General features: G+C 58.9%; 42 protein-coding genes and 4 pseudogenes (1 of these 46 cut by a window edge). 31 read left to right on the top strand and 15 right to left on the bottom strand.

Going from position 1 to position 53607, the window contains the following annotated elements:
• The 8 genes and pseudogenes from AC0L3O_RS26885 to AC0L3O_RS26850 all read right to left on the bottom strand — a co-directional run.
• Positions 1 to 183, bottom strand: a pseudogene (locus tag AC0L3O_RS26885) (antitoxin); the annotation flags it as partial.
• Between the two features lie 88 nt (positions 184 to 271).
• Positions 272 to 1477, bottom strand: coding sequence for a plasmid replication protein RepC (gene repC / locus AC0L3O_RS26880; RefSeq protein ID WP_473617097.1), 1206 nt, complete (start codon positions 1475 to 1477; stop codon positions 272 to 274).
• 155 nt (positions 1478 to 1632) lie between these two features.
• Positions 1633 to 2649: a plasmid partitioning protein RepB gene (gene repB / locus AC0L3O_RS26875; RefSeq protein ID WP_473617095.1), complete on the bottom strand. Its 1017-nt coding sequence runs from the start codon at positions 2647 to 2649 to the stop codon at positions 1633 to 1635.
• Positions 2649 to 3842 (bottom strand): plasmid partitioning protein RepA, encoded by a 1194-nt coding sequence (gene repA, locus AC0L3O_RS26870; RefSeq protein ID WP_287304689.1) that lies wholly within the window; start codon positions 3840 to 3842, stop codon positions 2649 to 2651. The genes repB and repA overlap by 1 nt, the downstream gene beginning before the upstream one ends.
• A gap of 275 nt (positions 3843 to 4117) precedes the next feature.
• A pseudogene (locus AC0L3O_RS26865) lies at positions 4118 to 4343 on the bottom strand (zincin-like metallopeptidase domain-containing protein); the annotation flags it as partial.
• A 309-nt stretch (positions 4344 to 4652) separates the two neighbouring features.
• Entirely contained in the window at positions 4653 to 5084 is a 432-nt protein-coding gene (locus AC0L3O_RS26860; protein ID WP_473617094.1) for a hypothetical protein, read from the bottom strand.
• A gap of 182 nt (positions 5085 to 5266) precedes the next feature.
• Positions 5267 to 5596: a single-stranded DNA-binding protein gene (locus tag AC0L3O_RS26855; protein ID WP_473617092.1), complete on the bottom strand. Its 330-nt coding sequence runs from the start codon at positions 5594 to 5596 to the stop codon at positions 5267 to 5269.
• A gap of 140 nt (positions 5597 to 5736) precedes the next feature.
• Complete coding sequence (locus AC0L3O_RS26850) at positions 5737 to 6183, bottom strand: hypothetical protein (protein WP_473617091.1); 447 nt, start codon at positions 6181 to 6183, stop codon at positions 5737 to 5739.
• Positions 6184 to 6297: 114 nt separating this feature from the next.
• On the opposite strand from AC0L3O_RS26850, the gene AC0L3O_RS26845 reads away from it, so the two are divergent.
• Positions 6298 to 6801, top strand: coding sequence for a helix-turn-helix domain-containing protein (locus AC0L3O_RS26845; protein WP_473617090.1), 504 nt, complete (start codon positions 6298 to 6300; stop codon positions 6799 to 6801).
• Positions 6802 to 6904: 103 nt separating this feature from the next.
• On the opposite strand, the gene AC0L3O_RS26840 is transcribed toward AC0L3O_RS26845, so the two are convergent.
• Positions 6905 to 7639: a hypothetical protein gene (locus tag AC0L3O_RS26840; protein ID WP_473617088.1), complete on the bottom strand. Its 735-nt coding sequence runs from the start codon at positions 7637 to 7639 to the stop codon at positions 6905 to 6907.
• Between the two features lie 816 nt (positions 7640 to 8455).
• Here AC0L3O_RS26840 and AC0L3O_RS26835 point away from each other — a divergent pair.
• The 15 genes and pseudogenes from AC0L3O_RS26835 to AC0L3O_RS26765 all read left to right on the top strand — a co-directional run bounded on the left by AC0L3O_RS26835 (position 8456) and on the right by AC0L3O_RS26765 (position 32471).
• Positions 8456 to 8659: a hypothetical protein gene (locus AC0L3O_RS26835; RefSeq protein WP_473617087.1), complete on the top strand. Its 204-nt coding sequence runs from the start codon at positions 8456 to 8458 to the stop codon at positions 8657 to 8659.
• Positions 8656 to 9138 (top strand): hypothetical protein, encoded by a 483-nt coding sequence (locus tag AC0L3O_RS26830; protein ID WP_473617086.1) that lies wholly within the window; start codon positions 8656 to 8658, stop codon positions 9136 to 9138. The genes AC0L3O_RS26835 and AC0L3O_RS26830 overlap by 4 nt, the downstream gene beginning before the upstream one ends.
• 598 nt (positions 9139 to 9736) lie before the next feature.
• The gene (locus AC0L3O_RS26825) at positions 9737 to 10384 is read left to right on the top strand and encodes a response regulator (protein WP_473617084.1); all 648 of its coding nucleotides are present in this window, start codon (positions 9737 to 9739) and stop codon (positions 10382 to 10384) included.
• A gap of 5 nt (positions 10385 to 10389) precedes the next feature.
• Positions 10390 to 10971, top strand: coding sequence for a hypothetical protein (locus AC0L3O_RS26820; protein WP_473617083.1), 582 nt, complete (start codon positions 10390 to 10392; stop codon positions 10969 to 10971).
• Complete coding sequence (locus AC0L3O_RS26815; protein WP_473617081.1) at positions 10968 to 12239, top strand: sensor histidine kinase; 1272 nt, start codon at positions 10968 to 10970, stop codon at positions 12237 to 12239. The genes AC0L3O_RS26820 and AC0L3O_RS26815 overlap by 4 nt, the downstream gene beginning before the upstream one ends.
• Positions 12240 to 12304: 65 nt before the next feature.
• Positions 12305 to 12886, top strand: coding sequence for an NAD(P)H-dependent oxidoreductase (locus AC0L3O_RS26810; RefSeq protein WP_473617080.1), 582 nt, complete (start codon positions 12305 to 12307; stop codon positions 12884 to 12886).
• Positions 12887 to 13106: 220 nt separating this feature from the next.
• Positions 13107 to 13490: a hypothetical protein gene (locus AC0L3O_RS26805; protein WP_473617079.1), complete on the top strand. Its 384-nt coding sequence runs from the start codon at positions 13107 to 13109 to the stop codon at positions 13488 to 13490.
• A gap of 242 nt (positions 13491 to 13732) precedes the next feature.
• A pseudogene (locus AC0L3O_RS26800) lies at positions 13733 to 13906 on the top strand (IS21 family transposase); the annotation flags it as partial.
• A pseudogene (istB, locus tag AC0L3O_RS26795) lies at positions 13906 to 14610 on the top strand (IS21-like element helper ATPase IstB). The pseudogenes AC0L3O_RS26800 and istB, both read left to right, overlap by 1 nt.
• 456 nt (positions 14611 to 15066) lie before the next feature.
• Complete coding sequence (locus AC0L3O_RS26790; RefSeq protein ID WP_473617077.1) at positions 15067 to 17277, top strand: type I secretion system permease/ATPase; 2211 nt, start codon at positions 15067 to 15069, stop codon at positions 17275 to 17277.
• A 3-nt stretch (positions 17278 to 17280) separates the two neighbouring features.
• Positions 17281 to 18723: an HlyD family type I secretion periplasmic adaptor subunit gene (locus AC0L3O_RS26785; protein ID WP_473617076.1), complete on the top strand. Its 1443-nt coding sequence runs from the start codon at positions 17281 to 17283 to the stop codon at positions 18721 to 18723.
• Between the two features lie 60 nt (positions 18724 to 18783).
• Positions 18784 to 19095 (top strand): hypothetical protein, encoded by a 312-nt coding sequence (locus AC0L3O_RS26780; protein ID WP_473617075.1) that lies wholly within the window; start codon positions 18784 to 18786, stop codon positions 19093 to 19095.
• Positions 19096 to 19525: 430 nt separating this feature from the next.
• The gene (locus AC0L3O_RS26775) at positions 19526 to 19897 is read left to right on the top strand and encodes a hypothetical protein (protein WP_473617073.1); all 372 of its coding nucleotides are present in this window, start codon (positions 19526 to 19528) and stop codon (positions 19895 to 19897) included.
• A 448-nt stretch (positions 19898 to 20345) separates the two neighbouring features.
• Positions 20346 to 30377, top strand: coding sequence for a calcium-binding protein (locus AC0L3O_RS26770; protein ID WP_473617072.1), 10032 nt, complete (start codon positions 20346 to 20348; stop codon positions 30375 to 30377).
• A 1758-nt stretch (positions 30378 to 32135) separates the two neighbouring features.
• Positions 32136 to 32471 carry a hypothetical protein gene (locus AC0L3O_RS26765; RefSeq protein WP_473617071.1) on the top strand — a complete coding sequence of 112 codons (336 nt, stop codon included), beginning with the start codon at positions 32136 to 32138 and terminating at the stop codon, positions 32469 to 32471.
• A 321-nt stretch (positions 32472 to 32792) separates the two neighbouring features.
• On the opposite strand, the gene AC0L3O_RS26760 is transcribed toward AC0L3O_RS26765, so the two are convergent.
• The 3 genes from AC0L3O_RS26760 to AC0L3O_RS26750 are packed head-to-tail and all read right to left on the bottom strand — an operon-like array spanning position 32793 to position 34160.
• Positions 32793 to 33005, bottom strand: a complete 213-nt coding sequence (locus AC0L3O_RS26760; protein ID WP_473617069.1) for a hypothetical protein — start codon at positions 33003 to 33005, stop codon at positions 32793 to 32795.
• Entirely contained in the window at positions 33002 to 33562 is a 561-nt protein-coding gene (locus tag AC0L3O_RS26755) for a thermonuclease family protein (RefSeq protein ID WP_473617068.1), read from the bottom strand. The genes AC0L3O_RS26760 and AC0L3O_RS26755 overlap by 4 nt, the downstream gene beginning before the upstream one ends.
• Complete coding sequence (locus AC0L3O_RS26750; protein WP_473617067.1) at positions 33543 to 34160, bottom strand: hypothetical protein; 618 nt, start codon at positions 34158 to 34160, stop codon at positions 33543 to 33545. The genes AC0L3O_RS26755 and AC0L3O_RS26750 overlap by 20 nt, the downstream gene beginning before the upstream one ends.
• 360 nt (positions 34161 to 34520) lie before the next feature.
• Here AC0L3O_RS26750 and AC0L3O_RS26745 point away from each other — a divergent pair, with 360 nt between their 5' ends.
• From AC0L3O_RS26745 to AC0L3O_RS26685, 13 genes are all read left to right on the top strand, one after another.
• A complete protein-coding gene (locus AC0L3O_RS26745; RefSeq protein WP_473617065.1) occupies positions 34521 to 35105 on the top strand; it encodes a lytic transglycosylase domain-containing protein in 585 nt (194 codons plus the stop codon).
• Positions 35086 to 35394: a TrbC/VirB2 family type IV secretion system protein gene (locus AC0L3O_RS26740; protein ID WP_473617064.1), complete on the top strand. Its 309-nt coding sequence runs from the start codon at positions 35086 to 35088 to the stop codon at positions 35392 to 35394. The genes AC0L3O_RS26745 and AC0L3O_RS26740 overlap by 20 nt, the downstream gene beginning before the upstream one ends.
• Before the next feature lie 3 nt (positions 35395 to 35397).
• On the top strand, positions 35398 to 35700 hold the full coding sequence (locus tag AC0L3O_RS26735; protein ID WP_029350972.1) for a VirB3 family type IV secretion system protein: 303 nt from the start codon (positions 35398 to 35400) through the stop codon (positions 35698 to 35700).
• Complete coding sequence (locus AC0L3O_RS26730; RefSeq protein WP_473617063.1) at positions 35673 to 38108, top strand: VirB4 family type IV secretion/conjugal transfer ATPase; 2436 nt, start codon at positions 35673 to 35675, stop codon at positions 38106 to 38108. Before AC0L3O_RS26735 ends, AC0L3O_RS26730 begins: the two co-directional genes overlap by 28 nt.
• Positions 38092 to 39267, top strand: a complete 1176-nt coding sequence (locus tag AC0L3O_RS26725; RefSeq protein WP_473617061.1) for a transglycosylase SLT domain-containing protein — start codon at positions 38092 to 38094, stop codon at positions 39265 to 39267. The genes AC0L3O_RS26730 and AC0L3O_RS26725 overlap by 17 nt, the downstream gene beginning before the upstream one ends.
• 87 nt (positions 39268 to 39354) lie before the next feature.
• On the top strand, positions 39355 to 40023 hold the full coding sequence (locus AC0L3O_RS26720) for a type IV secretion system protein (protein WP_473617060.1): 669 nt from the start codon (positions 39355 to 39357) through the stop codon (positions 40021 to 40023).
• Positions 40024 to 40107: 84 nt separating this feature from the next.
• Entirely contained in the window at positions 40108 to 40281 is a 174-nt protein-coding gene (locus tag AC0L3O_RS26715; RefSeq protein ID WP_473617059.1) for a hypothetical protein, read from the top strand.
• A gap of 3 nt (positions 40282 to 40284) precedes the next feature.
• Positions 40285 to 41322: a TrbL/VirB6 family protein gene (locus AC0L3O_RS26710; RefSeq protein WP_473617057.1), complete on the top strand. Its 1038-nt coding sequence runs from the start codon at positions 40285 to 40287 to the stop codon at positions 41320 to 41322.
• Positions 41323 to 41445: 123 nt separating this feature from the next.
• Positions 41446 to 42135: a VirB8 family type IV secretion system protein gene (locus AC0L3O_RS26705; protein ID WP_473617056.1), complete on the top strand. Its 690-nt coding sequence runs from the start codon at positions 41446 to 41448 to the stop codon at positions 42133 to 42135.
• On the top strand, positions 42132 to 42941 hold the full coding sequence (locus AC0L3O_RS26700; RefSeq protein ID WP_473617054.1) for a TrbG/VirB9 family P-type conjugative transfer protein: 810 nt from the start codon (positions 42132 to 42134) through the stop codon (positions 42939 to 42941). Before AC0L3O_RS26705 ends, AC0L3O_RS26700 begins: the two co-directional genes overlap by 4 nt.
• On the top strand, positions 42941 to 44386 hold the full coding sequence (gene virB10 / locus AC0L3O_RS26695) for a type IV secretion system protein VirB10 (RefSeq protein WP_473617053.1): 1446 nt from the start codon (positions 42941 to 42943) through the stop codon (positions 44384 to 44386). The genes AC0L3O_RS26700 and virB10 overlap by 1 nt, the downstream gene beginning before the upstream one ends.
• Positions 44383 to 45432 (top strand): P-type DNA transfer ATPase VirB11, encoded by a 1050-nt coding sequence (gene virB11 / locus AC0L3O_RS26690; protein WP_473617052.1) that lies wholly within the window; start codon positions 44383 to 44385, stop codon positions 45430 to 45432. The genes virB10 and virB11 overlap by 4 nt, the downstream gene beginning before the upstream one ends.
• A 35-nt stretch (positions 45433 to 45467) precedes the next feature.
• Positions 45468 to 47642, top strand: coding sequence for a type IV secretory system conjugative DNA transfer family protein (locus tag AC0L3O_RS26685; protein WP_473617051.1), 2175 nt, complete (start codon positions 45468 to 45470; stop codon positions 47640 to 47642).
• An 18-nt stretch (positions 47643 to 47660) separates the two neighbouring features.
• Here the strand turns inward: AC0L3O_RS26685 and AC0L3O_RS26680 are convergent, their stop codons facing one another.
• Positions 47661 to 47942, bottom strand: a complete 282-nt coding sequence (locus tag AC0L3O_RS26680) for a DNA -binding domain-containing protein (RefSeq protein WP_473617049.1) — start codon at positions 47940 to 47942, stop codon at positions 47661 to 47663.
• Positions 47943 to 48424: 482 nt separating this feature from the next.
• On the opposite strand from AC0L3O_RS26680, the gene AC0L3O_RS26675 reads away from it, so the two are divergent.
• Positions 48425 to 50884, top strand: a complete 2460-nt coding sequence (locus AC0L3O_RS26675; RefSeq protein ID WP_473617048.1) for a type I restriction endonuclease — start codon at positions 48425 to 48427, stop codon at positions 50882 to 50884.
• A gap of 174 nt (positions 50885 to 51058) precedes the next feature.
• On the opposite strand, the gene AC0L3O_RS26670 is transcribed toward AC0L3O_RS26675, so the two are convergent.
• Complete coding sequence (locus tag AC0L3O_RS26670) at positions 51059 to 51901, bottom strand: hypothetical protein (RefSeq protein WP_473617046.1); 843 nt, start codon at positions 51899 to 51901, stop codon at positions 51059 to 51061.
• Between the two features lie 436 nt (positions 51902 to 52337).
• On the opposite strand from AC0L3O_RS26670, the gene AC0L3O_RS26665 reads away from it, so the two are divergent.
• Positions 52338 to 52814 carry a DUF6998 domain-containing protein gene (locus AC0L3O_RS26665; protein WP_473617045.1) on the top strand — a complete coding sequence of 159 codons (477 nt, stop codon included), beginning with the start codon at positions 52338 to 52340 and terminating at the stop codon, positions 52812 to 52814.
• 78 nt (positions 52815 to 52892) lie between these two features.
• Here AC0L3O_RS26665 and AC0L3O_RS26660 read toward each other — a convergent pair whose 3' ends face one another.
• A protein-coding gene (locus tag AC0L3O_RS26660) for a RecQ family ATP-dependent DNA helicase (RefSeq protein ID WP_473617044.1) crosses the window boundary here: on the bottom strand, positions 52893 to 53607 show its 3' end. Its footprint extends 962 nt past the window's final position; the window shows 715 of its 1677 coding nt (coding positions 963-1677); its start codon lies off the right edge, out of view; it ends in the stop codon at positions 52893 to 52895.

Below are 53607 nucleotides of genomic sequence, written 5' to 3'. Positions count from 1 at the left end.
CGCCTTGGGGATCAGCCGGTATTTGAACTGAGCATCGCCAGGCGCCAGAAGATGCGCAACGCGCTCAAGTGCGCCAATGGGAAGTCCATCCTCGATCCGGGAGATCAGCCCGAAAGGCGACCGCGCCGCCACCTCCTTAACGGGCAGCCCCAACACGTCGGCGACGTTTCCGAACGCTAGCATTTCACTCTCCATTCCATTTGAGGCAAAATATAGCCTCACTTGATGCGTCATGCAAGCCCCGCAGCAGCGCGAACCGATCCGCCGACAGTCACCCTGTCATCTTTGCAGTCGCGCCGTTTGCTCGCAATGCCGCCATCAGCATCGGCCCGACCGAAAACTCCCCTGCCCTCGCCTTCTCGGTCAGCACGCGCAGATAGCCACCAGCTGACTCGATGTGCTGTGCCCGCTGCAGAATGCACGCAATCACCACTGCGGCGATTTCCTGACCCATGACATGGCAGGCATCCTCATACGCAGACGGCGAAACGCCCAGGTATCCTCGTACCTGGGCGGCGGTTATCATGAAATCGCGCCAGTTGCCGATGCCCTCAACAGCGTAGTCTGCAATTTCGGGGCAGGCCTTCAGCACTAGCCCCAGCGGATAAATTCTCGGCGGCTCTGCGGTCCTCGTTAGTGGCTCGGCCGCTGCCCCGCTTTTCTCCAAAGCAGGTTCAAATTCAAAAATAGAGTCGGTGTTTGAATCAGATTGCTGCCGCTCGCTTTGGGATTCATTGCCGCTCGGATTCGTGGATTCCATATGGGTTTCCAGCAGCTTATCCACGTCATCACGCAACGCAGCCAGATCGGCCACGATAGTTTCAAGCTCGGCAATGCATGCACGGCGCGGAATTGTCTCCACAACGGCGCGGAAACGCCTCCACAGGCCTCCCCAGTCGCCCGGCACGTCTTCCTCAACGGCCGCCTCGACCAGCTTGTGGATATCCCGGCGGTGCAGCGTAATGCGTTCCCTAATAAGCCTTAGCGCCCTGTTGTCGGCGCGAACACGCTCGGCCGCCGCCTCGAACTCTTGAGCACGGGCCAGCAGCGGCGCCAGCGAAAAGCCAAATGCTTCCTCGATCTCCCCTCCCCTGCCCTTGCGTGCATAACGCTTGCCGTTCGGGCTGTCCCGACGGATGACCAGACCGCAATTCACCAGTTCCGCCAGGTTCCTCCGCAAGGTGGAATCGGGCATGCCGTGCGCCCTGAGCGACAGCTGTGCGTTCGAGGGAAACACGATGAGGCCGTTTTCCTCGCTCAGCTCATTGTCAGGATAGAATGACAGCAACGCATTCAGGACGGCCAGGGCGCGATCGCCGATGCCGACGATGCTTTTACCCTCGCAGAGGTTGCGGTAGATTTGCCACTTGTCGACGACCCTGCCCTTGGGGATCTCACGTGACCCGTTTTGCGCTGCCAGCATGGCAAGCGACATCGGCCGCCGCCCAAAGGGCGTCGTTGCAATACTCGTCTCCATTTCTTCCTTCGCCTTCAGTTAGGCAAAAGAAATCCGTCCGCCGAATCGACGCTTAAAACTCTTGACACTGATTCGTGGAAATGAGATTCTCGGCTTGCTACAGATCGAGAAGGGCTTCCACGGTTCGCCGTCGGGGGCCTTTTTCTTTTGCGGTTTCAGTTCTCCTGCTTCGACTGCCAATCGGCATAGAGGCCATCTAGCCGTTCGGTAATGTATGCGGCAAAGAGCGGCCCGTTGACCGCGCCAATAGCGATTGTGGCGGTTTTTCCGCTGGTTTTCAGCGAGACGCGAATCGATTTGTCAGCGGGGGCCCAGGATTTGAGAGCACCGTTGCTTTTGGGCGTCTTCTCAGGTTTGATTGTCAGGGCATCGACCACTGCTTGAAAACGTTGATCACTCGAGAGCGCCCTGGTTTCTGGTTCCGACAGCAATGCCAGCACGTTATTGACGTTTACCTTCGGCAGCAGCTCGGCGAGTTCCATCCACCGCCTACGGCCGATCTCAGGCGCAGCGCCTATGGCTTCGATCAATTCGATTGGCACCTGCCGCACAACAGAGACCATTTTCGACAGAGCAGCCTTATCGATCCCGAGGGCCGCCATGATGGTCTCTCGGGAGAACGAGCGATCTTCCAGGCGAACTGCAAACAATGCTCTCTCTATGTATGAAAGATTAGTCCGGGCGTTGTTCTCCTGCCCCTGACTGACGACGAGCTGGTCGTCGGAAAGTTCCCGGACGACCGCGCGGACGTTGATACCTAATACCTTGACGGCCGCCAGTCTCCGATGGCCATAGGCGACCTGATACCGTCCCCGGGCGTCTGGATGAGGGCGCACAAGGATCGGCACCTGTTGTCCGTGGTCTTTGATTTGCTCGCTAAGCTGGGCAAGCTTGACGACATCGATGCCAATTCGATCGCTGACGAAAGAGGAGTCAACGAGGGCTGGATCGATCTCAATGATCGTTTGCCCTTCGGCCAGCTGCTTCTCGATATCCTGGGCGCGTTCGAACTTCTGCGTAATGTTGCCGAGGGTCTTGGTGATCCCCCCAATGGGAGTGTTGCGCACAGCAGGAGGGACGAAGCCCGCGATTGGTCTCGCAGCCGTCATCGGCGATGAAGTTTCCGTGGCTGGATTATCAACCGAAACCTCAATGAGATTCTTGCGGGCCATTATTTCCTCCCCCAAGTCGCCTTCAGCAGGCCTTCGATTTCCGAATTGACCTGATTCAAGGACTCCATAGCACGGTCGTACGTTCCCCTCGTGAATTGCGACCGCTCGACTTCATAGAGGGTCTGCTTTGTCACGCCTGCGTCGGATATCGCCGTCGATTTGAGCATGGGGTTGTGAAGCATCCGATTCCCAAAGATGGCGCGCATGAACCCAGTCATCTGGCTTTGCGGGCCGTCATTCGGCTCGAAACGTGTCACGAGATAGCGCATCCAGTCGTAGCTGGTGCGTCCCCCTGCCCTTTCCACGACAGCCATTAACTCGCTGGTCATCGCCAGAAATTGACTCATCGACATCACATCTAGCATTTGTGGATGAACGGTAATGAGAACCGACGTTGCGGCACAAAGCGCCGACATCGTCAAAAAGCCCAGTTGCGGGGGGCAGTCGATAATGACTACATCGTACAGGCTTTCAATGTCGGTCAGGACTTCGCCGATCCGGGCAAAGAACATCGATTCTGCCGATCCAGTCATAATCGCTTTTGGCGTCTCATGCTCGAATTCCATCAATTCGAGGTTGCCCGGCACAATGTGCAAATTCGGCGTGTATGTCGCTCGGACGATCTCCGACAGCGGTCGCGGTTCGTCGTATCGTATGGCGCCAAAGAGCGTCTCGCCTTCGCCAACATCGAGTTCGGGCTGATGGCCGAACAAAGCCGATAGCGACGCTTGTGGATCGAGATCAATCGCAAGCACCTTATAACCGCGAAGTGCCAGATACTGTGCAAGGTGCGCGGACGTGGTTGTTTTTGCGGAACCACCTTTGAAATTCATCACCGCAATCACCTGAAGTTTCTCTCCAGGACGGCGGTTCGGGACATATTTTGGGGACCCGTTCTTTTCGTCGAGAGTCTGCCGAATCCGCCCCATGTCGTCCGGCGTGTACATGCGCCGACCGTTAGCCAGCGGCTCTGGCCCGTAGCCTTCGGATGCGACTTGCCTGAGATATCCTTCTCCGATGCCGATGTAATAGGAGGCCTCGGCCGGGCTGAAATTGCGAATCGCCTTCTGAGAATTCGGAGGAAATATCTTCTGCTGGTGCAACTGCAACTGACGTGACAGTTCGAGCGAATCTGCCGACAACATGGACGGCAGGTGCTCCTGTTCACCGCTTTGGATTGAAGTCTGTAACATCCTTGGCCCTCGAACTGCGCAATTAACACTAAGATGCGATAAACTGCGCAGTTATAATAAGACCCGATTCGTTACGAATTTACAAACGCTTAACCCTGATGCCGTTTCGAGCTTAGTTGTCCGCGGACAACTCATGGGGAAATGCAGAAGAACACCTTAGACCGAGCAGTGGTTGTCCGCGGACAACCAAATGGCAAGTCACCTGAAACGATGAAGGATCGATTGCTGTGACAGTGCCGAACTTCCCCCGCCGCCGTCCCGATAGTCGCTTCTCCTTACGCGGCTTCCTGTCCGGCGGCCGGCTGCAGCGCGGAGTGATACTCAGCAGCGGCCTGCGTTTTCCAGCGGCCGTGATGATGGCCCTCTTGTCATTCTTCAGGACAGCGTGCCAGCTCACCAGATAGGCGGCTGTGTTGTCGCGGCACCCAGAAACGACGCCGCGAGCTCCTCGACGGCATAGCCTTCACTGCCGAATCTGCCCCGCAGGTCGCGGTCCAGGCGTTGGTTGACGGCAAAGACCGCAGATACCGAAACGAGCTCATGCACCCCGAAGAGGCCGCAACGAAGAGGAGGATCACGACAGCGATTGCGTGGGGGAGGGGCTATCGTAACTTGTCCGCCAAATCACCCGACGGACGGAGGCGGCGGCCGCATCGATCACGCCTGGCCGGTCAACCACGGTTGCTGAGAAGCTTGCCGCCTGCGGACGCTGTCATCGTTCGCGGTCATCGCTATCGCGCTCACGCGCTCGCTGGGCCGCGGTATCCGTCTCGATGGCATTCAGTTCGGCAGGCGGCGTGTCCTGCCTGCTCACTTTAGCCCGTTCGGCTTACGCTTCGATGAGACCTCCGGCTCACGGCCACGGCGGGAAAAATTGGATCGCGCGATAAAGGTAACCTCCGCCTCGTCATAGGGCAGCCGTTCGGGGAGGTCAGCGCGATCCACAGCGACGATCCGCTCGGTGGTGACGACAATGGCGACACGGTCTTCGTCCCCGAGCATCGGGCCGGGCTTCCTCGCCCGGGCGGGCCGTGCGGTCGTTGTGTTCAAAGGAATTGTCCGCTGCCCGGAGACCCTCACTCGCGAGCATTGCCCAAAGCACAGATGAACTGCTTGTGCAGCGCTGCCTGCGCCCCCGCACAGAAGGGCAGGGATGGTGTGCAAGCCAAAAATCAAGGCGATGAAGTAGCACACGATGCCAGTGGTCGCGACCGTGATAACATCCAGTAAGTCGTCTTCCACGACCAGTCTTCCTTGTTGTCGGACGGTCTGCCAACGCGCCACTCGGCCGAAGGGGAGGGGGCACGAACCCAGCCGCGATAGCGGCGCCTTCGCCGGATTGCGCCGCCGCGACGACTATTCTAGGCCGCTGCAGACGTTGCCGGAGGGCGACGCGAAAACGTGCAGAACCGTCGAACGTTCTGTCAATCATTCGTATTGGCGTTGGCAACTTGGAAGGCGTTGAACGTCGTTGCGACCAGATCGGTCGTGTAGACCGTCTCGCCGTCCTTTTCGTAGGATGAGTTGTTTATGCGGCCTTCGGCAATGACCGGCTGGCCTTTGGAAACATTGTCTTTGATCCACGCGGCCTGATCATCGAACACGGTGACGGTGACCCAGTCCGTCCTGGTTTCCTTTTTCCCGGCGTCGTTGGTCCAATAGCGGTCGGCGGCGATGCTGACCTGGACCGCCTTGTTGAAGCCGGTGACGCTGCCTACGTTACCGGCAACGGTGAAACGGTTGATGCTGCGCATATTGGGATCCCTTCTTTAATTAGGTGGCTCGATTTCCGTTCGCACGTCAATTAGAGTGTCATCATAGAATCGGCGGAAACAGCAGTCAGATGTTGAGATTGAACCAGGCCCGCTGTCTAAAGCCCGTGGCGTCAGTGTACTCAACGTACCAAGGCTCGCACCGGCCGCGGCATGCTGATGGTCTTCTGGCAACTGTCGCCGTCACGCCGGTTGGTGACTGGCTTGAAGATTGGCCTGCCGTTGCGATGGTTGAAGCACAGATTCTCGCGCTTCTCGCACATGTTTGGTTTTGAGCGGTTGCCGTCGTGCCCGACGTCGCTGTAGCCGACGGTCCAACCTTCCGGGCAGTCGTCATAGACGTCTTTCCGCGCCGCGGAGGAACTCGCGGCGGGACACGTCGGCCAGGAGAAACCCGGAAGCTTCATGGCCCCGAGGAGCCGGTACATGGGCGGGTGGCAGCTTGGGGTGGCTTGCCAGTTCCCGGAGACGCACAGCAGTACCTGACAGCCCCATTCGGAAGCCGGTGCGCTGCTGGCGTAGAGGGAGCCGACTGCAATGGCGGCGGCATAGAGCAGAGATTTGGTCAATGGGAGCTCCTTTCACGGACGTCGCAGTTTATACTTTAATTGATTTCTTGCGATCGCGAAAGGAGGTTTGTATGGGGTTGGACGGCGGTGGAAAAATACGATCCGAGAAACGTTTTGGACAATCCAGAGCGCGATGTCATGCAGGTGCAAATAGCGGCAAAACTCGAAGAAGTACGACAGCGGCGCAATCTCTCGAATCGAGATTTTGTGGCGCTGATCAAGAGCTTTGCCAGCGAAAAGGAATTCTCCTACCGCACCTACTATTTGACGATGCGGCAGGAGCAGAATCTAACTCTCGCGACAGTCGCGCTATTCGCGCGGGCCCTTGAAATCAGCGTCGCTGAATTGCTGCTGCCGCCGGCAGTCCTGGAGCCATCCATGAAGCGACTCGACGTCCAGCAGATCAAGGACAACATCGCGCGCGCGATAAATGGCTTCCGCAGCCGCAAGGACATGATGAAGAAGGATGTTGCCGACCTGATCGGCATCTCGACCGTCACGTATTACAAGATCGAGCGGGGGCAACAGAACCTGACGCTGGCGATCATCGGCATGATCGCCAAAGGGCTTGGCGTGCCGACGGCCGCTCTGCTCCTCGGCCGCGTCCCCAAGCGCTGATTTTTGCCTTGCCGGGCGCAAGCGGCTCCGGCAGGCTTGTTCAAAAGCCCCCTTTGCGACGGTTCGACTGGGTGCGGACTGATTGGGTTAGGCGTCCGAGCCGTCAGCCGGACGGTGGTTTGCGTCCAGCAAACCGCTGAAAGCGGCCCGAAGGGCCATCCGCCCGGCTGTAAGAAGGCTGTCCGCCTTTCTGTTTATTGCCGAAGGTTCCTGAGGACGCCGCTTTTTTGAACCCAGTCGGACAAAATTTAAGGCCGAAGTTCGGCCGAAATTTTTTGAGCCATGCGAGCCAGCGCCGGCACTGGATTTTTACCAGGTTCGGCAGATGTCTGGCGCGCCATTGCGGGCGGTCTGTGATGTCGAGCAGGCCAAGATGGCGGGCCCGGCGCAGCGCGTTGCGGACGGTGGTGGCACCGACGCCGGCGCGGTCGCCGATCTCTTTGACGCTCGATCCGCAAGAGCCGTGCTGACGGCAATCCGAGGCGACAATGTAAAGCACAGCCCGTTCACCCTCCGTGAAGCGATCCCGCACATTTGGAGGTAGGGCGGCCATATCGCCCAAGCGCCGTTTCCTCGCCCATCGGACGGGGCAGCGCGACCCGCTCGCCGCTTGGTGGCGCGACTGCTTGGATTTCGGACGCTGCGGAAAGTAGGTGCGCGCCGGCGGCAACCGGGCTTCGCGTGCCAATTGCAGCAGGGAGCGCCGCGAACAGGCGGCCTCGCTTAGTTCTTGCGCCTCCTGGTCCCTCAAGGCGCCCTCGGCCAGCCCTCGCCAGACCAGCGCAAGATAGTGGTCGATCTGCTTGACCGTCGTGATGTCGGCAAGCCACTGGGCCATTTCGGTGTGTATGGTCACCACGTCTTCCCTTGCTTACGGCAAAGAAAATCCGTGGCGCGAAAGCGCATTTTCCTGTTGCGACTGTCAGGGGAAGCAGCTAGATTTTGCCATCTTGTTTTGGTGGCAATTCGACGGAATTGGCGTTCCGTTCCAGCTACGACCTCTTGGAAATCCGGCCTTCGCGCCGGGTTTTCTTTTTGCCTATCAGTTCTCCTACGATTCGATGATTTGCCACGGTAAGCGGCACGACGCATAAATTAAAGTAAAAACATGATTGCCGACAACCTTCGGAATACGCGGTGCCGCCGAGGCGGTTCGGCTTTGCGCCGTCGGCGCATCCGTTCCCGGCCGATCGCCTTCGCTGCACAGGGGAGGGCGGCTTTCGCCGCCCATGTCGTTAAGTATTCGTCGCTGTCGTCAGTGTTCTCATTCGCTTCGGAGCGAGGATGGACGCGGGTGAATATCGCCGCGATAACATCGGTCGTGTAGACCGTCTTGCCGTCCTTTTCGTTGGACGAGTTTGCCAACCCGGCCTTCCACGTAAAAGCTGTCGCCAACGTTTACGTTGTTCTTGATCCAGTCGGCGCGCGTGGCCGATCAGGATCGTGACTGTAAGGCGAAAACCGGTAGGGGGACCACTCACCCGAAGGGCCGGCGCAAGATTCTCGCATGCGGATCCGCAGCCGGTCCTGCACGGAGTCGGCGAAGCCGCGGAGGAAGAATGGGGGGATGCCGGTTTTCGCCTTTTTGGGGAGAGGGGGCAGAGCCCGCCTTTCCCCTCTAGCGACAAAGGAGTTGATACTTTAACATCGCTGCATGAGCGACGCCCAACAGATCGCGGACATGTATTTTGAGGAACTGCGCGAACGCGCAGAGCGCGAGGGGATTGATGCTGCGTTGCATGTGGCAGCGATGACGCTGGCGTTCTATCAGAACAGCGCCAGCACTGGATTTCATCGGCGACAAGGGCCGTTGCTGGTCACGCCGAAGACTGAGGTAAACGGGTCAGAAGAACCATGAACATTGACAGCGTGTCACTCTTTCGAATGTGTGCGATCGTCCCCGCAGCGATCATCACTCTGCTGGTGCCCGGATTCACGTTTGCGCAGGCAGGCAATCCGATGTGGCAGTCAGGATACAATTGGACGTGCGAAGCGACGGCCCGCACGATCTGTGAGCGAGACGGGACTTGCAAAGTCGGCGATGCAGGCGGTGTCAAGTTCGAGATCGAATATGAAAATAGCCGCGCGGTGTTTCCCGACGGGACGGTGAAGATCAAGCGTCACTACCGGCAGACGGTCAATGACAGTCCCCTGCAGGCGGAGGTGAAAGTCGAGCTGGCGGACAACCGCGTCCTGTGGTTGACGGCGGTCGATGCGAGCCGCACTTACTCGCAAGCCTGGACGGGGGCCATCGTCGAACCGAAAGGAGGGGTCGTGCTTTCGATCACGCAAGGCGTTTTTTGCCTTCCAGAATCGGCGAGAATGCCAAAGGGATGACACCGGACAGTTTGACCCGAAGGCAGCGTCGGGAACTCCAATGGTGGGCCGCTGAACTTGGCAAGGATCAGCAAGGCAGCGTGCCTTGCGCATCGTGTCACGGCGTCGGGCTGCAGGCGCTCGACAACGATCGCGACGCCGCCGTGATCAAGAACGGTGTGGGATACGCCGCTGAGCCTTGCCGCCGTTGCGCCGGCATGAAATTTTTTGGCCGCTAGGGGAACTGTTCCCGTCTATTCGATACCAGCCAATCGCCGCGTCCGGACCGGAAAAAACCGCCGAATTGTTCACGTTTGCGACGTTGTCGCTCCCCACAGCATCCCGGATTACGTGAGGGGAGGCGAGCAAGACTACGCCGGTCCTCGTTGGCAAGGCATTGCGGAGCTAGGCGGGGAATTTGCAAAACGTGGCGCGTGATGTGATGCCGGGAAAACACAGTTCCCCGCGGCTGGCCCAGCCATCGTTGAAAAAGCAGGAGCGAAACGCTTGACACAAACCTCAATTAAAGTACGACAATCAACGGTAGCAGGGGGCGACATCATGTCCGAATCCGCGGCCGCAAATGGCGGCTTCGTCGGGTTCGGCAGCGAGGTGTCGAATGCAGATTTTTCAAGTGCTGGTGATCGAGGACCAGCCCCTTTATGGCGACATGCTTCAACGCCGCCTCAAGAGATTTTTCAGCAAGCAGACCCTGGTACTGGTCGCCGGGACGCTCGAGCGTGCAAAGCATTTGCTGCGAGACAATGAGTTCCATCTCATCGTCACGGATGTCGGGTTACCCGGTTTTGACCCCACGTCAGAGGCCGATCGACTGACCGTGATCCGGGAAGTTGCAGCTGCGGCCAGCGAATCGACCCACATTGTCATGACCGGGTCACCAACTGTCGATGAATCTGAAGAATGCCGCCGTCTCGGATGCGCCGCCTATATCGGCAAAAGCGGACTTGGTTCGGATCTGCTGCAAAACATCCTTGGGCGCGCCGCCGAGGGCGAATTCGTTGCTCAGTTGTCGGAGGCTGAAGAGTCGGAGGCGGATTTCCGTCTGCACTATTCCGATCTGACGCAACGCGAAGAGGAGATCTTCAATCGTGTGCTGCAGCGCTCGCCAGGAACAACGCGCGTTGAAGTGTTCGAGCAGGCGCGAGAGTCATGGGGATTGGAATCGGATGAAACGGTCAGGAAGTATTACAAAACCGCCCGCGCCAAACTGGCCCGAAACGGGCTCCTGCCGAAAAGTATGATCTGACGACCATGTTGAAAAACAAGCTCCTGGGCCTTCATCTTGCTGCGCCGACTGTCGCGATTGCGTTCGCCGGTGCGGTCGCCACTGTCAGTTTCGCCCAGGTTACATCTGCGGTGACCGATCCCGAGAAACTGGTCATCGAGACGGACGCGGGAACCCAATTGGCCTCCTACGGCATCGACATGATGAAAAAACAGTTCCCGGTGCGCGAGCGCGCGACTCGCACGCCATGGACGAAGACGGGAGAGATCGTGCGGTTTCGAGGCGTTTTTCTCAAGGATTTGTTGGCCAAGCATGACCTCGATGAACACGCGGCAGTAGAGGTCCGCGCGGACGATGGCTTTATGGCACGAGTGCCGAAGGCGGACATCGACAGCTATGCTCCCATGATCGCGTATGAAAAGGAATGCACGGACGCAGATCGGCAGACCGGGAAGTGCGACGCCGACGACACCTACCGCCCGCTCGACATCGACGAGTCCGGGCCGTTTTTCGTCGTCTGGCCGTACGACAACCTTCCGGCGTCGTACATTCCCGCCCGCAATAATTTGTGGGTGTGGTGGGTTATCGCTGTGCGACCGGTCAAATGATGAGACGGATCAGTTTCGTCGACGTCCTCTACCTTGTGTTGATGGGCGCTGTAGCAGTCAGCGTGTGGGCGTTTTTTCAAGCGGACCGGCAGCACCAGCAGACCAGTCAGGTGCTGCAAGAGACATATGAAATCCAATGGCGAGCGGCCCAGATTCGGGAACGCCTGACGGGTGTCATGACAGAGCTTCAGATTGCGCTCGCCACTGGAAAAAAGTTGCCCCGGATAAACCGGGACGTTCGTCACTTGGCGCACAATGTCCGGCAAACATTGTCACTGGAATACATCGGCCGTTATCTCGGCGAACGGGATATCGGACGGCTGACGAACGCGCTGGAAGTGATTGAAACCGCGGTCGTGCCTGCGACTCAGGAGGCAAGCGAAAACTATAGCAAAGCGCTGGCGCAGCTGACCGAGTTGAGGTCGGACATGTTCCGTGTTTCCAACGCTGCTCTTGAGCACATGACCGCATATAGCGATGCCGCGCGCACGGAAGAGCGGAATAGACGCCTCGGCTTTGTGCTGGTCATGGGCTTAGCCACGATCGTGCTGATCGCGGTCGGTTCCGCCTGGCAGTCGCGTTTCGTCCGGTGGAAGGAGCAGCATCTGCGCTCATTCTCCAGCCTGTTTGCGCACACGACGACGTCCCATATCAGCGCGCTCAGGCTTTTTCTCGACGAGGTGAAAGAGGGTGAGGCTCCCGACAAGGGCATGATCGATCAAGCGCAAGCGGCCGCCAGGGATCTCGAACGAATGAATACCCGCTTGCGGGATATCATTATGGCCTACGAGCAACCGAAGGGGACCCTAGGTAGTCAACTGAAATCCCTTTCAGCGCTGCTCTCGGGCATTGCTGGAAATGTCGAACGACATGAAATCCTGAAACTGGACGTCAGCGACGAAGCGCTTGGCGCCCGTGTACCGGCATCCCAGTTTCACGTGATCCTGAGTGAGTTGGTGCGAAACGCGGAGGCCGCGATGGAGGGTCGGGAATTCCCGCAAATAACAATACGTGGTCGACTCCACAAACCTCTGATCGGCGCGAGGCGTCTGATCATGAGCGTCGAAGACAACGGCAACGGGATGACTGAAAACGTCAGGAAAAATGCCACGATGCCGTTCTTCTCCACGCGCGGTGGCAATCACACGGGCATGGGCCTGGCCAGTATAGTGGATCTGGTGCGCTGCATGAAAGGGAAGCTGCGGCTCGACTCCGCCGCTGGCCGCGGCACCTCTGTCCAGTTCGATTTTCCGCTGAGCCGAGCGTAGGCGCGCGGCACGGCTTGCATGCAGATTTGGTTGGGGTGGCTTAGCAAAATTGAGGTGTGACGGGGATGAGGGTACTCGTTCTGCATGCTCATCCGGACGATTCAAGTTACGGGGCAGCGCTGCACCAGGAGACGGTCGCCGGGCTGGAAACTGCTGGGCACACCGTCGACAACTGCAACTTGTATGCGGAAGGCTTCGATCCTGTGATGAGCTATCAGGATCGCATCGGCTACTATGAAGTTCCCGACAATCGACGGGCTGTCGAGAACTATGTGCGGCGATTGGAAGAGGCGAACGCGCTTGTCATCGTTTCGCCGGTTTGGACACTTGGGTTTCCCGCGATCCTCAAAGGCTATTTTGATCGCGTTTGGCTTCCTGGTGTGGCGTTCGCCCTGGTTAACGGTCGAGTTAGGCCAAAGCTCACTAATATCACGAAGCTCGCAGCGGTTATGACATATGGGGCGCCGAGGGCTCACACACTCCTCGCCGGTGATCCTCCGCGCAAAGTCGTGAAACGGTTGCTACGATCCCAGATCAGGCCGATGGCTCCAGTGCAATATCTCGCCCACTACGACATGGATCGTTCAACCGACAGGACTCGGGCCCGCTTCCTGAAGAAGGTCAAAGACAGATTTGCGCAATTTTAGGATGCGGCGTCTGAACTGGTTGCGATGATTGTTCCTGCGAGGGGCTATAAGCTGAGGCCCTTCATTCGCCTCATTTATTTAAATCAACGTGCTTGCCATTTCAGCACCAGAAAAAATGGGGCGCCGACGCCCCCTTTTTTCTGGCGGGTAACAGGCTATCACTCGAATCGCGGGGGGCGTTCCTGTCGAGGCATGCAGGTGACGATTGAGGATGCGCGACATGGCTCTGGCTATCGTAACGCTTAATGGTGAACGCCTTGAGGATCCTATCGCTGAAAGGCCGCTCATAGCGATACTTCGACGGCATCGTCAGTTGAGAGAGCAGGTGGAGCGTCTGTGTCGGCGGCTCGTCGAGTGCGAAACGGAAAGTCGGTTTTCAGCGCGGCTCGAAATGCGACTGAACGAGCTCCTTGCCCAAGAAGAGCATGCACGGGACGAGATGCTTCGATTTGCGGTCGAAAGCATCGAGGATTGCGCTGCCAAAGCCGCGCACCTCCGCTGGTTGCTCAACGAGGGCGACAGCGGATTGGAAGACGCCGATTGGCATTTGTTGTTGCAGTCGTTTGTGAACCGTACCCCGGTGGTCGTAGGCGCTTTCTCCTAAGCTGGCGTGGGGATGCCAAGGTGCCTTCCGGAAAACGAAGGCTTTTCAGAAGGCACTCTTCCTGTGACATCATTGGACGCAATGGTTCGTTCGCCGTTCGACAGGTTTCGCATCGGTTATTCATCTCGTTCCGATCCCCAGCCGTGCTTGGGCGATTGGGGCCACCCTTCAGGCGAGTCCTCCCACTCCTCCTGCCGGCCAAAAGGGGTGAGATCGAGGAGGTGGCGGAAGCCGGCCGGGACTGTCAGGAAGCGCTCGATCAGAATGTCTGCTCCGCCGCCGTCATCATCAACATCCTGGCGCGGCGGCGCGACCCGGCGCCGGCCGTCACCATTCTCACCCCGGACGCTCTTCGCCTGCAACACGAGCCGCTCGCCGACTGCGCCCGCTATGACAGCCTCAGGAGGGCAAGCTGATGGAACGCACCCAGGTTCTGGATCTGATGGGGACGCTGAAGCTCTACGGGATGCGCGGCGCCTATGACGAGGTCATGGCGACAGGCATCAAGCGCCAGCACGAACCGCCGAGGATCGTCGGCGAACTGCTGTCGGCCGAGATCGCCGAGAAGCAGGCCCGCTCCATCAAATACCAGTTCACTGTCGCCAAGCTGCCGATCGCCAAGGACATCGATGAGTTCGACTTCGACGGCACGCCGGTCAACGAGGTGCTGGTCCGGGACCGTCGCCGACCAGCGCAACGCCGTGCTCTTCGGCGGCACCGGAACCGGCAAGTCGCATCTGGCAATCGCCATTGCCCGCGCCCTGATCCGCAACGGCTCACGAGGCCGCTTCTTCAACGTCGTCGATCTCGTCAACCGGCTCGAGACCGAGCACCGCGGCGGCAAGCAGGGCCGTATCGCCGACTACCTCACCCGGCTCGTGCTCGATGAACTCGGCTATCTGCCCTTTGCCCAGGCCGGCGGGCAATTGCTCTTCCACCTGATCAGCAGGGCTCTATGAACGGACCTCGATCATCGTCACAACCAACCTGGCGTTCGGCGAATGGCCCGCCGTCTTCGGCGACGCCAAGATGACGACAGCGCTCCTCGACCGTCTCACTCATCATTGCGAGATCATCGAGACCGGAAACCGAATCCTGGCGCTTCAAGAACCGCGCCTGATCACCCTATCAAGCTGCCAAGCGCCATCCGCGCTCGCCCGGGCTGCGCAACCCTGACCAACTCCGCCCGGGCGAACTGCTGACCGCCGCGCATTACCTAAGGGGGTCAAATTGGACGCCGATCGGGGGTCAGTTTTGGACGCCGTTTGACAGGGAAGAAGAGCATCCCAACGTCGGATACCCCAGATTTGTTGGATATGCTTGAGCAGCCCATGTCAGGATATCACGGCAGGGCACACGAAGATCGCCCACATCGAACTCAAGGCGAGCATCGGGCGGCAGCTTAATTTCATGTTCCGAGCTCCACCGTATACTCCACGCTCTCGGCCTGCGCCACCCCAGTACGCAATATTAGCTCTGTATAATTTAGTAATTTCACTGTTCCTTAGGCATATTTGCAACACTTATTCTTTTCTCTTCTTTGTGCCTTGCTTTTGCGCTGTGTGGCAGCGGATACATGATCAGGGCAATTGGGTTTTTGCGGGGAAGGCATGTGGGAGCGGCCACGCCGATTATAATCGGGCTGGACAGCGGCGTCGTTTGCTTGACGCTGATGACGCAGTATTTGCGCCAGCCGGCCGATCCCGACGCCATTCGCCATGACCTGGGTCTGGGCGAACGGACCGCCGATCGCGTCTACCTCGTGCGGGCGGCAAAACGTCTTAAGCTCAAAGCCAAGATAGCAAGACCTTCGCCCAAGAGGCTGGACCGCCTGCCGCTGCCGGTGATCATCGAGAAGGCGGACGGCAGCTTTGCGCTGCTGGCGGCTTTGTCTGCGGGCAAGGTGCTTTTGCAGGATCCGCAATCGGGCGCGCCGCAGGAGCTTGCACGGGCGGACTTCGACCTCCTGTGGAGCGGTTACGTCGTCCTCGTCACCAGCCGTGCCTTCTCGCAGGGCTTTTCGCGGCGCTTCGATTTCTCCTGGTTCATTCCAGAAATCATCCGCTACCGCTGGATCTTCGCCGAAGTGCTGCTTGCCTCGTTCTTCGTGCAGCTGCTTGGGCTGATCTCGCCGATCTTCTTCCAGCTGGTGATCGACAAGGTTCTGGTCCACAACGGCCTGACCACGCTCGAAGTGCTGGTGATCGGCCTATCCGCTGTCTCGATGTTCGAGGTGCTGCTCACCGGCCTGCGCACCTATACCACCATCCATACCACCAGCCGCATCGACGTGGCGCTCGGCGCCAAGCTGTTTCATCATCTGCTTGGCTTGCCGATCGCCTATTTCGAAGCAAGGCAGACCGGCCAGACCGTGGCGCGCGTCCACGAGCTCGAGAACATCCGTGCCTTCCTCACCGGCTCGGCGCTCACCGTGCTGCTCGACGTGCTGTTTCTCTTCGTCTTCCTCGCCGTCATGTATCTCTACAGCCCATGGCTGACGCTGATCGTCATCCTGTCGATCCCGGCATACGTCGTGCTGTCGATGGCGGTGACCCCAGAATTCCGCCGCCGCATCGAGGAAAAATTCAACCGCGGCGCCGAAAACCAGACTTTTCTCGTCGAATCCATCGTCGGCGTCGAAACGCTGAAGGCGATGGCGGTCGAGCCGCAGATGCAGCGGCGCTGGGAAGACCAGCTTGCCGGCTATGTCGCCGCCGGCTTCCGCACCGCCAGGCTCGCAAACTTCGCCAGCAACACCGCCCAGTTTATCTCCAAGGCGGTGATCGTCGCCACCATGTGGTTCGGCGCCAAGGCAGTGGTCGCCGGCGACATGACCGTCGGCCAGCTGGTCGCCTTCAACATCATGGCCGGGCGCGTCTCCGGGCCGGTGCTGCGGCTGGCGCAGCTCTGGCAGGATCTGCAGCAGGTGCGCATTTCCGTCGACCGGCTCGGCGACATCCTCAATTCGCCAATCGAGCTATCGGGCGGGGCCGGGCAGGGATCGCTGCGCAAGATAGCAGGCCATGCCGCCTTCGATCACGTCACCTTTCGCTACCGCCCCGGCGAGCGCGAGATCCTGAGCGACGTCTCATTCCAGACCCAGCCCGGCGAGATCATTGGTATTGTCGGGCCGTCCGGCTCGGGCAAGAGCACCGTGGCCAAGCTGTTGCAGCGGCTGCATGTGCCGGAACGCGGCCGCGTGCTGGTCGACGGCGTCGACCTGGCGCTGATCGATCCGCGCAGCCTGCGCCGGCAGATCGGCGTCGTGTTGCAGGAGAACATCCTGTTTCGCCGCACGGTGCGCGAGAACATCGCACTGGCCGACCCGGCGCTGCCGCTTGAGCGGGTGATCGAGGCGGCAAAACTGTCGGGCGCGCATGACTTCATCCTGCAGCTCAAATCCGGCTACGACACGGTGCTGGAGGAGCGCGGCTCCAATCTGTCCGGCGGGCAGCGCCAGCGCATCGCCATTGCCCGGGCGCTGGTCACCAACCCACGCATCCTGATCTTCGACGAGGCGACCAGCGCGCTCGACTACGAGTCGGAATATGTCATCCAGCAGAACATGCGGTTGATGGCCAGGGGCCGCACCGTATTCATCATCGCGCATCGGCTGGCCGCGCTTCGCGACGCTACCCGTATCATGACCATCGAGGCCGGCCGCATCACCGAACAGGGCTCGCATGACGAACTGCTGAAGCTCAACGGCCGCTATGCCCAGCTCTACCGGTTGCAGGCAGAACAGCGCCCGACCGCCCAATCAATGCCAGCAGAGGCGGCGGAGTAGGCGATGGGGCGCTACTGGCAAGCAATCAGGGAAGGGGTGGCGCGTGAGGCCGAGAACAAGCGTCCGACCCTCAATCGCGACGAACGCGCTTTCCAGGCGGCGGCGATCGAGATCCTCGAGACGCCAGCCTCGCCGGCCGCGCGTATTTTCTCAGGCCTGATCATGCTGTTTGCCGCCGGCGCGCTGGCCTGGTCGTGGTTCGGCCGCGTCGACACCCATGCCACCATCCAGGGCAAGCTGATCCCGATCGGCAAGGTGCAGGTCATCGAGCCGCTGATCACCGGCACGGTCAAGGCGCTGCACGTCAGGGCTGGTGATCGCGTCGCGGCCGGGGATATGCTGGTCGAGCTGGAGCCGGCCGAATACGCAGCCGAGCGACAGAAGAATGCCGGCAACCTTGCTGCCGCCGAAGTGTCGAAAGCCCGGCTCAAGGCGCTGGTCGATGCCGTTGCCGACGGCACGCCGGCCACCGATGCGGAATTGGTGGCGCCGCCGAATGCACCGGCGCCGCTCGTCGACCTGCAGCGCCTGCAGATGCGCCAGTCGCTCGCCGCCTATCAGGCCGAACAGGAGAGCCTCGAGGCCGAGATTGCGCAAAAGCGGATCGAGATCGAGCGCGGCAACAAGTCGCTGGTCGAGCGCCGCAAGCTGGTCAGCCTGGCCGGTGACCGGCTGGATGTCTTTGAGGAACTGGAAAAGCGACAGGTCGGCATCAAGACCAACACCATCGACGCGCGCCAGGGCGAGCAGAGCCAGGTGATGGCGGTGGTGGCCGACGAAGGCCACATCGCCGAGCTTGAAGCCACCATTCGGACGCTCGGCGCGCAAAAACGCGCGCGCCGCGAAGCCTATCTCGACAAGATCGCCACCGAACTGATCGAGATCGACCGCTCGATCGGCGTGCTGCAGCAGGATCTGGCCAAGGCGGAGCTGTTCGAGCGCGCCAGCCTGCTCAAATCGCCGGTAGCAGGCCGCGTGCAGCAAATGGAGGTCAACACGCTGGGCGAAGTGGTGCAGACTGGCCAACGGCTGATGGTGATCGTGCCGGATGGCACGGCACTCGAGATCGAGGCGATGCTGCTAAACCGCGACAAGGGTTTTGTGCACGAAGGGCAGGATGTGCGGGTCAAGCTCGAAGCTTTCCCCTTCACAAAATACGGGACTTTGAATGGCAAAGTTCTGACCGTGTCCAATGATGCCATCTCGGCCGGCGCGCCGCAGGCGCCGGCGGGCAGGGAAGAAACTGCTGGCGATGCTGCCGGGCCGCTGGTGTTTCCGGTCCGCATCGCGCTCAACGAAACCTCGATCCGCGTCGAAGGCAAAGATGTCGTTCTGACCCCCGGCATGTCGGTGACGGCGGAGATCAGGACTGGCAACCGCCGGGTGATCGAGTTCCTGCTCGATCCGCTGATGGAGATGACGGATGAGGCCTTCCACGAGCGCTGAGACGGAGGCGGCTCGTCACAGCAACCTAGATCTAAGTAATTCTCAAGAAGGAATAAAACAATGAACTGCGTTCAAAGTGCTCGCATGGCGGTTGCTGCTTTTGGCGTCGCCTCGCTTGTGTCGTTTAATGCCCACGCCGATACGGTTGCGTTTGACACTGGCTACCAGAAGGCAGCGTTTTTGCTGTGCCCTGATGTGGTCATTCATAACGATGCCGGCTTTGGCAAGTTCATGCACCAGGACAGGAAGTACATTAATACTCGCGAGTACGAGCGTGGCTTCGCCTCTTTAAAAGCCGGGCTAAAGTCTGACGCTAGAAAAGTGTGCTTCGCGGCTGCCCGTGCCGGCGGTTGGTGGACCAGATCTCGCTGACGGGTCTCCTGGATCCGCAGCCTGTGATCTGAATTTAAATCTGAGACACTCCTGAAGATACTTGAATGGTGACTAAAAATGCTTTACAAGTATAAGCCAAACCATTGACGTAATTTAATGTCGCGATGTAATGTTGCGTCGATACGTAACTTGTGTGCAATAAATGTTGTGTGGCTTATTCCTGTGGCAACGATGGGAGAGCCGGTTTTATGGGGCGAATTAGATTTCTCCATTACATCTGACGCTCAGCGAGTTTTCCGCGAAAATTCATGGGCAGGGTTGGCGTGTGTTCAATAGCTCCGCATCAGGCCAGCGACGATCAGGCCCGGCTTTCCGGAGGCGGAGCGCTGACGTCTTGAACGACGTCACACATGAGGGTGAGAGGAGGTTCTTCATGCGCTCGCGGGATCAGGCTAAAGGACAGGTATAAATGAACTCAGAGATGAAGTTGATAGTATCATATTTAGCCGTTAACTTTGCAATTTTCTTAGGTTTGCTAATCATTTCATTGGCAGGGTACTTTGGGTTTTTAAATACGTTATGTAAATGCATCAATGGTAGTAATGATAGATTTCAAATATTGATTTTGATATCTGGAATGTTCACTTTGGTATCGGGAGCAGAACTTGTCGGAGTCGTTCGTAATCCTCAAGTGCGTGGGGCGCCCTATCGAAGGGTTCAGGATCCAATCGGGGTGCATAAGAAAGCGTTACTGATTGCGTCAATAATATCGATTTTAGTCACTGCAGCAACCATATGCCCAGAAATATCTGCTAAATTAGGAGTAGGCAATGTCTGTTAGCTTCGAAGCGAGAAGTGGTCTCGGCGGCATTTGGGGGAGTGGGCCAATTGGGTTTGGCTATTCTGCAGGAGCGAAAAGGACAGTTACTATTGGAGGGGCTAACCTTTTCGATTACTCGACCGAGACGTTTAAGAGCGTCTCTGGAACTTTTTGGGGAGCAACGGTAGGTTTTACCATGTCAAATGCCGGATTGGCTGTTGACACAGGACTTGGTCTCGAGTTCGGACAAGGCTACGGCCTCGGAGGATTTGTCGGCGTAAGTAAAGATTTTTCAACAAGTTCATGGTCTTTTGGCGCCTCCCTAGACGGGGTTGCCGGTCTGCCGGGTATTGGGTTTGGTTGGTACGGTAGTCTCGGGGTATCATTGGGAGTTACTTACGGACAGGAAACCTATACTCCCGGTGCTGCGTTTGCGGCGGCGATGTCACAGGTGGGAAATAGTGCGTACTTGGCAGGTATTGCCGGAAGTACATACGACCTTAATTCTCCTGTCAGCAGGCCACACTATCCAAACCTGCAATTTGCCTACGACGCTGTTGCTCTACAACAGCTCTATGAGGGAACACTTAAGGACTGGACCGGTTGGAATTCACCCAAAGAGAACATGACACCCGCTGATTGGGCGGGACAAAATCGCGGAGTGGTTGGTGCGATCGCTTCCCATGCCGATGGCATTTCACCCAACGCGATGCGTTCTGAATCGACCGAGGCGGCGCGTGCCGCAGAGGCTGCCCGCCAGGCCGGTATTGAAAAAAGCACTAACGTCTTCGGCGACTACGGGTACAAGACTGATGTCGCGATGACCGAGGCGGCGCGGCGCTCCGGTATTGAAAAAAGCACTAACGTCTACGGCGACCGCGGGTACAAGACTGATGTCCCGATGGCCGAAGCGGCGCGACGCGCCACCGAAGCCGACGCGCGTGCCGTGGATAGATCTGCGACTCCACCGAATCCAAGCACTAATCAGCCAAGCATTACATCACCTGCTGCAACTCCTTCATTTCGAGAGACTGAAGAGGACAGCATGAGGTCGTATGCAGCGTATCAGGCGGAAGAGGCTGTCTCGCGGAACCTATTGAACAGCATCGCATTAGGGGTCAGTCCAACTTCGTTAGGTCTTCCGGCGCAGTATAATTTTTCGACGCCAATCGTTGACGCAAACTATATGCCTATGCCTGTTACTGTTACGAGGCGCGTCCCTGTTACCAAACGTGTCCCTGTTGTCCGTGTAACTCCGCCGCGTGTGGTTGCGCCACCTGTGTATGTGCCAGAGATGGTTTACGTCCCTGGCGTTGGCTACACCAACGGTGCCGCCCCTATCGATCGTCTTGGTGCGCTTGCTCAGATTTCATTGGATAAAGGTTTATCGACCGCTGCTACCAGGGCGGCGGTTACACAAGGCGCCATTCAGCTTGGTGTGAATCCGTACGATCCTAACTTGCAGAAGATGATGGATCGGATTGGGAAGTCCAGCAAGTCCGATCATACGACCGAAGCGGGCGCCACCAGGTCCGGCCCTGTGAATGACGTTGGTGGCTATTCTACTACTCCCCATGACCATCATGGCAATTATACCAGTAGCGATGCCTCCCGTCGGAGCTCTTTCGGGGGCGGTTACAGCGGTTCAACGGGGGGTTACAGTGGTGGGTCGACATCGAGCAGTGGCTCGACATCGAGCGGTGGTAGCGCCAGCGGATCCGGCAGCACTAGTGGCCGTTCCGACTCGGCCGGCAACAGACCCGTCCTCCTCGACCTGGACGGCAACGGGCTCTCTGTGGACACGCTGGCCTCATCCAACCAATTTGTCGATCTCGATGGGGATGGCTACCAGCACCGCACCGCCTGGGCCGGTGCCGGCGATGGTGTGCTGGTGCTCGACGCCGATGGCGACGGCAAGATCAGCCGCTCCAGCGAGTTCGTCTTCACCGAATGGGACCAGACGGCGACCGGCGATCTCGAAGCGCTGAAAAGCGTGTTCGACACCAATCACAACGGCCTGCTCGACGCGGGCGACGAGCGCTGGTCCGAATTCAAGATCATGGTCGACGGCCAGCTTGTCTCGCTGGCGTCGCTCGGCATCGCCTCGATCGGGCTGACGGCGACAGGTAGCGGCCAGAACTTTGCCGATGGTTCGGCCATCACCGGTACGGCGACCTATACAAAGACCGATGGGACCACGGGTGCTGTCGGCGATGCCGTGCTGGCCTCGGACGCCAACAGTTACATCATCAAGACCATCACCGTCACCAATGGCGACGGCTCAAAGACCACCACGCTTGGCGGCTACGACAAGGATGGCACGCTGGCCTTCCAGAACCGCATCACCGTGAGTGCCGACGGACTGTCGACGACGACTCAGTTCGACGATGATGGCAACGGCACCTACGAACGTTCGCAGACCGATGTCACGACAGTGACGGCGGGTGTGCGCAAACGTGTCATTACAGACTTCAACACCGACGGCTCGGTCGCTGAGCGGACCACGACGACGACCAGCGCCGACCACGCTACGGTCACCACAGCGCTCGACCAGGATGGCGACGGCGTCAACGATCAGACACAGGTGTTCGTCAGGAATGCCGACGGCTCGACATCAACCATAGTTTCCGAAAACAGCGTCAACGGGACTTTGCTTCGCAAGGTCGCGACGACCGCGTCGGCCGACGGTCTGACCAAAACGGTGCAGAGCGACTCTACCGGCACCGGCGTCTACGATCTCGTCAGCACCGAAACCACCGTCGTCGCCGGCGATGGCACACGCACCAAGACGGTTGCCGATACCAGCAGCGGCGGCACCTTGATCGACAGGGAGCAGACCGTCACCAGCGCCGATGGCCGGACACGCACGGTTTCGCACGACCTTGACGGCAACGGCACCTATGAAACCCGCGATGTAACTGCCATCACCAATGGAACCAATGGTGCTGCGGTTACCACGGTTTCTACCTACAGCTCGACCAATGTGCTGATCGGCAGAACGGTTGCCACGACAAGCAATGACGGCCTGGCCAAGACGGTCTCGACCGATCTCAATGGCGATGGACGGTATGATATCGTCTCGTCGGATGTCACGGTGGTTGGCACCGGCGGCAGCCTGTCAGAAACGCAGCAGGTCAAAAGCCGCGACGGCACCTTGCTGTCCGCCTCCACCACCGACACCAGCGCTGACCGCAAGACGATTTCGATAACGACCGATGCCAATGGCGACGGCCATGTCGATATCGTCAAGTCGATCGTTATCGATGGTGCCGGCGTAACGACCTCGACGGTCGGTCAGTACAATTCGGATGGCTCGCTCGTCGGCAAGACAATCCGCCAGACCTCCGCGGACGGCCTGTCTTTGACCAGCAAGGCGGACATCGACGGCAATGGCATCTACGACGCTGTCGTCACTGACGTGACGACCACGGATGGTTCCAGCAACCGCACGCGCACAGTCACGACCAGAAGCGCCAACGGCACGCTGGTCGACAGTTCGGCCGTCACCACCAGTGCCGACAGCCTGACCCAGACGATCAAGGACGACATCAACGCCGACGGCACCGTCGATCGCACCACGGTCCAGGCAACCGTGCTCGGTGGCGACGGAAGCCGCACGGTCACCACGACGACGACCAGCACCAGCGGCGCAGTGCTGGCCAGGACCGAAGTCAAGACCAGCGCCGACCGCAAGACGACAACCACGAAGATCGACGCCAATGGCGACACCAAGGTCGATCGTACTCAGGTCGCGGTAGTCAACAGCGATGGCAGCAGCGTCGTCACCGTGTCGGACACCGATAGCAATGGCGCCCTGTATGCCAAGTCGGAAACCACGATATCCGGCAATGGCCTGACCGCCACCGACAAGCGGGATGTGAATGGTGACGGCGTTTACGATGCCGTGACCCAGGCGGTGACCGTTATCGGTTCGAACGGCACCCGTACGACGACGACCTCCCAAACATCGAGCAATGGCACATTGCTGGCCAGGACGATTGCAGCGGTATCGGCGAATGGCCTGAGCATCGATACCCAGACCGATGCCGACGGCAACGGGGTTGTCGAAAGCAAATCCAGTGACGTCACTATCCTGAATGCGGATGGTTCGAAGACCCGGACGGTCTCCGAACTCGCCGGCACCGGCGCGCTGATCGGCAAAACGACCACCACTACCAGCGCCAACGGGCGGGTCGTGACGACATCAAGCGATCTCGATGGCGACGGGCTCTACGACATCGTTTCGTCCGATGTGAAGCTTCTCGGGTCCGGCGGCAGCCGGAGCGAGACGCTGCAGACGAAAAGCCGTGACGGTTCGCTGCTGTCGAGCTCGAGCACCAACACCAGCGCTGACCGCAAGACGATTTCGATAGCGTCCGATTCCGACGGCGATGGCCATCTGGATTCGGTCAAGACGATCGCTGTCGATGGCACGGGCGTCACCACATCGACCGTCAATCAGTATAATCCCGATGGCTCGCTTGTTGGCAAGACCCTGGACCAGACCTCGGCCAATGGCCTCTCGCTGACCAGCAAGGCCGACCTCAATAGTGATGGCGTCCATGATATCATTGTCGCCGATGTGACCACCATCGATGGCTCCAGCAACCGCACGCGCACGGTGACCACCACCAGCGCCAACGGGGCGCTGATCGGCAGTACCTCCACGATAACGGGCGCCGACGGCCTGACCCAGACGGTGAAGGACGACATCAATGCTGATGGCACCGTCGACCGCACGACGGTCCAGGCCACAGTACTCGGCGGCGACGGCAGCCGCACGGTGACCACGACCACGACCAGCACCAGCGGTGCGATGCTCGCCTGGACCGAACTCAAGACCAGCGCCGACCGCAAGACGACCACCACCAAGATCGATAGCAACGGCGATACCAAGACCGATCGGATGCAGGTCGATGTCGTGAACGCCGACGGGAGCCATGTTACGACTGTATCGGACACGGATATTAATGGCGTTCAGCACGCCAAATCGGAAACCACGCTGTCTGCGAATGGACTTACCAGGACCGACAAGCAGGACGTGAATGGCGACGGCGTCTATGATATGACAACGCAGGCGGTGACGGTCATTGCCACCACCGGCGTCCGCACCACCACGACCTCGCAGACATCGAACAACGGCGCGCTGCTGTCGAAGACGATCACCGCAGTGGCGGCAAACGGACTTAGTGTTAATACTCAATTCGATGCGGACGGCGACGGCGTCGTCGAGGCGAAGTCCAGCGACGTCGCCGTCCTCAATGCAGATGGGTCGACAACCAGAACGGTCTCGACGCTCGCCGGGAGCGGTGCTTTGGTGGGCAAGACTATCACCACGACCAGCGCCAACGGCCTGACTTCCGAGACCCAGGCTGATCTCGACGGCAACGGCACGATCGACCGGACCACGACTGCAACTACGGCTCTGGCTGCCGATGGTTCCAAGACCGATACCATCACGGTGAAGAACGGCAGCAATGCCCAGATTTTCCGCACGCAGACGATCGCTAGCAGCGACGGGCATAACGTCACGACGACAAACGATCTGGACGGCAATGGAACCACTGACGAGAACGTGACCACCGTTCTGAATGCCGATGGCTCGACCACCGGAACGGCCCGAACCTACGGTGCCGGAGGTGTCCTGACGTCGAAGGCGACGCATACTATCAGTGCGAACGGCCTGTCGGAGTCGCTTGCGACCGATTTGGACGGCAATGGCACGATCGATCAGTCGACCACCAAGGTAGTCGTGCTCAACGCCGATGGCAGCAAGACCGAAACCATCACCGATCTCGACGGCGCCGGCGCGGTCAAGGACAAGACGACGATCGTCACCAGCGCCAACGGTTTGACCAACACGGTGACGTGGGCGGCGGTCGGCACGACCACCAGCCGTTCGATGACCGACACGACAGTGCTCAACGCCAACGGCAGCACGACGGAGACTCTCGCCTACAGGAAATCGAACGGCGCACTGGAGAGTCAGACCGTTACCACGGTGAGTGCTGACAAACTTACCAGCACGGTCGCCAGAGATGTCGACGGAAACGGTTCGGTTGATATCACCAGCACCTCTGTGAGAAATGCCGATGGCAGCGTGACCTCGACCATGTCTGGCCCCAACAGCGAAAATTGGTCATCGGCTTCGACCACCACAAACACGACAACACTCAGTGCCGACGGTTTGCACAGCGTAACGCTGTACGGGCCAACGTCGATTAACAAAATGCCGACGATGACGGCCAAGACCACCAGCGACACAACGCTTGGCGTCGATGGTTCGATCGTGACGGTCGTCAAATACTATCAATTGACGACGACGGCGACCCCGACACTTTTTCTGGCTGACCAGACCAGGATCACCAAAGCCGGCGACGGTATTTCCACCACCAAAGAATGGGACATGAATGGTGATGGGAGCTACGACAGCAGCCAGACTGACGTGACGGTGCTGAACGCCAATGGCTCGACGGTGCGCACCGTCAGCAAATTCGAAGGCGCTGTCCTGAAAAGCACTTTCGTCACGACGACCAGCGCCAACGGCCTGTCGATCACGACGAACCGGGATATGTTCGGAACGGATCCCTTCAGCCAGGACACGACCGACGTAACGACGATCAACGCCGATGGTTCGTCGACGCGAACCGTCAGCAATTTGAAGGCCGACGGCTCGCAGCTGTCAAAGTTCGTTACGACGACAAGTGCCGATGGCAGGACGACGACCACTCAGGAAGACATAGACGGTGCGGCCGGTTTCGATCGCACCATGAGCGACAGCGTACTTACTCTGGCCGATGGCGCGACCGTCGAGATTATCAAGAGATCGACCACGGGCGGTATTCTGCTCGACAGCACGATCATCACGACGAGCGGCGACAAGCGGACAATTTCGATCGACCGCGATGCCGATGGTGACGGCACCGTCGACCAGACCGAAGTGACGACGAATGCAGTCGACGGCTCGGTCAAGACGGTGATCACGGACTTCAGCGCGGCCAACTATAAATCGGCTCAGGTCACCATAACCACCAGCGCAGACGGCCTGAGCACGATTTCGGCATGGGATTTCGATGGCAACGGAACCGTCGACCAAACACGCACGGCCACCAAAGCATATCTTGGGAATGGTTCGATAGAGACTGATGCAAGGGACAAGAACGCTTCCGGGGCCTTTCTCGGCGCATGGGAGACGGTCACTAGCGATGACGGCCGTACCATCTACACAGGAACGGATATTGACAATGGCGGCTTTGACAACATCCGGGCAGCAATCGTTGCCGCGGATGGCTCGGTCACGGAAAGCTTCCACAATGGATATCGCAATGTCAGTCTGCTTATTCCGGGCTTAGTATATTGGAAAAACGATGTTGCGGAAAACGCCATCGTAAAAACGAGCGCGGACGGCCTGACGACGACGACATATTTCGACTTCGACGGGAACGCTACCAATCCGACCAGCAATCCAACCTCGAACCCGAGCACGACCAACTTCGAGGTTGCCGCGGTATCTCAAGCCCAAATCGATGACTCCGTCGTCACCACGTTCACAGAAAAGAACAGCAGTGGCGTTGTTGTCGCCAAAGGCACTATGACGATTAGTGCCGACGGACTGACCACAACTTTGCTTAAGGATGCCGACAACAACGGCACTTATGAACGTACCGAGACATCTATAACCCGCATCGACGGGTCGATTCGGAAGGTGGTAACAGATTACAATTCCAGCGGAGTGGTGACGCAAACCGTCACCACCGATGTCAGTGCCGATGGCAAATCAACCTCAGTCGTAACCGCCAATGCCACGACCGGGACGGGAACCACCACCGGCGTCGGCGTCGAGTTCATCGCCACGGGAACCACCAACGACACGATCACCGGCAGCACCGGCGCCGATCACATCCAGGGCGGTGCTGGCGTCGATACGATCAATGGCGGCGGCGGCTACGATGTCATCGATGGCGGCACCAGTGCGGACACGCTGAGGGGGAATACTGGAAACGACACCTACATTGTCGACGAAGTCGGAGATCAGGTCATTGAAGCCGCGGGCGAGGGCACCGACATCGTACTCAGTTCCGTGACCTACACGATTTCCGACGCAGATGTCGAAAATCTGACCCTTACGGGCTCAGCTGCGATCAATGCGACCGGCAACAACTCCGCAAACGTGTTGGCCGGCAATTCTGCCGATAACGTGCTTGCCGGTGGTATCGGAAACGATAGTCTATTTGGCGGCGCTGGCAATGACTCGCTTCAAGGCGGCGGCGGCAACGACATGCTCGCTGGTGATCTTGGAAACGACTACGCGAACGGCCTCGATGGCGATGACAGTTATGTTTTCCAGCGGGGCGACGGCAGCGATACCATCGAAGATATCTGTATGGATTTTGTGTATCCTTGGCAAACGGCCGACTTGGACGCTGCGGAGGCATTGGGTGTCTCTGCCAGCGGAATTGTCGACACCTGGGTCGGGGGATATCTCTGGCACACCGGCTTGAATTCCCTTTTGAAGATCGTTCCTGTTAGTAACAACGCTGACACACTTGTACTTACCGGCGGCATTGCGGCGGACGATCTTTCTTTCGGGTGGACAGGTATAGGCCACGACAATCTTGTGATCAACATAGCTGGAGGGCCTGCCGGAGACAGCATAACGATCAATCAGCAGGCAATCGCCGCAGCAAGAATCGAGAAATTGACGCTCGACGGGCTGGGCGCGATGACCTTCGGGGTCGCGAGCGCTGGCGGCGCTACACTTAACGGCACCTCGGCTAACGAAATCCTGTTCGGACTCGGTGGCAACGAGACAATCAACGGCAATGGCGGCAACGACATCTTTTATGGCCGCGCCGGCAACGATGTCATCAATGGCGGGTCGGGCACCGACACGGTCTATGGTGGCGCTGGGAACGATAGCCTGAATGGTGCGGGCGGCGATGACCGTTACGTCTTCCGTCGCGGCGACGGCACCGACAGTATCAAGGACTTCAACGTCCTCACAACCACCGCAAGCGCCGACATTACCGCGGCACAGGCGAAAGGCGTTTCCGCAACAGGTATCGTCAACACTTGGGTCGGCGGCTATTATTGGAACACCAGCATCAACGGCCTGCAGAAAGCGACAGAGGGCAATGTCGATACGCTGGCATTGGAAAGCGGCATCAAGGCCGAAGATCTTTCATTCTCCTGGACTGGCGCCGGTAGCGACAATCTTGCGATCACGATCGCCGGGGGTCCTGCAGGCGACAGTGTCGTGCTCTATCAGCAGACAACGGCAGCAGCGCGCATCGAAAGGCTGACGCTCGACGGACTGGGCACGAGGAACTTCTACGTGGCCACGGCTGAGGGAGCCACTGTCAACGGAAGTGCCGATGCCGACATCATCTTCGGGTTGGACAGTTCCAGAAACTACGAAACGCTGAACGGCAACGCCGGCAACGATGCCCTTTACGGCGGCGCCGGCGATGACGTGTTGAACGGCGGCGGCGGAAATGACACCCTGCTTGGTGGCGCCGGCAACGATTATACGAATGGTCAGGATGGTGACGATACTTACGTATTCAGGCGCGGCGATGGCAACGACTTGATCGAGGACTATGTAGCAGTCGTGGCTTCTTCCGCGCCCGATATCGCTGCAGCGCAGGCATTGGGGGTTTCCGCCAGCGGAACGGTCGATACATGGGTGGGAGGATACCGCTGGATAACCAACTTAAACTCCCTCTACAAGATCGTTGCTTCCGGCACCGATACGCTAGCGCTGACAGGTGGTATCAAAGCGGATGATCTATCTTTCTCATGGTCAGGCGTCGGTCAGGACAACCTCGTTGTCTACATCAACAACGGATCGTACTGGGACACCGTTTCAATAAACCAGCAGTCGTTCGACAACGCAAAAATCGACAAACTTGCCCTCGACGGCCAAGCCACGAGGAACTTCTACGTGGCCAAAGCCGCCGGTGCTACCGTAAACGGCAGCACGGACGCCGATATCATGTTCGGTCTCTCTAGTAGTGAAACGCTTAACGGAAATGCAGGCAGCGATGCGCTTTACGGCGGGGCCGGTAGTGACACGCTGGTCGGCGGGACAGGTAACGACAGTTATCATTTCGCCGCAGGCGGCGGGGCCGACACGATCGTCGAGTCCGGTGCCTACAACGACAATGACGAGCTGGATTTCGGGGCGGGTATCGACGCCAACGAGCTCTGGTTCAGCCAGCAGGGCAACAACCTGGTCGTCTCGGTGCTGGGAACCACCGACAAGGTGACGATCAGCAACTGGTTCGCCGGGCCAGGAAATGTCGTCGAGACGATAAAGTCCGGCGATGGAAAGGTGCTCAATCACTCCGACGTGGCAACGCTGGTCGCTGCCATGGCCGGGTTTGATCCGGCAACGTCGCCAACGGGGTCAGGCATTCAGCCTGGTGACCCTCTGCTTGGCAATCCGGCTCAGACAGGCACTATCGCCGCAGCGATGCAATCGTCCTGGGCGGCAGCATGAGTTGAGCGATTGACGGATCCGAGCGTGCGTCGGCTCGGATCTACCACTCACCTGCGGATCGGCCTCGAAGGGTCGTGCTCCGACACGCCAGGATTTTCAAAGGACTGCTTGACGGCCTGTCTCGCTCGGTACGATCGTTATTCTCGCAGTTAGCCAGACATCTCGTCACGAAAACCAAAGTCAGATAGGAGACGCGTATCACGAGATCCTTAATCGCATTTCAGTATGGGGCACAATTGGTCCGGTCTGGCGACCTTTTGAACCTCAGGCTAAGCTATGTAATGGTTGATTAGTAGGGGCGAGTTGCCTGCTAGAAGAGGGGAAACGATTTGAGCCGCATTTTGGTAATTGTCATCGCAGGAATCTGCTTCACAATATCGACTGCTTCGGCCGGGCAGGGAGAGCAAAACATCAATTACTTGGCACGTATGGCAGATGGCAAATTGCATCGGCTGCAGCAATTTCAGGTAACATCTATGGCCTATTGAAAAGGTGCCCGGCGCTGAGACCAAGCGAAAGCGGAAAAGCCATGATGGCTGTCCCCCTCCTTTTGTACGAGGGGCTAGATAAACACTTGGCGCCTCCCTCTAAATTCAAGCGGGCTGTCCGCGTGTTTGATGGCGCTTACCGAAAGGCTGTTCTGAGTAAGGTTAGTTGCCAGGCCGGGAAGGCCAAGGACCCAGATAGTTACCAGTAGATGCCCGCCTTGGCACCCGCCGGTCATCTACGCGCGGCACCCCTCGCGGCTTGTTGGGCAACAGCGGCTCGATCGCGCGCCATTCTCGGTATGAAAACGACCCCATTGGGAATTCATGCTCAGTCAGTCAGACAGGAAGGTCTCCATGGCGGCTCCACGGCAGTTGTGTGAAACATTCCGATGAACACTGCGCCGCGAGCCGGGAAGGCCGCCCAGCCCCAAAGCGCTTTCTTGACTTTCTGTCCGCTGCAGTTGTGTGGAGAGCAGAGGGAAGTGCTGTTCATGCGGCCGAGGAATCCAACCGAGGCGTGGCTGACGGAACCTTTAGTTTAGATGTCACCTATGTAGATATGTCGCTCCATTGGTTCTCATCCCCGGTTCCCGGGTTGCCGTCAAGACCGGCCGCCCCGGCGTCACATACGATGCAACAACGTCCAGGAGCCGCCTAGCAGCTCCTGAAGCGGACCAAGCGCTGCCCTCAGTGGCACAGCGCGGTGCAACTCTGCATGGATGCGATGATCGATCAGGCGAAGCCCGAAGTGGTTCGCAGGGCGTTCTTGAGGCCGCCAAAGAGGAGGAAAAAGCCACGGCCGCCGTAGCTCTTAGATGGGGACGGAAGCTCATTCCATATCAGGCACGTCGCCGCTGACGAACAATATTGTCGGCCCGCCGTATTCGCCTAACGCGGGGTTGGCATCGCGCGACCACGCAATGGCACCAGCATGCTTCCCCACCAGACCCTTGGCGGTTCTTATCGCCCGGTCTTCAGTCTGCTGCTCGACTGGCCCAAAGACAAGGGTCGCCGCTACGATGGTTCCAGCCAGCTTTCCCCAACAAGGCAAAAATCGGTCTTCCCCATGCTTCCGGCCTGCGGCCGTTGGGCAGCACCATCCCTCCGGGCTGCCCCGCAGCCCTCCAGGACGTCCCTGCGGGTGGGTGATCCCCCTTCCGATTTTGGCCTTTCCCCCTTTCTGCCGGGTCTGACTTGCGACGCTGCGAGGGCAGGGCGGACAGCCCTGCCTTGCGGCAGACCAGGACCGCTACGCGGAAAAGGGAAGATCATGGATACCAAGCTGGTTGTTTCGGACGGCAAGCGCATTGAGCGTGTCGGCCGGATATTGTTGGTGCTGATCGCGAGGCATCGAAGAGCCTGCCGGGCGTTGGAGGAAGTGGTGAAGGAGAGAAGTGGTGACCGTTCGCGTTCTTCCGACACAACAGTGGTTGGAGTGGAGCGGAAAGCGCGACACGCTTTGTTGGCTTTCAGAGCTACGTCAATGATCGATGTAGCCGCCAAGGCGGCCTATGTGCGGACGCGGCTGCGCGACGGTGCGAGCGGTCTGGACGAGAAGGACTGGGAGACGCTTTTGCAGTCGTTTTCAGATCATGACGGCTATTGATAGAGCAGGCCATCCAGCCGCTCGGGGTTTTAGAAAAGCCGACGATGGATTGTCTCTTCCTTTGGCCGCCGAGACCGTCATAAGTGACGTCAACGGCGCATCGCACACCGGGTCCCAGGGTGTCTTTGTCGCATTGCCCCAACGACAGTTGCAGATTCGGCCAATCATTGGGCTTGGCAGCTTGAAGCGACGCGCGAGCTTCTTCCTCAGTGGGAATCTCCCATTGGGAGTTTCGAGACGCCGGCGATGTTAGTGCATAGATTCCGCCAACTCCTATGGCGATACCGATTACGAGAGCGATGGCGCAGGATGTGATGCTGTTCATGAGTACCAAAGACTAAGGAGTAAATCGCCTAGAACAGGGAATTGCTTACAAAGCCACGTGAGCGCCAGAAGGAAAATGATGGCGGCTACAGCCCAACCGTTACCGCTGTGCAGATCGGCGAGATCGCGTTCAGCTTGCTTCTGCGCTTCCAGCCCTTCCGCCTGCACGATTGTCATTGGGCGATTGTAGTGAGAATCTGGCATGGTCACTGGCCAGCTCCTTTCGTAGCCGCGGTCTGCGAGGTCCGCAAAAGCGCCTGCACGGGGTGTGGGAATCTATAGGCCCACAAGCCCTCGCCGGCGCCTTTCGCCGTCAGTTCTGCAACAACATAACTAATATTGACGGCGTTTCCATCCGGGTAGGTTGCCGCAAAGGCGAAGCCCGAAGAAATCATCGCTGTGCCAACGTCGATCGTCGAGCCGTCGATCTCAGCGGCGCAAACCGCGAAAATCGCGTTGTCCCGCGCTCGCCCGATCGGTTGGCAAGTCACGGTCGCCGTCTGAAACAGGCCTCCGAGCTGGGCCAGCGAAAGGCTTCCGCAGTCGTGCGTATTGCCTGCGGCGTCGGTAGCGATGCTGCCGCGTATACAGGACTGGAGGCCATACAGGCGGTAGACCTGGCCGTTGAACTCCCAGGTGTCGCCGGTCTGCAACGTGATGTTCTTGGGCACGGCGAAGCTCGGCACCACCTCCTGCCCCTGGGCCGGAAGCAGGGCTGCCGCGATTGTCATCGCCGTCAAAAGAATGTCACTGGCTCGACTCGCCAAGTCCCATTTCCTTTCCCATGATGGCCGACTCGAGGAGGTCCGGCCGAAGCGGCTTGCCCTCCTTGTCTACGGCGATCTGAGCAAAACCCTGGAAGACCATGGAGTCGTCGTCGTTGGCGACGACGACCGGATCGCTGTTCGATCCTTCGCCAACGCGGGCGAAGCAGGACACAGGATCGGGCGTTCCTGGCGTCGATTGCAGGACCAGCGTCTTGCAAAGGATTACGCTGGCGCGCTTGTTGTAGATCGTGCCAGCGTCATCTTTCGCGGCGTCCTTGCAATCCCACGTCTGCACCCGATTGTAGATGACCTTCTTGGACGGGCACGACGTGAGGCCGCGCAAGACATATTCGACGCCGTTGATCTTGCGATGCGTCGCGTCAATGATTTCGACGGGAGACGAGATTTCGTCGACCTCGCGAGCTACGAGCTTGCCGGATGCATCGTAGCGTTCAAGAACGAAGACTTTCTTGTGAGGTTCGGCGAACTGGCTGAGATATTGAACGCTCGGTTCAGCGAATGGTGACGGCTCATCCTGGGCGGATGCCGCGCTCATCAAGGTAGCGGCGGCAACCAAGGCGGGAACGATCAATTTCATGACGGTATTCTCCGTTTTATGGCTGCATCTGTGCGCGGCTGACCGAAAGCGTCAAGCGGCTGGCGCGGGCAGCGCCGAAGGCGCAACACGGGCGGCTTGGACGCGCTGAGGTCGCCCGCGCTACGGTTGGCAGCAAAAGGGGCGAATTACCGAGGAGAAAGAACGCCATGGTTGTAGTCGCTTGTTGACGAGCGGGATTGCCGCGGTTATGACGTAAGTTAAAGTAATAACCGGAGCGACGCAATGGCTAGAGTTTCGTTCGTCGGAATTCTTGCGGCGGGGGTTGCGCTAGCAACACAGGGCCATGCGCAGGATGCCGTCCCTCGGCACGCTCTGCAACCGGTAAATGTAGCAGCTCGCATGGCAGCGGCGTTTCGAAACGAGAAACCTGCCGCCTACACCGTGACGTTGAATCAGTCGCCTGAGATGCAGTCGCCAGCGGCGACCGAGTGTCCGGCAGTCGACAGCAACGCCGTAAGCGACCTCGTGCGCTCGGTGGCGGCGGAGGAAGGTGTCGATGCTGACCTGGCCGATGCGGTGGCTTGGGTCGAAAGCCGGCATGGTGCGGCGCGCAAGCAATCGTCGGCAGGCGCCGTGGGGATCATGCAGCTGATGCCGGGAACGGCGGGCGATCTTGGCGTTCGTGACAGGTGTGATGTCGAGGCGAACGTTCGCGGCGGCATCAAATATCTGAAGCAGCTCTACGGTGAGTTCGGCGACCCACTGTTGATGCTCGCCGCATACAACGCTGGACCCGCAAACGTTCGTCAGAGCCGGGGCATTCCGGAGCTTCCGGAGACAGCCGGCTACATCATCAAGGTTCTCAACCGCTGGAAGCTGTCAGCCATGGTCGGCTCGTCGCAGCCGGCGAACGTGTCTGAGGTCAAGGGAGAAGGGAAACTCGAAAATGCGTGGAAGGACGGACATGTTATTGAAGTGGAGTAAATTCATTCTGCAGTTCACGGCTGCCGTTGCAATCGGCACGATTTTGCAGCCGGTCGCCGCCTTCGCTCAGGACGCGGCGCCAATCGAAGGAGTCTTCGATTGGCTGGTCGGCGTCCTGCAGGGCAACATAGCGCGCTCTATTGCGATCATCGCGGTCTGTTTCCTCGGGTTTATGGCAATGACCGGCCGCCTGGCCTGGCCGCTGGCGTTCTCGATCGTCGTCGGCATCGCTTTCGTGTTTGGCGCCTCGACACTGGTCGACGCAATCCGTGAGACCGCCTCGAGCTAAGACATGAACGACAACGAAGACGACCTGCCGACGGCCGAGCCTGTGAGCCTCGCCTTAACGCGCCCCTTGATGGTGTTGGGGGTGCGTTACGAGATTTTTTGGCTGAACGGTTTGATCGGCGTCGTGTTTTTCATCGCCACCAGCAACATTCTGCTTCCGCCCCTCGTGGCCGTGATCGGCCACGGTGTGTCGGCCTATCTGTGTCAACGCGACATTCACATGTTTCATATTTTCGAGCGCCTTTTTCTGACCAAGCGGGCGATGGGAAACACCTCGTTTTGGGGAGCCAGGAGTTATTCTCCGTGAGAATCAACGCTGATCTGAAATACGGCAAGCAGCGCAAAAAAGAGCAGGGCGTGAGTGAACACGTCCCTTTTCTGCGTCATGTGGATGATAATGCGTTGGTGACCAAAGCGGGGTTTCTGGCCTGCATCATCCGCATGGGCGGTCTGCCGTTCCAGACGATGGACCAGTCAGAGCTCAACGCTCGTGTCCTGAACCGCAACACCACATTCCGCAATCTCTCGTCGTCGCGCTTTGCCGTCTATGCGACAATCATTCGTCGCCACATTCGGCCGGAGATCGAAGGTAGCTTCGACAACCCGATCGTCGCGGAACTGGACGCGCGCTACATGGAGGCGCTGTCCTCCAAGAACCTGTTCGTCAACGAAGTTTACTTGACGGTCATACGCCGGCCGATGGCCGGCAAGATCGGCTGGGTGGACAAGGTTTTTGATCAGTTTCGTTTGCAATCGGCCGGCGAAGAAACCCGCGCCGAAGCACTCAAGGAACTGCACGATGTGACCGACAGCATCGTGCAGGATTTCGGCGCCTATGGGGCGCGCAAACTCGGCGTGGTCGAGCGCAACGGCAGCGTATTTTCGGAGCCTGGGGAATTTCTAGCGAAGATCTTGGCGGGCGCCGATGAGGTGGAAGTCCCGCTCCCCCGAATGAGTTTGGCTGAGGCAATTCCGACGCGGCAACTGCTGTTCGGGCGCGAGGCGATCGAGATCAAGGGGGCAGAGCCCTCTAGTTCGAAATTGGCCGCGATGATCTCCATGAAGGAGTATCCCCCCTACACAACGCCGGGCGGCCTCGACGGGCTTCTTCGCCTGCCTCATGAGATCATCATTACACAGTCCTTCGCCCTGGAGGACCGCGTTACCGCAATGGGCCAAATCCGCAAGATCGGTCGACAGGTTGTCGGCTCTGATGAAGGGGGCACCTCAGTCGAGCAATCCGTTCACGACGGCATGGACAAGCTGGCACAAGGCGAAGTCGTGTTCGGCGACCATCATCTGACCGTTTGCGTGGTCGCTCGGTCAGTTCCGGAGCTCAACAAGGCAATTTCCGACGTGCAGTCGGAAATGTCGCGTCTGGCGATCATTCCGGTACGAGAGCGTCTGAACATGGAGCCGGCGTTTTGGGCGCAACTGCCGGGGAATTTTAGCTACATCGCACGCAAGGCATTGATCTCGTCGATGAATTTCGCGGGACTGTTTTCGGGGCATAATTTCCCGTCCGGCCAGAAAGACCGGCTGCATTGGAAACGTCCCATCGCCCTGCTCGAGACGACAAGCCAAACAGCCTACTATTTCAATTTCCATGTCGACGACGTGGGAAATTTCACGGTTTTTGGCCCGACCGGCTGGGGCAAGACCGTGGCGATGTCCTTCCTGCTGGCTCAAAGCATGAGGGTCGAGCCTCGGCCGCGCTGCGTCTATTTTGACAAGGATCGCGGTGCGGAAATCTTCGTGCGAGCGCTCGGCGGCCGCTATGAAGTTCTGCAGCCCGGTGTTCAAACCGGGTTCGCGCCCCTGCAGCTGGATGACACGCCGGAAAACCGGTCATTCGTCGATACGTTGCTCCAATATCTGCTGAAGCCTGACAACGGCACGTTGGAGCCCGCCGAGATCCGCGTGATCGGCGATGCGGTCGACCAGATTTTCAGGATTCCGAAAGAGCGGCGCGTCTTTTCGATGCTGCCGGAGGTCCTGCGCGGTCGTTTGCAACCGGGGATGAACGACCTGACACAACGGCTCGAGCCGTGGCTCGACACGAAGAGCAGAGGTTGGCTCTTCAACAATGCGACCGACCAACTCGACTTCTCGTCGGCGGTGATCGGCTTCGACATGACCAAAATCCTGAACGAGCCGAAAATCCGCACGGCGGCACTGCTCTATATGTTCTTCCGCATCGACCAGGAGATAAACGGCGATCCGTTCCTGGTATTCCTCGATGAAGGCTGGAAGCTCCTGGATGACGACGTTTTCGTTGAGTTCATCAAGGACCTGTTGAAGACGATCCGCAAGCGCAACGGCGTGGTCGGCTTCGGCACCCAATCCGCGGACGATGTAGCAAGGTCGGCAATCTCGAACACGCTGATTGAGCAAACCTCCACCAATATTTTCTTTCCAAACCCGAAGGCCGATCAGGAATCCTACCGCAGACGGTTCACCTTAACGTCCAAGGAGTTTCGGTTTGTCAGGGAGACGGCAAAGGAAAGCCGCGCGTTTCTTGTGAAGCATGCGTCGGATTCGATCGTCGCCAAACTCGACCTTTCGACGATGCCGGACCTGGTGAGGGTCCTGTCGGGCAACGAAAAAACCGTTCGTGAGTGTGAGGAGCTGCGCAAGCGCTATGGCGAAGAGCCGACCGCGTGGCTCCCCTATTTTTGTGGATGGGAGACGGAAGCGGATGAGCAGGCAGCTTAGAGCCGGCCCGACGGCCGTATTGTTCGCAACGGCCGTGACGGCGCCGATGCTCATCGCCCCGAGCATTGGTCTGGCACAAATCGCTGTTGAAGACGATCCCAACCTCGTCGAGCGGAAAAAAGATGAGTTCCAGAACGACAGTTCCAATGAGGACAAGAAGTCTGAAACTGGACAGCGCAAGGCCGTCGTCTGCACCTATTCGAACAAATACCGGAACGAAATGTTTCGGCGCTCGCCACAACAGGCGCTCGCGCGCGATGCGGCCAATGTGTCGCTCATCCGGCACTTCGCAAAGAAGTATGGCATTTCGGAAGGATTGGCGCTGTCCGTGTCCTACCAGGAAGCGCGCTTCGACACGTGCGCCGGCAGCCATACTGGCGTGAAAGGCGCGATGCAGCTCACCAAGAGTACGGGCCGCGGCCTCGGCTTCGATCGCGATATCAACGAACAGAATGTCGAGGGCGGAGTGAAGCTGCTGAGTCAAGCGGTCAAGAAATGCGGCGGCACGAACTACGCATGCCTCGCCTCCTATTACAACGGTTCGACGGCGGCCGAACAGGCCAATTGGTCGGCTGGCGTCGGGCGCTGGCATGGTTACTTCAATGAGTATGCGGGGTCGGGTAAAGCGCCGGCTGCCGCCCCGCCGCCCTTCAGCATCGAGGTTAGCGGCACCGGCGCTGCCGGTGCCGCACAGACGGGCGGTGTCAATGCCGTCAACAAGACGGCTGCGGGGCTCGAAACCAGCGGCGCGCAGCGATCGCAGTATTCCAGCCTCATCGACACGTTGGCGGCGGGTGTTGGGACCAAGGAAGAATACATGGATGCCTGGGACGAAAACTCCACCGCGCGCAGTTTGAATGCCGACCTGCTCAACCAGCTAATCCAAGGCTCTGCAGCGGTGAACGAGCTGCTGAATGGCCGTATTCTGCAGCGCAACACCAAGCTCTCCCAGGTCTCTAAATTCGGCACCAGTGAGGGCACGGAAAACCCGTTCTCCTGCGATCCCGTCATCCTCGGCAAGCTGGAGGTGCCGCAGCATTTGTGGCCCGGCTGTGCCAAGCGGGCCACAGGATCAGGTGGCGCTGAGGAAAACACGCTCGTTCCCAACGCCGACGCGGCGGCGGGTGCTTTGGAAGTCATGCAACGCAACGCGCAATAGAGTGAAAGGAGCCCCGTTATGAAACGGACTATTGCAGCATCGCTATTCCTGGTCGCGTCGACTGCGCTCGGGAATGCGCAAATCGCGGTGATCGACGGCGCCAATCTGGATGTTGCGCGAGAAAACGCCGAAAACACCAATTCGATCATGAAGAGTAACGACGACATCCTTGAGAAGTCGAAGGAGATCCTGCAGGCGCTTTCCGGGACGCGAAACGGATCGCTCGGCATCGGTCAACAGGGTCTTGGCGGTGGAATGTCGATCGCCGCCGCGCCATCATTCGGATCGGTTCTCAACGGCGGGTCGCTTTCCTTTGGCGGGCTTGGTGGACAAGCACAGCAGATCGCCGGCGCCGTGATCAACGGCCTGCAGTTGGTCAAGCAGCTGAAGGCCGTCATCGAGGGTGAAGACCCGGGCGCCGTGAACAGCCTTTACAGCGGCAGCGTCAACACCTCCGCGCTGCTGGCCGCTTTGACGCAGCAGGCTTCGCAGGGCGTGACAACCCGCGAGCAATCATTGCAGTCGGCGACCGGCCAAATCGGTCAGGCGGAGAACGTAAAGGGTTCGGTCGACGAGAACACGCGCATGCAACTGGAGACCGCCCGCTCGGTCAACGAGCTGATCGGCGTCCAGAACGGCGCGGTGTCGGCCCTTAACGAAGACCTGAAGTTCCGGCTGACGCAACAATCTCAGGTTCAAAAGATGCTGCAATTCAAAGACGTGAACCCTTTCAAGAATGCCGATGATTCGCAGTAGGCGAATGCCTTGCGGGGGTGTGGTCGCCGGCATCGATCCGGGGAACGGTGCCGGCGATCGTGACTCTGACGGCGGAGAAAGTGCATGAATTCTCGTGTGTTCCTGGTGCTGATGATGGCCGCGCTGGCGACCGGCTGCGCAAGGCCAGGCCGCGAGCTTAAGGCGCCCTGCGGGCCGATTTCCTCGTATGCGGCCAACGATGAGTGCGGCGAGCTGAAGCCGGTAAACTCGGCTTTCGACGAAGTGATGTCGGAATAAGAGATGAACCCTGTTTCGACCATTATCAGCGATCTTCTGAACGGCGTGGATCAGGCCGGGGCTCGCTTTGTAGAGGTCCTGTACAAGCGCATCGGCCTTTATAGCGAAAACCTGTTCTTCGCGATGCTGGTCCTCTATGTGGTCATTTGGGGTTACATGCAGATTTTCGGCCGCTCGACGGCCTCGCCGCTGGAGGCCGCGTGGCGTCTCGGCCGCGCGATGTTCATCTACTGGATGGTCACGAACTGGGCTCCGTTCTCCGAGACGATCTATACGCTCGTCCAGTCGATCCCGGAAGTTCTGGCCAACCGCATCGTCCAAACGATTTCGTCGACGAGCGGCACTCAGGTCTCGTCGGTCGATGCTGTCCCGGCAATGTTCGACGCCCTCTACGAAGCGACGTTGCGGGTGGTGCCCGAACTCTACACGTCAGTGTTGACCGACTTCTTCGGCGCCCTTCTGGCGATCATCATCATCATTTTTACGCTGCTGTTCATCGGCGTCGCCGTAGCGGCGATTATCGCTGCAAAAGTCCTTCTTTTCATCATCCTGGCTCTTGGGCCGGTGTGGATCATCATGGCCCTCTTCAATTATTCCTTCAAATTCACCGAAGGCTTTTTCTCCGTCACTGCAAATTTGGTGGTGCAGCAGTTGCTGATCTACGGCTTCCTGGGTTTCTACTACTACATGGTTCAGCTCTCGGTTTCCGCGATGGAGGGCGGCGCCGGGACCGACATAACCGGCAAGCTTTCTCACGTGATGCCACTCCTGCTGGTTACGTTGGTCGGGTTCTATGTTCTGTTACAAATACCCATCATCGCCGGCATTTTGACCGGGAGCGGACCGATAGGCACCGCCGGAGCCATTCACGGCATTCGGCGGGCGGCAAGGGGAACAGTGGACAACGCAGTTACGCGGACCACGACGCGGGCTGGCAGTTCGCTTCTTAGGAGATCAGCCGAGGGACGTCCCCGATTTGCGGCTGATGTGGGGAAGGCAAGCATTCAACGCGAGACGGCCAAAAACGCGTCCTCGCTATAGGGTCCACGGGAGACGGCAGAAAGCGCCGAATTCGTCATCAATCGCTTGCGATCTGATGACGGCGAGAAGCGAGCTTGAAAGCAAGGCTAAATTAAAGTGTCAAACGCACCGACTGAAACTGGCTTGGTCGACCAGCGCTACTACCAGCAAGGCAAATCGTGGGAAGACGACACCCATCGCCGTTTACGGCGGTCGCGAACATTCGCTTGGCTGCTGACGGGGGTCTTCGGCGTCATAGCGCTTCTCTCACTGGTGGCGCTCGTCCTGCTTTTTCCGCTCAAGCAGTACGAACCCTATATGGTCGCCGTCGACAAAACGACGGGCCACCTCGAGATTGCACGAGCCCTGAAACCGGGGGACCTGTCCCAGGATGAAGCGGTCACGGCGGCGAACATCGTGCGCTACATCAGGGCGCGCGAGACCTATGACCCGCGCATGATCAAATCGAATTTCGATCTGGCCCAGCTCTATTCGACCGGAGCAGCTGCCGACGATCTTGTGCGGGAATTTACGCCATCAAATCCGAATTCCAGAGACAAGCGCTACGGGATGGACACGACCATCGCCGTAACAGTGAAATCGGTTTCGTTCCTGAATCGCACGACAGCCACGGTCCGCCTTTCGACCGAGGAAAAGCGGCAGAACACAACGCGGCGTGAGCACTGGGTGGCGGTAATCAAATTCCGCTACACCAGCACGCCGCTCAAAAATGAGTATCGGTTCGATAATCCACTAGGCTTCCAGGTCACGGAATACCGGCGTGACCAGGAATCGTTGCCCGACGCCGCGCCGGCCGACAGGACGGTACAATGAGGCGGCGGCTGAAAACGGTGGTGCTGTCGGCCGCCCTTTGCCTGGCGTTGTCGGTCCCGGCGCTCTCGCGCGACAGCCGGATTCGCTACGTCACCTTCAACAACGACAATGTCGTGACGGTCCAAGCGGCGATCGGCGTCTCGACGATGATACAGCTGAGCCCGACGGAAGTTATCGAAACGATATCGGCCGGCGACACGATCGGATGGTCGATCGTGCCGAAAAAGGGATCGGGCATCCTTTTCGTCAAGCCGCTGGTCGAAAAGGCCGAGACCAACGTCAACATCGTCACCAACAAGCGGGTCTATTCCCTGCTCCTGGTCGGCTCTCGCGAACCGTCTCTGCGGGCGTCGTTTCACGTTCGCTTCAAATATCCTGACGAGGACGTAAACGCGCGGCTCCTCGCCCAAGCCGAAGAAGGCGCCCGCAATCCATCGCTGAAGAACATCGACCCGTCGATGCTGAACTACGACTATGCCTATCGCGGCGATGACTCGCTCAAACCGCGCGTCGTGTTCGATGACGGAACGAAAATGTTCCTGCAATTCACGGGCGACGTGCCGGCGATCTTTGTTGTCGAAGCCAAAGGCCGTGAATCTCTGGTGAACCTGCGCACCGAAGGCGAATACATGATCGTCGACAAGGTTGCGGGGCAATTCACCCTGCGGGCCGGCGACAAGACGTTGTGCCTGTACAACCGTCAATCCCCATCGCAGCGCATGCCGGACCCGATTGGAGACATTTATGGCCCGGCAAAACTCGACAAGAAGAGCGAGCGTGGGCAGTTCGAACAGAGGAACCGCTGATGTCGAACATAGACTATCATGAGCTCGACGGCGGTAGCCCGGTTGCCCGGCGAAATGCAGGTTTGGGCACGAAACTCGGCATAGCCGGAATCGGGCTGCTTCTGGCCGGTGGCCTGTTGTATATCAATTGGCCGAGCGGGCCGTCCGACCGGAACGCGACATCGAACGAGGACGAGGCTTTCGAGACCTCGACTTTTCAGCCGCGCGAGCCGGCGACGCCGGCGACGGCATTGCCCCCGCAAGACCAGATTGTCATTCCGCCTCCTCCGACTCCGCCGCCGCAACAGTCGACCGATGTCGACCAGACGGTCGCGCCTGGCGTCGATCTCGAGGAGCAGCGCCGCTTGCTCGAACAGCAAATGCGCGAGGCCGAGGCACGCCGACGTGCCGAGGAAGAGGCCCGTCGGCGGCAGGAGGAAGCGCGATTGGCGGAGGAAGAACGCAAGCGCAAGGAGCAGGAAGAAAAGGAGCTGTGGGAGCGGCTGCGTTCGAACCAGATCGTAACCGACGGGGAACAGGACGCCCCGACAGGCGACGCGGCCGCGGCCATCGCCGGCGACGGACAGCTCAGTCCTGTCCCTGGGGCAGACCTGGACCCCAACAAGGCTTTCCTCGCCCAGGCCGAAGGTAGTCGGAACGCTCAGGCGACGGCGACGAAGAATTACCGCACGGATGCCCTCATTGCAGAGGGCACCATGATCCGCGGGTTTCTTGAAACGGCCATCAACACGGACCTGCCCGGCATGGTCCGTGCGGTTGTTCGCGAGGATGTGTATTCCCTTGACGGCCGCCGCGTGTTGATCCCGAAGGGATCTCGGCTGACCGGCGAATACAAGTCCGGCATTGCTCGCGGCCAAACGCGCGTCTTTATCGTCTGGAACCGAATGACCCGATCCGACGGCGTGTCGGTCAACATCGCCTCGCCTGGCGCTGACAGCCTTGGCCGTGGCGGCCTGGCCGGTCGGGTCGATCGGCACTGGCTGGAGCGCTTCGGCTCGGCGATTGTGCTGTCGATCGTTGGCGGTGCGGCGGAATACCTTTCGGGGCTCGCCGACCCGAGCGGCGGCCGGCGCCAGGAGACCATTACCCGTGTTGATCCTATCACTGGCGAAGTGACAACGATCACGATCGATCCGGAGAGGACGGAAGAGGAAGCTCGTCAGATCGCTATCGAACGCTCCGCAAGCACGATGACCGAACTTGCCAAGGAGGCTTTCGAGGATTCGCGCAACATCCCGCCGACGATCTATGTCGACCAAGGGACGTCGGTGATCGTTTTTGTGCGGCGCGATCTCGATTTTTCGGAGCTCTACGCCGACCCGGTCCAAGAAGAGCTGGCGAGACTGAAACGCGGCGGCAAGCCGCGTGTCGCGATCGACCCTGTTCCCCTCTACATGACGCCGAAGGACAACTGGTTTCCGGCAGCACCCCCGGTGACCAAATGAACATGATCAAACACCCGGCTGCGGCGCCGGTCTCCTCGTCGAGCCCATTTGCCAAGTTCCCGATTCTGGAAATAGAGCTGGAACCGCTTCACGAACTGCTACGGCAGGACGATGTTTCTGAGCTTTCCGTCAACAGGCCAGGCGAAATCTTTGTCGAGCGGCTTGGCGCCAAGGAAATGGAATGGATTTCTAACGCCAGGCTGACCGAGAAATGGATTCGCAACCTCGCAACACTTGTCGCCAGTTCAACCAATCAACAGGTGAATGAGGAAAAGCCTATCCTGTCGGCGGCGCTCCCCAGCGGCGAGCGCATTCAATTCGTGCTGCCGCCGGCGGCACCGGACGGCGGCGCGATTTCGATCCGCAAGCAAGTCATCATGGATATGACCGTCGACGACTATGCCAAACGCGGCGCCTTCGAAGAAACGCGGATGGGCAATGAGCTCGGATTGTCTGAAGAAGAAACGGAACTGGTTGAGCTGACCGGCGGCTCCGAGCCGATAAAATTTCTGGAGCATGCGGTCAAAAATCGCGTATCGATCGTTGTTTCGGGCGGCACCTCGACCGGCAAGACGACCTTCCTGAACGCCTTGCTAAAGCTCATTCCGCCGAGCGAACGGATCATCACCATCGAGGACACACGCGAGCTGAAGCCCGCCACGCCGAATACGGTTGCCCTGCTCTCTTCCAAAGGCGACCAGGGCCTGGCGAAGGTCGATGCGCAAAGTCTCCTCGAGGCATCGTTACGCATGCGGCCGGACCGGCTGCTGCTCGGCGAATTGCGCGGCGCGGAAGCTTTTTCTTTTCTGCAGGCGATCAACACCGGGCACCCCGGATCGTTGACCACGGTGCACGCCAATTCGGCACGCGCCGCCTACGAGCGTCTGGCGCTGATGGTCATGCAGGGCGGCGTGAAACTCTCGCGCGATGAGATCATGGATTACCTGAAAGAGGTGATCCCGATCGTGGTCCAGCTCTCGCGCCGGGATGCCGGCCGGCGCGTCGTGAGCGAGATCAAATTCACAAAGGCCGAACGCCTCGGCTGATTTCTGAGAAGCCGACGTATGCGAATGAGGGTGTGATGGGCGAGATCATCAAGGGATTGTTCGTGACGCTCATGGTCGTGGCCGTGGGCGTTGTTTTTTTCGCCATCGCCTATGCCGGCGTTCATTGGTACGAGACGGGCTCTTTGGCCCTGATCCAGGATCTCGACCGGGATCCTTTTGCCACGCTGCGCCGCGCCCACGCCGATATCGCCATTCTCGGCCGCTATCAGCAGGCGCTTTATGCGGCCGGCCTGGCGCTGATTGGCGTGATGGTGCTGGCTGTCATGACTGTGCTGATGACGCGCAAGGCGTCGAACGATGCCAAATTTCTTAGCTTGGCGGACGTCAACCGGACCGGCTTGACGAAACGCGGCGGCGTCTTCATTGGCCGCGCAGGCGGCAGTCTCGTGAATGTCATCGGTGCGTTCACCCAGCGCGGTTCCAACAAGAGGCGCCTCACCAAGCCGAAGCTCGTCGGCGGAAAAAAACTATGGATCGACGGCGACGACGTGGGCGGCTTCGTCGTCGGGCCGCCGCGATCGGGCAAGGGTGCCGCGCTGATCATCCCGAATGCCCTGCTCTGGCCGGATTCGCTTGTCGTGCTGGACATGCGGGGCGAGACCTATCAGGCGACAGCGGGCTATCGTTCGACCTTTTCCAAAGTCATTCGGTTTTCGCCTGCCGACGAAAAAGGTGAGACGGAATGTTATAATCCGCTCGATTTCATTAGCCTCGACACCGACCAGCGCGACATCGACATCCGCAACATTGCCGCCGCGCTCTTTCCGCGCCCTACTACAGGCGAAACCTATTGGGTCGACGACGGTCGCATGCTCTTTGCCGGGGTGATCTCCTACGTCATGGAGACGCCCCGCCTCGAGGACAGCCAGCGAACGCTGCGCCAGGCGCTTCGCATCATGAATGGCGCCGACCGGCCGTTCCTGGAATGGATTCAGGCACTCCGCGACGAGGAAGCGAGGGAAATTTCCGACTACACTCTGCAGATGCTCGCCAGCTACGCCGACATGTCGGACAAACAGTTTTCCGGCCTGTTTGGCAGCGTGAGAACCGGACTAAACCCATTCATGAACGAGCGGCTTTTGCGTGCAACCGACAAGAGCACGTTCGACATCCGCAATCTCAAGCGGGACAAGGTCTCGCTCTATCTCGACTTCCGCATCGAGCAGATCCGCTCGATCGGGCCACTGTTCAACGTCCTGATTTCGCAGCTGATGAACTATATGGCGAAAGAAGTGCCTGGGCAGGGTGAGCATCGCGTACTCATTCTGCTCGACGAGTTTCAGAACCTCGGGAAGCTCGAAAACGTCATGGAGGCGGCCACCATCCTCGGCGGCTATGGCGTGCCGATCTGGTTCTTTGTCCAGTCGCTCAAGTCGGTGGACACCATCTATCGCGAGGAAGGCCGAAAGACGCTGGTCAACTCCGCGCGGGTCCAGGTGTTTTTCGGCGCGCAAGACGCCGAAGACCTGAAATACATTTCCGACACGCTGGGCGAGCGCACCGAAGTCCAGAAGGATGTCAGCAAGACCCAAGCGACGATGTTCGACATGCATCACGCGCGCACCGTACATGTTAAGGAGGTCCGTCGGCCCTTGATGCGCCCCGACGAGATCCGCACCATGAGCCGCAACAAATGCATCATCCTTCCTCGCGGCTCGCATGCGATTTTCGGCACGCGCAATTTTTATTTTGCCGACGCTGAGCTGTCGAAACGTGCCTGGATGCCGATTCCGGCCTTCAAGGCGGCGGCCGCCAAGGTGGACACGGAGCCGGATGCCGGCCGGAAAGCAGCACCACAACCAAGCGCTGGTTTTGGCGATATGTTGGTTCCGCCGCGGTTTGCGCGCGCGAACGAAACGGCGCCGGCATTAACGCGGCCGCGCGGTGCTGTTTTCGCAGCCAAGGCTGGCAAGCGCCCTCCCCCGCCGACGCGCCCGGTCACCGTGACGAACTACATTGCAGCTAACCCTAATCCATCAACCAGTCGGCCACCCCTGCCCCGGAACAAGCCCGACCTGGCTGCGATCACGCGCGCCGCCGGTCGCAACGACGCCGTATCGACAGAAGCCCAGGCGAAGATTGCCGAAGCGATCAGCCGGGTCGCGAAGGTCGCCGCGAAGGCGGCGAATAAATCGGAAGCCGACGTCGGCTTGCGCGATCTCGAGACGGCCTTGCAGGGCGTTGATTAGTCGAGGGGCCCCTGCAAGTCAGTGCGGCGCGCCGCCTTGAAAAAGATACCGATATCCGGTCGTTGTCATCCAGCGCGCCCGCTCCAGGTGGGTTTCCCAAGCTCTGTGTGCCCGGTCCGGTTCGCGGTCAGGATCTATATGCAGTACGACACGCGCCACTTCGCGCCAATCGGCATCCTCCGCCGCTGCGTCAAGCAAACGCAGATAGGTCACAAAGTGTTCTTCGTCATAGCCCGTGAGAATCGGGGATTTGGGTGCCTCGTCCGCAACATCAGGATCAAGAGGCTGTTTTTTCGGCATAGCGACTGCTCCTTATCGTCGTCGAGACTGCTCCGCTATGCCGGCGATCGCGCACCTGCCTATGGCGCATTCGCCTTGGTACATCATCGGTACGGTTGTCAAATTCACAAGTGGAGCGTAGCGCGAAATGAGACCTGGCGACCCAAGCGATTCATCGGGCGGGAAGGTCGCAGAAGGGGTTGGAGGTACGGTTCGTCCCGTCTATCTGAACGAGCAAGGAGCGCCAGGACCGGACGCTAGGCACTGGTGTCGAACGTCTTGATCTGCGATTGCGGTCATCCAGCACGGCTAGACTGACATCGCTACCTGACCCGTAGCTGACATTCGGCGCTCCGCGCAAGGCGCTCGCCGAGTGGCTTCAGACGTATGAAGCCAAAGGCAGAAGCCGCGAGGAGTTGAAGACTTAACAGGGGGGATTCCCCCGCTCGAATCGCATTTTCCCTGACAATCGGCTATTTGTTGGGCGCGGGGGGATTCTCTAGGTGCACATCGACCACGATGACCTTCATTACAAGACCGAAGGGGATGTAGAAGCGAAGCTTCTTATCCCGCTCATTCGTAGTGAGCTTTATCTCAACGTTCCCAGCCAGAACTTCTTTTCGAAAGAGTACCTGGCTCCAAGCGAAATCGACAAAGGCGCAAAGGTTGCTGGCGGGTACTATCCCGACTTCAGCGTCTGGATTAACGGCTTTCCCATCGTGCTGGTCGAGGCCAAGGCTCCGGGCGTGCCGGTCGAACAGGCTTACCGAGAAGCCCAGCTGTATGCCCGCCACCTAAACAGCCAGCGCCCCACAGGCCTCAACCCCGCGAATTTCATCATTGCCTCAAGCGGCACACGCGTCCTGTTTGGCAAATGGGATGCGCCGCCGGAATTCGATATCCACTTCAAGCTCCTCCGCCCGGGCAGCCAACAGCTCCAGGACGTGCAGCTAGTTTACGGCTTCCCAGCTCTCCGCCAATATGCCCTTGAATGCCTGCGGAAGGTGAAGCCGAACCGCGGGCGCCGCCCTTTCAACAAGGCAGGTGGGCAAGCGGTTATCAACGCCAAGAAGGCCTTAAACTCCTTCGCTGCCGATCTTTCCCCTGTCCTTCGCCGCTACTTTACGTCCAGAGATGCGAGCGACATCCGCGAGATTTCCAAACGGGCCTACGTCTCGTCGGCGGAGGTGACAGAATACGACAAGGTGTTCGAGGCCCTGCTCAAGGACCGGGTGCAAATCCACAAAGACACTATCGTTGAGCAACTAGAAACGACCGGGGCTTCTGAACCTCACGTTGCAAAGGCGGTTGCTGCGTTCGACGAAGAGCGTCCAGCCGGGGGCCAGCTACAGATTGTCCAAGGGGCGGTGGGCGCTGGTAAGTCGCTTTTCATCCGGCGGTATAAGGAAGTCCTGCAACCACCAGAATTGCAGGCCCGGTGCCGCTGGGCATGGGTGGACTTTGGCTCCGGAAGCTTCGACCTGTCGAACGCTCAAGAGTGGCTTTGCCGGGCCTTTAACGAAAGCTTCCAAGCCGAAAACCCCGGTATCGATTTCACCTCACGCGAGGTTCTGTGGGGCATCTTCGCCAAGCAGATTCAGCGCCGTAAACCGATCTATGACGACGTTGCGGCGTGGGACGAAACGAAAGCGGCGATCCTGCGCAACGAGGACCTGCAGAAATGGCAGGATAATCCGATTGAGTATGCCATTGGCCTCGCCAACCTCGTTCTAGGCCAGCGACAGGAACTTCTGATCGTGGTCATGGACAACGTGGATCGGCTGGACCTCAAGACCCAGCTCGACATCTTCCAACTTACACTGTGGTTTATGGGGCATACGAAGGCGTTCGTGGTCCTACAGATGCGCGACGAGACATACGAGCGTTTCAAAACTAAGCCTCCGCTCGACACATTCCGGGCGGGCATTGCCTTCCATATCTCGCCACCGCGCTTCATTGACGTGGTGCGCAAGCGCCTGGACTTGAGTTTGGAATACCTCGCTTCCAAGTCCGCCAACACGCAGACTTACACGCTTCCGTCTGGCGCGCGGATTGTCGTGCCGACTTCGGAACTGGGCCGCTTCCTGCAAGAGCTATACGTGGAGCTTTTCGAGCGTCGGCGGAACATCTCGCGTGTGATGGAAAGCCTTGCTGGCAGGGATGTGCGCCGGGCGCTGGACATGTTCGTCAGCATTATCACCTCCGGGCACTTGGGCGAGGATGCCATTACCTCCCATGTCCGAGGAGGGAAGGAAATCAGGATTACCGAGCACAATCTGCTTAAAATCCTGATGCGCACTGATTACCAGCTTTTCAGCGATCAAAGTGGTTTCGTTTCGAACGTCTTTCATTTTGAGAACGAGTGGACCCGTCCGTCCAATTTCCTTCTGATCGAGATCCTTTTCTACCTCGCCGCGCACCGCAAGCGGGCGGGGCAAATCAGCATCGAAGGCTACTTCAGCGTCGAACATCTCTGCGAGGAGATGCAGAAGCTTGGATATGACCCTGAGGATACCGCGAAGGCCGTCGCCCACGTCTTGACGCGCTATCTGGTTGACGCTGACCACATGGGCAACATCTCGGTCGGCCCCGCGGACAGCGTGAAGATCAGCGCCTCGGGCTACATCCACCTGCGCACGCTGGTGGAGCGTCTGGAGTATCTCTACGGCGTCCTTCCGGTCACGCGGATCACCGACGAAAAGACGATGGCCGTCTTCGCGGAGGCCATAGAGCGTGAACTCCGGCTGGGAGACCTATCCGCACGAGCCAAGTTGCAAGTCGTTGAAATCTTCCGTCGCTATCTCGGAAAGCAGGCGAAAGACTTTGCAGAGGCGGCGGGCCTCACCTTCGACCTCAATGACCGGAATTCGGGCGCAGCCTATGTCCTGGGGGCCATGGATCGGGGTATCTCGCGCTTCTACCGCCAGGAAATCGAAAAGCGGGAAACAGACCCCCTGGATTAATTGCCAACGAATGCCGCGACACCTGAGGGGTTGCGGTTTACGAAATCGCTTCTGCAATATCGGGTCAGGGGACTGGTTCCGAATGCGCCACGCCCCCCGTTAATTGTGCTCCGGTGACGAACGAAAGCACTCCGGTGTGGACTCGCCATCCTATTATGCCCCTCGGCTAGACCGTTAAAGCTTCAGAAGTCCGCGCATCCGATCGGTCAACTTTCGCGTCAGGTCGGTTCGGCCTTCGCCGTTGTTCAAATATTGGATGTACCTGAGGTGCCTTAGGTCGAAAGGGATATCGTCGGGGTTTTGCGTGATGAGGATCACGTCCCTTCCAAGCGTATGGGCGATGCCGGCCTCATAGAAGACGTTGGGGTTTCGGGTCGTGCAATCGACCACCACGATGCGAGCATAGTCGATGAGCTGAACGATATCCTGGATGATCGCATGGTTCTCCCACACGTTATCGGCGCGGGAGCATTCCATGCCGACCGCGTGCGCGGATTCCACGATGGACTGATAAACAGCGTCGAACCCTGCCGCGAAGGGCATCATCGCTGAGACGAGTCTCTGGTCGGTGTATTCCTGCTCGGGAATTTCGAAGACCTGGGGACGCTGACGGACCGGAGCCCGCATGGTGTGGAAGAGGACTTTGTACAGGTCCACCTCTTTCAAGGCCCAGTGGTTTCGGGAAAACTCGAAATCCACGTTCATGTCAAACAGCTTGCGGTTCGCGTATATGAAGCTGTTGCGAAGGACGGGGGCCTCTTTATCGATCTGGTATTCGATGGCCACTTCGTTGCCGGTTATACGGCAGCGGTTGATGCGACCGACGTAGACGGGCTCCTCCTTCGTTCCCTCGTCCATAAAGAGGCAAGGGTGCTGGATGAGCCAATCGAAGTTCGGTGTCGTGCCGTTCATGTAGCTCGATGCCAGATGCTTTTCGGTGTACTCGAACATCCGTTCGAGCGGCATGGACTCCTTGGTGTTGTTCCAATCCGTCGAGCGCATCAGCAAGTTGAACATGAACATCCTCTACGAGGCGTGGCCCTATCCGGAGTCGTCGGTTGAACGCGAAGCAATGTGCCCGGATCCTTCACTTATGAACGAGATCAAGGCCACTGGGTAGCCTACCGCCGAAGAACTTACATACACGGCGGCAGCGGCCGAGCTGCCGTGTCAGCCGTGCGGTTCCCAGGTCGCCACTCTCAACAGAAACCCTCGTCAGAAGCTCGCGATGTGAAGATCCGGTGCTAGCGCGACCGCGACGTCCTGTGTGATTGATGTCCGCTTTCAGACGGTGAGAGAACCGTCCACAACGGCAGCGATGCGGCGCGAAGCCTTGTTCGGTCAGCACCTCAGGAAGATTGCCTATTGGTAACCGCATTGCAGTAGTTGGAAGAAGCACGACATCGATTCACTCGAAAATGGGGGGCGGGGATCGGCCCGCAAGAGTTTAACAATGCCATACAGACGCGAATTCTCATTGCCGCCAGTCGTTGCCGAGCTGGTTGCCGCACGAAACAGGCTGCGGGAACATTACAAGGTCGCTGGCCTCAAATTCACGCTCGACGGCAATCTGGTTGGCGACATCGGTGAGGCGGTGGCAGCCGAACTTTTCGGCATCAAGCTGATCGAAGCGAACGGCACCGGTATCGACGGCCACGCTGCCGACAGGCGTTCCGTGCAGGTGAAAGCAACGGGAACCGGAAGAGGCCCGGTGTTCCGGTGCGTCGATACCCGAGCCGACCACCTGCTGTTTTTCGATATCGACTTCGACAGCCTCAGAGGCGAGATTATATTCAATGGCCCTGAGCACATCGCGCTGGTGAAGATGCCGGAAGCGTGGGTCGGGCAACGGCCCGTTTCGAAGGTGCAGATCAGGGCAGCGGATGCCCTTGTGCCGATCGAGGATCGACTGAGGCGGATAGACGTCTAGCCGGAAGTGGTTGGCCGGGCGCCAGCATAATTTCCCTCGCCCCGCAGCAATGTGCAGGTCTGCATCGGCCCTGTAAACCTAGCCAGCAATGACCCGGGCAACGTACCCCGCCATCCCGCGGCGTCTGATCTCCGCCTTATCGCAATGATCGCAACAGGCGCGGAAACGTCGAGACTTCGTCCGAGTGCCGAATGCCCAATCCAGAATCCAGACCGAAAAGCTTGGACGTCGAGTGGTCTTCGGCCCCTGAAAATATTCCGAGATTGCGGTGCGCATGCAGGACCGGGTCTTCATCAGCTCACTGACCTGATCAATCTGATGATAGCGTTGCTCCAGCATATGCTCCCGGTCGAGCGCGGAGATCTGTGCTGCCTCCACTGTTTTCTCGGCCATGAAACGTAGCCTTGAGATATCGCGGCCGACGCTCGAACCATTGTGGAACATGACCGCCACGGAAGGCTTTCCATCCCTCCCGGCGCGACCGAATTCCTGTAGCTGGTCTTCAACCGAGGCCGGCTGCTGCCAATGGATCACGAGGCGGACATTCGGCACATCGAGGCCCATGCCAAAGGCGTTAGTGCAGATGATCTGGTCGACGGGCGGCCTGCTTTGCCCAAGGAAGCGCTTGACGAGTTCCTGTCGTTCCCAAGCGTTTCCCAGTCTGGAGTGATAGAGCGGCACTTCAAGCCCGAGATTGCGTAGCTCCGCTTGCAACTCCTCTCCAACCTTCGTCGAGGGCACGAACACCATCGCCTTCTGTCCTTGGAGCTGCGGTATCCGCAGGAGAGATGCG

The sequence above is a fragment of the Mesorhizobium sp. WSM4810 genome (assembly GCF_055811235.1).
This window is presented reverse-complemented; position numbering and strand designations above follow the sequence as displayed.

What these genes read in the sequence shown, in the direction of transcription:
- AC0L3O_RS26790 (WP_473617077.1), top strand. Translation starts at nt 15,067, where the DNA reads ATGATCAGGGCAATTGGGTTTTTGCGGGGAAGGCATGTGGGAGCGGCC.
- AC0L3O_RS26780 (WP_473617075.1), top strand. Translation starts at nt 18,784, where the DNA reads ATGAACTGCGTTCAAAGTGCTCGCATGGCGGTTGCTGCTTTTGGCGTC.
- AC0L3O_RS26710 (WP_473617057.1), top strand. Translation starts at nt 40,285, where the DNA reads ATGAACCCTGTTTCGACCATTATCAGCGATCTTCTGAACGGCGTGGAT.
- AC0L3O_RS26670 (WP_473617046.1), bottom strand. Translation starts at nt 51,901, where the DNA reads ATGTTCAACTTGCTGATGCGCTCGACGGATTGGAACAACACCAAGGAG.
- AC0L3O_RS26700 (WP_473617054.1), top strand. Translation starts at nt 42,132, where the DNA reads ATGAGGCGGCGGCTGAAAACGGTGGTGCTGTCGGCCGCCCTTTGCCTG.
- AC0L3O_RS26815 (WP_473617081.1), top strand. Translation starts at nt 10,968, where the DNA reads ATGATGAGACGGATCAGTTTCGTCGACGTCCTCTACCTTGTGTTGATG.
- AC0L3O_RS26785 (WP_473617076.1), top strand. Translation starts at nt 17,281, where the DNA reads ATGGGGCGCTACTGGCAAGCAATCAGGGAAGGGGTGGCGCGTGAGGCC.
- AC0L3O_RS26725 (WP_473617061.1), top strand. Translation starts at nt 38,092, where the DNA reads ATGAGCAGGCAGCTTAGAGCCGGCCCGACGGCCGTATTGTTCGCAACG.
- AC0L3O_RS26715 (WP_473617059.1), top strand. Translation starts at nt 40,108, where the DNA reads ATGAATTCTCGTGTGTTCCTGGTGCTGATGATGGCCGCGCTGGCGACC.
- AC0L3O_RS26750 (WP_473617067.1), bottom strand. Translation starts at nt 34,160, where the DNA reads ATGAAATTGATCGTTCCCGCCTTGGTTGCCGCCGCTACCTTGATGAGC.
- AC0L3O_RS26840 (WP_473617088.1), bottom strand. Translation starts at nt 7,639, where the DNA reads ATGGCCCAGTGGCTTGCCGACATCACGACGGTCAAGCAGATCGACCAC.
- virB10 (WP_473617053.1), top strand. Translation starts at nt 42,941, where the DNA reads ATGTCGAACATAGACTATCATGAGCTCGACGGCGGTAGCCCGGTTGCC.
- AC0L3O_RS26820 (WP_473617083.1), top strand. Translation starts at nt 10,390, where the DNA reads ATGTTGAAAAACAAGCTCCTGGGCCTTCATCTTGCTGCGCCGACTGTC.
- AC0L3O_RS26765 (WP_473617071.1), top strand. Translation starts at nt 32,136, where the DNA reads ATGGATACCAAGCTGGTTGTTTCGGACGGCAAGCGCATTGAGCGTGTC.
- AC0L3O_RS26835 (WP_473617087.1), top strand. Translation starts at nt 8,456, where the DNA reads ATGAGCGACGCCCAACAGATCGCGGACATGTATTTTGAGGAACTGCGC.
- AC0L3O_RS26830 (WP_473617086.1), top strand. Translation starts at nt 8,656, where the DNA reads ATGAACATTGACAGCGTGTCACTCTTTCGAATGTGTGCGATCGTCCCC.
- repB (WP_473617095.1), bottom strand. Translation starts at nt 2,649, where the DNA reads ATGGCCCGCAAGAATCTCATTGAGGTTTCGGTTGATAATCCAGCCACG.
- AC0L3O_RS26735 (WP_029350972.1), top strand. Translation starts at nt 35,398, where the DNA reads ATGAACGACAACGAAGACGACCTGCCGACGGCCGAGCCTGTGAGCCTC.
- AC0L3O_RS26665 (WP_473617045.1), top strand. Translation starts at nt 52,338, where the DNA reads ATGCCATACAGACGCGAATTCTCATTGCCGCCAGTCGTTGCCGAGCTG.
- AC0L3O_RS26745 (WP_473617065.1), top strand. Translation starts at nt 34,521, where the DNA reads ATGGCAGCGGCGTTTCGAAACGAGAAACCTGCCGCCTACACCGTGACG.
- AC0L3O_RS26680 (WP_473617049.1), bottom strand. Translation starts at nt 47,942, where the DNA reads ATGCCGAAAAAACAGCCTCTTGATCCTGATGTTGCGGACGAGGCACCC.
- AC0L3O_RS26775 (WP_473617073.1), top strand. Translation starts at nt 19,526, where the DNA reads ATGAACTCAGAGATGAAGTTGATAGTATCATATTTAGCCGTTAACTTT.
- repC (WP_473617097.1), bottom strand. Translation starts at nt 1,477, where the DNA reads ATGGAGACGAGTATTGCAACGACGCCCTTTGGGCGGCGGCCGATGTCG.
- AC0L3O_RS26740 (WP_473617064.1), top strand. Translation starts at nt 35,086, where the DNA reads ATGTTATTGAAGTGGAGTAAATTCATTCTGCAGTTCACGGCTGCCGTT.
- AC0L3O_RS26825 (WP_473617084.1), top strand. Translation starts at nt 9,737, where the DNA reads ATGCAGATTTTTCAAGTGCTGGTGATCGAGGACCAGCCCCTTTATGGC.
- AC0L3O_RS26685 (WP_473617051.1), top strand. Translation starts at nt 45,468, where the DNA reads ATGGGCGAGATCATCAAGGGATTGTTCGTGACGCTCATGGTCGTGGCC.
- AC0L3O_RS26810 (WP_473617080.1), top strand. Translation starts at nt 12,305, where the DNA reads ATGAGGGTACTCGTTCTGCATGCTCATCCGGACGATTCAAGTTACGGG.
- AC0L3O_RS26805 (WP_473617079.1), top strand. Translation starts at nt 13,107, where the DNA reads ATGGCTCTGGCTATCGTAACGCTTAATGGTGAACGCCTTGAGGATCCT.
- AC0L3O_RS26855 (WP_473617092.1), bottom strand. Translation starts at nt 5,596, where the DNA reads ATGCGCAGCATCAACCGTTTCACCGTTGCCGGTAACGTAGGCAGCGTC.
- repA (WP_287304689.1), bottom strand. Translation starts at nt 3,842, where the DNA reads ATGTTACAGACTTCAATCCAAAGCGGTGAACAGGAGCACCTGCCGTCC.
- virB11 (WP_473617052.1), top strand. Translation starts at nt 44,383, where the DNA reads ATGAACATGATCAAACACCCGGCTGCGGCGCCGGTCTCCTCGTCGAGC.